The 57,671-nt window shown below is 68.1% G+C and carries 50 protein-coding genes and 1 tRNA gene (2 of these 51 only partly in view); 40 read left to right on the plus strand and 11 right to left on the minus strand.

Annotation, left to right across the window (positions count from 1 at the left end; all coding sequences use genetic code 11):
• Positions 1-508, minus strand: partial view of a 1-hydroxycarotenoid 3,4-desaturase CrtD gene (gene crtD, locus MKK50_RS11950; protein WP_499022484.1) — the 5' end (the start) only. The gene continues 992 nt to the left of window position 1, outside the view; only the first 508 of its 1,500 coding nucleotides appear in the window; it begins with the start codon at positions 506-508; the stop codon falls past the left edge of the window.
• A gap of 105 nt (positions 509-613) precedes the next feature.
• Between crtD and MKK50_RS11955 the strand changes: the two genes are divergently transcribed.
• From MKK50_RS11955 to MKK50_RS12035, 17 genes are all read left to right on the plus strand, one after another.
• Entirely contained in the window at positions 614-1,480 is an 867-nt protein-coding gene (locus MKK50_RS11955; protein ID WP_499022485.1) for a polyprenyl synthetase family protein, read from the plus strand.
• 21 nt (positions 1,481-1,501) lie between these two features.
• Positions 1,502-2,647 (plus strand): methyltransferase, encoded by a 1,146-nt coding sequence (locus tag MKK50_RS11960; RefSeq protein ID WP_499022732.1) that lies wholly within the window; start codon positions 1,502-1,504, stop codon positions 2,645-2,647.
• Positions 2,648-2,748: 101 nt separating this feature from the next.
• Entirely contained in the window at positions 2,749-3,687 is a 939-nt protein-coding gene (gene bchC, locus MKK50_RS11965; protein WP_253371849.1) for a chlorophyll synthesis pathway protein BchC, read from the plus strand.
• Positions 3,684-4,688, plus strand: a complete 1,005-nt coding sequence (locus MKK50_RS11970) for a chlorophyllide a reductase iron protein subunit X (RefSeq protein ID WP_253371847.1) — start codon at positions 3,684-3,686, stop codon at positions 4,686-4,688. The genes bchC and MKK50_RS11970 overlap by 4 nt, the downstream gene beginning before the upstream one ends.
• A 3-nt stretch (positions 4,689-4,691) precedes the next feature.
• Positions 4,692-6,218, plus strand: a complete 1,527-nt coding sequence (bchY, locus tag MKK50_RS11975) for a chlorophyllide a reductase subunit Y (protein WP_499022488.1) — start codon at positions 4,692-4,694, stop codon at positions 6,216-6,218.
• Positions 6,218-7,684 (plus strand): chlorophyllide a reductase subunit Z, encoded by a 1,467-nt coding sequence (gene bchZ / locus MKK50_RS11980; RefSeq protein ID WP_499022489.1) that lies wholly within the window; start codon positions 6,218-6,220, stop codon positions 7,682-7,684. Before bchY ends, bchZ begins: the two co-directional genes overlap by 1 nt.
• A gap of 71 nt (positions 7,685-7,755) precedes the next feature.
• Complete coding sequence (locus tag MKK50_RS11985; protein WP_253371842.1) at positions 7,756-7,989, plus strand: hypothetical protein; 234 nt, start codon at positions 7,756-7,758, stop codon at positions 7,987-7,989.
• A 171-nt stretch (positions 7,990-8,160) separates the two neighbouring features.
• The gene (gene pufB, locus MKK50_RS11990; RefSeq protein WP_499022492.1) at positions 8,161-8,391 is read left to right on the plus strand and encodes a light-harvesting antenna LH1, beta subunit; all 231 of its coding nucleotides are present in this window, start codon (positions 8,161-8,163) and stop codon (positions 8,389-8,391) included.
• 11 nt (positions 8,392-8,402) lie between these two features.
• Complete coding sequence (gene pufA / locus MKK50_RS11995; protein ID WP_056193358.1) at positions 8,403-8,591, plus strand: light-harvesting antenna LH1, alpha subunit; 189 nt, start codon at positions 8,403-8,405, stop codon at positions 8,589-8,591.
• 84 nt (positions 8,592-8,675) lie between these two features.
• Positions 8,676-9,500 (plus strand): photosynthetic reaction center subunit L, encoded by an 825-nt coding sequence (gene pufL / locus MKK50_RS12000; RefSeq protein ID WP_253371839.1) that lies wholly within the window; start codon positions 8,676-8,678, stop codon positions 9,498-9,500.
• Between the two features lie 122 nt (positions 9,501-9,622).
• Positions 9,623-10,600, plus strand: a complete 978-nt coding sequence (gene pufM / locus MKK50_RS12005; protein WP_253374053.1) for a photosynthetic reaction center subunit M — start codon at positions 9,623-9,625, stop codon at positions 10,598-10,600.
• Positions 10,597-11,706, plus strand: a complete 1,110-nt coding sequence (pufC, locus tag MKK50_RS12010; protein WP_253371837.1) for a photosynthetic reaction center cytochrome PufC — start codon at positions 10,597-10,599, stop codon at positions 11,704-11,706. The genes pufM and pufC overlap by 4 nt, the downstream gene beginning before the upstream one ends.
• A 401-nt stretch (positions 11,707-12,107) precedes the next feature.
• A complete protein-coding gene (locus MKK50_RS12015; RefSeq protein ID WP_499022495.1) occupies positions 12,108-13,865 on the plus strand; it encodes a type I secretion system permease/ATPase in 1,758 nt (585 codons plus the stop codon).
• The gene (locus tag MKK50_RS12020) at positions 13,865-15,211 is read left to right on the plus strand and encodes an HlyD family type I secretion periplasmic adaptor subunit (RefSeq protein ID WP_253371833.1); all 1,347 of its coding nucleotides are present in this window, start codon (positions 13,865-13,867) and stop codon (positions 15,209-15,211) included. The genes MKK50_RS12015 and MKK50_RS12020 overlap by 1 nt, the downstream gene beginning before the upstream one ends.
• Positions 15,212-15,503: 292 nt before the next feature.
• Positions 15,504-15,629 (plus strand): type B 50S ribosomal protein L36, encoded by a 126-nt coding sequence (gene ykgO / locus MKK50_RS12025; RefSeq protein ID WP_003601867.1) that lies wholly within the window; start codon positions 15,504-15,506, stop codon positions 15,627-15,629.
• Between the two features lie 77 nt (positions 15,630-15,706).
• Positions 15,707-16,315, plus strand: a complete 609-nt coding sequence (locus MKK50_RS12030) for a tetratricopeptide repeat protein (protein WP_499022498.1) — start codon at positions 15,707-15,709, stop codon at positions 16,313-16,315.
• A 10-nt stretch (positions 16,316-16,325) separates the two neighbouring features.
• Positions 16,326-17,321 (plus strand): alpha/beta fold hydrolase, encoded by a 996-nt coding sequence (locus MKK50_RS12035; protein WP_499022500.1) that lies wholly within the window; start codon positions 16,326-16,328, stop codon positions 17,319-17,321.
• 51 nt (positions 17,322-17,372) lie between these two features.
• On the opposite strand, the gene pyk is transcribed toward MKK50_RS12035, so the two are convergent.
• Positions 17,373-18,809, minus strand: coding sequence for a pyruvate kinase (gene pyk, locus MKK50_RS12040; RefSeq protein WP_253371828.1), 1,437 nt, complete (start codon positions 18,807-18,809; stop codon positions 17,373-17,375).
• A 367-nt stretch (positions 18,810-19,176) separates the two neighbouring features.
• On the opposite strand from pyk, the gene MKK50_RS12045 reads away from it, so the two are divergent.
• On the plus strand, positions 19,177-20,034 hold the full coding sequence (locus MKK50_RS12045; RefSeq protein WP_499022504.1) for an outer membrane protein: 858 nt from the start codon (positions 19,177-19,179) through the stop codon (positions 20,032-20,034).
• A 316-nt stretch (positions 20,035-20,350) separates the two neighbouring features.
• Here MKK50_RS12045 and MKK50_RS12050 read toward each other — a convergent pair whose 3' ends face one another.
• Together MKK50_RS12050 and MKK50_RS12055 are read right to left on the minus strand one after the other, a co-directional pair.
• Positions 20,351-20,806 carry a DUF1036 domain-containing protein gene (locus tag MKK50_RS12050; RefSeq protein WP_499022506.1) on the minus strand — a complete coding sequence of 152 codons (456 nt, stop codon included), beginning with the start codon at positions 20,804-20,806 and terminating at the stop codon, positions 20,351-20,353.
• A gap of 52 nt (positions 20,807-20,858) precedes the next feature.
• A complete protein-coding gene (locus MKK50_RS12055) occupies positions 20,859-22,172 on the minus strand; it encodes a glycerate kinase type-2 family protein (protein ID WP_499022509.1) in 1,314 nt (437 codons plus the stop codon).
• A 227-nt stretch (positions 22,173-22,399) separates the two neighbouring features.
• On the opposite strand from MKK50_RS12055, the gene MKK50_RS12060 reads away from it, so the two are divergent.
• The 3 genes from MKK50_RS12060 to MKK50_RS12070 all read left to right on the plus strand — a co-directional run bounded on the left by MKK50_RS12060 (position 22,400) and on the right by MKK50_RS12070 (position 23,923).
• Positions 22,400-23,173 carry an N-formylglutamate amidohydrolase gene (locus MKK50_RS12060; RefSeq protein WP_499022513.1) on the plus strand — a complete coding sequence of 258 codons (774 nt, stop codon included), beginning with the start codon at positions 22,400-22,402 and terminating at the stop codon, positions 23,171-23,173.
• 58 nt (positions 23,174-23,231) lie between these two features.
• On the plus strand, positions 23,232-23,552 hold the full coding sequence (locus MKK50_RS12065) for a DUF1244 domain-containing protein (RefSeq protein ID WP_499022516.1): 321 nt from the start codon (positions 23,232-23,234) through the stop codon (positions 23,550-23,552).
• A gap of 104 nt (positions 23,553-23,656) precedes the next feature.
• The gene (locus MKK50_RS12070; RefSeq protein ID WP_003601858.1) at positions 23,657-23,923 is read left to right on the plus strand and encodes a DUF2312 domain-containing protein; all 267 of its coding nucleotides are present in this window, start codon (positions 23,657-23,659) and stop codon (positions 23,921-23,923) included.
• 160 nt (positions 23,924-24,083) lie between these two features.
• Here the strand turns inward: MKK50_RS12070 and MKK50_RS12075 are convergent, their stop codons facing one another.
• The 4 genes from MKK50_RS12075 to MKK50_RS12090 form a co-directional block, all read right to left on the minus strand.
• Positions 24,084-24,866 (minus strand): glutathione S-transferase family protein, encoded by a 783-nt coding sequence (locus tag MKK50_RS12075; RefSeq protein ID WP_499022519.1) that lies wholly within the window; start codon positions 24,864-24,866, stop codon positions 24,084-24,086.
• 156 nt (positions 24,867-25,022) lie between these two features.
• Positions 25,023-26,513 (minus strand): peptidoglycan L,D-endopeptidase MepK, encoded by a 1,491-nt coding sequence (gene mepK / locus MKK50_RS12080; protein ID WP_499022734.1) that lies wholly within the window; start codon positions 26,511-26,513, stop codon positions 25,023-25,025.
• A 237-nt stretch (positions 26,514-26,750) separates the two neighbouring features.
• Positions 26,751-28,694, minus strand: a complete 1,944-nt coding sequence (locus MKK50_RS12085; protein WP_499022521.1) for a L,D-transpeptidase family protein — start codon at positions 28,692-28,694, stop codon at positions 26,751-26,753.
• 198 nt (positions 28,695-28,892) lie between these two features.
• Positions 28,893-30,383: a sigma-54-dependent transcriptional regulator gene (locus tag MKK50_RS12090; protein ID WP_253371813.1), complete on the minus strand. Its 1,491-nt coding sequence runs from the start codon at positions 30,381-30,383 to the stop codon at positions 28,893-28,895.
• A 328-nt stretch (positions 30,384-30,711) separates the two neighbouring features.
• Between MKK50_RS12090 and MKK50_RS12095 the strand changes: the two genes are divergently transcribed.
• The 16 genes from MKK50_RS12095 to MKK50_RS12170 all read left to right on the plus strand — a co-directional run bounded on the left by MKK50_RS12095 (position 30,712) and on the right by MKK50_RS12170 (position 49,993).
• Positions 30,712-32,589: a M3 family oligoendopeptidase gene (locus MKK50_RS12095; protein ID WP_499022524.1), complete on the plus strand. Its 1,878-nt coding sequence runs from the start codon at positions 30,712-30,714 to the stop codon at positions 32,587-32,589.
• Positions 32,590-32,664: 75 nt separating this feature from the next.
• The gene (locus tag MKK50_RS12100; RefSeq protein WP_238257596.1) at positions 32,665-32,889 is read left to right on the plus strand and encodes an AbrB/MazE/SpoVT family DNA-binding domain-containing protein; all 225 of its coding nucleotides are present in this window, start codon (positions 32,665-32,667) and stop codon (positions 32,887-32,889) included.
• The gene (locus MKK50_RS12105; protein ID WP_499022527.1) at positions 32,886-33,272 is read left to right on the plus strand and encodes a type II toxin-antitoxin system death-on-curing family toxin; all 387 of its coding nucleotides are present in this window, start codon (positions 32,886-32,888) and stop codon (positions 33,270-33,272) included. The genes MKK50_RS12100 and MKK50_RS12105 overlap by 4 nt, the downstream gene beginning before the upstream one ends.
• A gap of 92 nt (positions 33,273-33,364) precedes the next feature.
• Entirely contained in the window at positions 33,365-34,735 is a 1,371-nt protein-coding gene (locus MKK50_RS12110; RefSeq protein WP_499022529.1) for an ABC1 kinase family protein, read from the plus strand.
• A 112-nt stretch (positions 34,736-34,847) separates the two neighbouring features.
• Positions 34,848-35,141: an aa3-type cytochrome c oxidase subunit IV gene (locus tag MKK50_RS12115; protein WP_499022532.1), complete on the plus strand. Its 294-nt coding sequence runs from the start codon at positions 34,848-34,850 to the stop codon at positions 35,139-35,141.
• Positions 35,142-35,252: 111 nt separating this feature from the next.
• Positions 35,253-36,392 (plus strand): Re/Si-specific NAD(P)(+) transhydrogenase subunit alpha, encoded by a 1,140-nt coding sequence (locus tag MKK50_RS12120; RefSeq protein WP_253371802.1) that lies wholly within the window; start codon positions 35,253-35,255, stop codon positions 36,390-36,392.
• A gap of 21 nt (positions 36,393-36,413) precedes the next feature.
• A complete protein-coding gene (locus MKK50_RS12125; protein ID WP_004446455.1) occupies positions 36,414-36,866 on the plus strand; it encodes a proton-translocating transhydrogenase family protein in 453 nt (150 codons plus the stop codon).
• A gap of 4 nt (positions 36,867-36,870) precedes the next feature.
• Entirely contained in the window at positions 36,871-38,271 is a 1,401-nt protein-coding gene (locus MKK50_RS12130; RefSeq protein ID WP_253371801.1) for an NAD(P)(+) transhydrogenase (Re/Si-specific) subunit beta, read from the plus strand.
• A gap of 94 nt (positions 38,272-38,365) precedes the next feature.
• The gene (gene recJ, locus MKK50_RS12135) at positions 38,366-40,201 is read left to right on the plus strand and encodes a single-stranded-DNA-specific exonuclease RecJ (RefSeq protein WP_499022536.1); all 1,836 of its coding nucleotides are present in this window, start codon (positions 38,366-38,368) and stop codon (positions 40,199-40,201) included.
• 89 nt (positions 40,202-40,290) lie between these two features.
• A tRNA-Tyr gene (locus tag MKK50_RS12140) sits at positions 40,291-40,374 on the plus strand.
• A gap of 253 nt (positions 40,375-40,627) precedes the next feature.
• Positions 40,628-41,362, plus strand: a complete 735-nt coding sequence (locus MKK50_RS12145) for a Crp/Fnr family transcriptional regulator (RefSeq protein ID WP_253371797.1) — start codon at positions 40,628-40,630, stop codon at positions 41,360-41,362.
• A gap of 51 nt (positions 41,363-41,413) precedes the next feature.
• Positions 41,414-42,118 carry an HWE histidine kinase domain-containing protein gene (locus MKK50_RS12150; RefSeq protein WP_499022539.1) on the plus strand — a complete coding sequence of 235 codons (705 nt, stop codon included), beginning with the start codon at positions 41,414-41,416 and terminating at the stop codon, positions 42,116-42,118.
• 211 nt (positions 42,119-42,329) lie between these two features.
• The gene (locus MKK50_RS12155) at positions 42,330-44,315 is read left to right on the plus strand and encodes an autotransporter assembly complex protein TamA (RefSeq protein WP_499022540.1); all 1,986 of its coding nucleotides are present in this window, start codon (positions 42,330-42,332) and stop codon (positions 44,313-44,315) included.
• Positions 44,316-48,707 (plus strand): translocation/assembly module TamB domain-containing protein, encoded by a 4,392-nt coding sequence (locus MKK50_RS12160; protein WP_499022542.1) that lies wholly within the window; start codon positions 44,316-44,318, stop codon positions 48,705-48,707.
• Between the two features lie 564 nt (positions 48,708-49,271).
• On the plus strand, positions 49,272-49,532 hold the full coding sequence (locus MKK50_RS12165; RefSeq protein WP_499022544.1) for a hypothetical protein: 261 nt from the start codon (positions 49,272-49,274) through the stop codon (positions 49,530-49,532).
• A 209-nt stretch (positions 49,533-49,741) separates the two neighbouring features.
• Positions 49,742-49,993 carry a hypothetical protein gene (locus tag MKK50_RS12170; protein ID WP_499022547.1) on the plus strand — a complete coding sequence of 84 codons (252 nt, stop codon included), beginning with the start codon at positions 49,742-49,744 and terminating at the stop codon, positions 49,991-49,993.
• 102 nt (positions 49,994-50,095) lie between these two features.
• On the opposite strand, the gene cynS is transcribed toward MKK50_RS12170, so the two are convergent.
• Positions 50,096-50,584, minus strand: coding sequence for a cyanase (gene cynS, locus MKK50_RS12175; protein ID WP_499022548.1), 489 nt, complete (start codon positions 50,582-50,584; stop codon positions 50,096-50,098).
• A gap of 258 nt (positions 50,585-50,842) precedes the next feature.
• Here cynS and MKK50_RS12180 point away from each other — a divergent pair, with 258 nt between their 5' ends.
• The gene (locus MKK50_RS12180) at positions 50,843-52,708 is read left to right on the plus strand and encodes a sigma-54 interaction domain-containing protein (protein WP_499022550.1); all 1,866 of its coding nucleotides are present in this window, start codon (positions 50,843-50,845) and stop codon (positions 52,706-52,708) included.
• A 163-nt stretch (positions 52,709-52,871) separates the two neighbouring features.
• Positions 52,872-54,392: a carbohydrate porin gene (locus tag MKK50_RS12185; RefSeq protein ID WP_499022552.1), complete on the plus strand. Its 1,521-nt coding sequence runs from the start codon at positions 52,872-52,874 to the stop codon at positions 54,390-54,392.
• A 24-nt stretch (positions 54,393-54,416) separates the two neighbouring features.
• Here the strand turns inward: MKK50_RS12185 and MKK50_RS12190 are convergent, their stop codons facing one another.
• Together MKK50_RS12190 and MKK50_RS12195 are read right to left on the minus strand one after the other, a co-directional pair.
• The gene (locus MKK50_RS12190; RefSeq protein ID WP_499022554.1) at positions 54,417-55,475 is read right to left on the minus strand and encodes a cytochrome-c peroxidase; all 1,059 of its coding nucleotides are present in this window, start codon (positions 55,473-55,475) and stop codon (positions 54,417-54,419) included.
• Between the two features lie 166 nt (positions 55,476-55,641).
• The gene (locus MKK50_RS12195; protein WP_253371779.1) at positions 55,642-56,013 is read right to left on the minus strand and encodes a cupredoxin domain-containing protein; all 372 of its coding nucleotides are present in this window, start codon (positions 56,011-56,013) and stop codon (positions 55,642-55,644) included.
• A 183-nt stretch (positions 56,014-56,196) separates the two neighbouring features.
• On the opposite strand from MKK50_RS12195, the gene MKK50_RS12200 reads away from it, so the two are divergent.
• A protein-coding gene (locus tag MKK50_RS12200) for an EAL domain-containing protein (protein ID WP_499022558.1) crosses the window boundary here: on the plus strand, positions 56,197-57,671 show its 5' portion. It continues 1,378 nt past the right edge of the window; 1,475 of the gene's 2,853 nt are visible here — the first part of the coding sequence; the start codon lies at positions 56,197-56,199; its stop codon lies off the right edge, out of view.

The raw sequence follows: 57,671 nt of genomic DNA on the forward strand, positions 1-57,671 counted from the left end.
GCTGGATACGCCAGAGGCTGCCGATGCCCGAGAGGCCGACGCGCTGGGCGAGATCGACGGGGCTCGGCCGCTCGGCGCGGATGAAGGGCCCTTCCAGTGTGCGGTAGACCTCGGCCGCACGGGCGCAGAACCGCCGATAGCCGTCCGCCTCGCGCGGGCCGGCGAAGGCGCCGATGGCCGCCGCAGAAGCCTCGATGTCGGCGAACAGGTCGAGCCGCTCGTGCGCGTTCCAGGCGTGGCGGGCGAGCAGGGTGGCTGGCCGCAGCCGCATCTCCGATTCGAGAGTGGCGCCAGCCTCGGCGAACAGCTCCTCGAACACCCAGCGCATGGTGAAGACGGTGGGGCCCGCCTCGACCGGCACCCCGTTCACGGGGAGCGACCGCATCTTGCCGCCGACGCGCGCCGCCCGTTCCAGGACGGTGACGTCATGGCCGGCCGCAGCGAGACTCAGCGCCGCCGCGAGCCCGCCGATGCCGGCACCGATCACGATGACGCTTTTTTCTGCCACCGAAAACGCACTCCGCCTCGCATCGCCGTTGATCCGAGCCTGCAACAGTGTCAAGTATTGTTGACACAAAGACAAGGCAAGGCAGCCTGACATCGGGAGGACGCTATGGACGTCGGCCGGCGGATCGAGACAGTGCTCGACATTGCGGTGTCCCATGCGGAGGCACCGGGTGCCCCTCCGCAGCTGGCGGAGGCGATCCGCTACGCGGTCTTTCCCGGCGGCCACCGCATCCGCCCGCGGCTCTGCCTTTCCGTCGCGCTCGCCTGCGGCGACGACGACCCCGCCGCCTCCGAGGCGGCCGCGGCGGCGATCGAGTTGCTGCACTGCGCCTCCCTCGTCCACGATGACCTGCCGTGCTTCGACGATGCGCCGACGCGCCGCCAGAAGCCGTCGGTCCACGCGGCTTTCGGCGTGCCGCTCGCGGTGCTCACGGGCGACGCGCTGATCGTCGCCGCCTTCGAGACGCTGGCGCGGGGTGTGACCCGCTCGCCCGCGCGCCTTGCGAGTCTCGTCGGGCTGATCGCCCGTGCCGTCGGCTCGCCCTCCGGCATCGTTGCGGGGCAGGCCTGGGAATCAGAGCCCACCGTCGATCTGGTCGAGTACCAGCAGGCCAAGACCGGCGCGCTGTTCGCAGCGGCCACGGTGGCCGGTGCCGCTGCCGCGGGAGCGCCGCCGCTTCCCTGGCGCCTGCTCGGCGAATGCCTCGGGGCGGCCTATCAGGTTGCCGACGACCTGCGCGACGTCGCCTGCCGCCAGGAGGAGATCGGCAAGCCCGCCGGTCGCGACGCCACCCTTGGGCGCCCGAACGCGGCGGCCCTGCTCGGCATGGGCGGCGCCCTGGAGCGCTTGAAACATCTCACGCAGGAAGCGATCGACGTGATTCCCCCCTGCCGCGGGCAGGACGCGATTCGCATCGAGATCGAGGCGCAGACCCGGCTGTTCGTGCCTGCCTCCCTGCGCGCGATGGCGTGAGGGCCGGCCTTGCCCGCCGCGATGACCGAGGCCGGACCCGCGCCGGAGAGGCGCGGCGGCTGGCGCCAGCGCTGGCTCGCCTTCCGCAACCGCACGGTCGCTAGCCCCAGCTTCCAGCGCTGGGCGGCGGGGTTTCCGCTCACCCGCGGGATCGCGCAGCGGAACACCCGGGCATTGTTCGACCTGTGCGCCGGCTTCGTCTACGCGCAGGTGCTGTTCGCCTGCGTCCGGCTCGACCTGTTCACGCTGCTGCGGGACGGCCCGCTCACGCCCGACGCCCTCGCCCGGCGCCTCGATCTGCCTTCCGATCGCGCGCTGACCCTGCTCAAGGCCGCGGCATCGCTCGACCTAATCACACGGTTGCCGGACGGGCGCTTCGCCCTGGCCGATCTCGGCGCGGCGCTGATCGGCAATCCCTCGGTCGCGGCGATGATCGAGCACCACGCTATGCTCTACGCCGATCTGGCCGATCCCGTCGCCCTGTTGCGGGGCGGGGCGGGGCCTACGCGGCTCGGGGGCTACTGGCCCTATGCCGAAGCCGGCGGGGACGGGCAGCTCGGCCCGGATTCGGTCGCCGCCTATAGTGGCTTGATGGCGTCCTCGCAGGCGCTGATCGCGGACGATGTGCTCGATGCCCTGCCGCTCGCCGATCGCGCATGCCTGATGGATGTCGGGGGCGGGGAGGGCGTGTTCCTCGCGCAGGCCGCCCGCCGCCATCCGCGGCTCCCCCTGCGCCTGCTCGACCTTCCGCCGGTCGCGGAACGGGCGGTTGCCCGGCTCGCCGCCGAGGGCCTCGGCGATCGCGTCACCTGTTTCGGCCGGAGCTTTCTCGGCACCTCCCTTCCGCCGGGCGCCGATGCGATCACCCTGGTGCGGGTCGTCCACGATCACGATGATGCGGTCGCCCTGGCGCTCCTGCGTGCGGCCCACGCGGCGCTGCCGCCCGGCGGCCTCCTGGCGATTGCCGAGCCGATGGCCGGCACGCCCGGCGCTAAGCCGGTGGGTGATGCGTATTTCGGCTTCTACCTCCTCGCCATGGGCAGCGGCCGGCCCCGTACGGCCGACGAATTGACGGCCATGCTGGCCCAGGCCGGCTTCGACGAAATCCGCGAGCGGGCGACCCGGCGTCCACTGCTGGCGCGATTGATCACCGCAAAGCGACGGTAGAAGTGTAAAGTTTACTTGACGCAATTCCTCGTCCATCTAGGATGACATCAAGCGGTTCGGCCCTTCGCAGAGTCGCAAACAGCAACGGGGGAGGCAGGGAGATGGAGGCATTGGCCGTCGTCCTTGAACGACCGGAGCACTTGGCACTCAACCGCCTCGCGCTGACCCCTGCCACCGAGGGCGACGCGATCGTTGCCGTCTCTTGGAGCGGCATCAGCACGGGGACCGAGCGCCTGCTCTGGTCCGGCCGGATGCCGCCCTTTCCCGGCATGGGGTATCCGCTGGTGCCCGGCTACGAGTCGGTCGGCACGGTGGTCGAGACCGGTGCCGGTAGCGGCCTGCGCATCGGGCAGACCGTATTCGTGCCCGGCGCCCGCTGCTTCGGCGAGGTCAACGGGCTGTTCGGCGGCGCGGCTTCGCACCTGATCGCTCCGGCCTCCCGCCTCGTCTCTATCGATGCCGCGCTCGGCGACCGCGCCTGCCTCATCGCCCTTGCGGCAACTGCCTATCATGCCCTGTCCGGCATCGTGCCCGGCGAGCGAAGCCTGATCGTCGGCCACGGCGTGCTCGGCCGGCTGCTCGCGCGGCTGACTTTGCTCGCGGGCGGCGAACCGGTGGTGTGGGAGCGCGAGACGCTGCGGGCGGAGGGTACGTTCGGCTACTCCGTGCTCGCGCCCGAGGACGATCCGACGCGCGACTACGCCACCATCACCGATGTCAGCGGCGATTCGAGCTTGCTCGATACGCTGATCGGCCGTCTCGCCCCCGGCGGCGAGATCGTGCTCGCCGGCTTCTACGAGGCCCCGCTGGCCTTCGCCTTCCCGCCCGCCTTCATGCGCGAGGCTCGCATTCGGGTCTCGGCGGAATGGCGGCCGGGCGACCTCGCGGTGGTCCGGGCCCTGATTGAGGCCGGAAGCCTGTCGCTCGATGGGCTCATCACCCACCGGGTGCCCGCCTGGCAAGCGGGGGAGGCCTACCGCACGGCCTTCGCCGATCCTGCCTGCCTGAAGATGATCCTCGATTGGAGGACCTGCTCATGAACCTTCAGCTCAACAAGGCGGCGTTGAACGCCGCGACGACGCTGCGGGCCGAGGCCGCCATCGAGCCCGATCCGGTCGCGACCGGCGAGGTCAAGCGCGAGACGCAGATCATCGCGATCTACGGCAAGGGCGGCATCGGCAAGTCGTTCACCCTGGCCAATCTCAGCTACATGATGGCCCAGCAGGGCAAGAAGGTGCTGCTGATCGGCTGCGACCCGAAGAGCGACACGACCTCGCTCCTGTTCGGCGGGCGCGCCTGCCCGACCATCATCGAGACCTCGACCAAGAAGAAGCTTGCGGGCGAGGCGGTCGCCATCGGCGACGTCTGTTTCAAGCGCGACGGCGTCTATGCGATGGAGCTCGGCGGTCCGGAGGTCGGCCGCGGCTGCGGCGGGCGCGGCATCATCCACGGCTTCGAGCTGCTCGAGAAACTCGGCTTCCACGAATGGGGGTTCGACTACGTACTGCTCGATTTCCTCGGCGACGTGGTCTGCGGCGGCTTCGGCCTGCCGATCGCCCGCGACATGTGCCAGAAGGTCATCGTCGTCGGCTCCAACGACCTGCAATCGCTCTACGTCGCCAACAACGTCTGCTCGGCGGTCGAATACTTCCGCAAGATGGGCGGCAATGTCGGCGTCGGCGGCCTCGTCATCAACAAGGACGACGGCACGGGTGAGGCGCAGGCTTTCGCCGATGCGGCGGGCATTCCGGTGCTGGCCTCGATCCCGGCCGATGACGACATCCGCCGCAAGAGCGCGAATTACGAGATCATCGGCAAGCCCGACGGGCGCTGGGGCTCGCTCTTCGCCGACCTCTCGCAGAACGTGGCGGAGGCCGCGCCGCACCAGCCGACGCCGCTGAGCCAGGACGCGCTGCTCGGCCTGTTCTCCAGCGAAGCCACCGGGCGCGACGTGGTGCTGGAGCCCGCCACCATCGAGGACATGTGCGGGCGCACCAGCCTGACCAAGCCGTCCCTCGAAGTCGTCTACGACGAGGTCTGAGCCATGGCGGTCAGCCTCGACATCGGCGCGCTTCGCGCCCGCCGCCCAGAGGGCATCGATCTCGCCGCGACGCAGGGCGACGGGCTCGGCTGCCACGCCGGCAAGGACACGATGCGCGCGGCTGCCGAGGCCGCCGGCCTGTCCGGAACGCTGGAGCAGTACCGGAAGGACTATCCGGCCGGGCCGCACGACCAGCCGCAGAGCATGTGCCCGGCCTTCGGCTCCCTGCGCGTCGGCCTGCGCATGCGGCGCACGATGACGATCCTCTCGGGAAGCGCCTGCTGCGTCTACGGTCTGACCTTCACCTCGCATTTCTACGGCGCGCGCCGGAGCGTCGGCTACGTGCCGTTCAACTCCGAGACGCTGGTCACCGGCAAGCTGTTCGAGGACATCCGCGAGGCGGTCCACGCCTCGGCCAACCCGCAAGACTACGACGCGATCGTCGTCATCAACCTCTGCGTTCCGACCGCCTCGGGCGTTCCGCTAAGGCTGCTGCCGAAGCAGATCGACGGCGTGCGCGTCATCGGTATCGACGTGCCGGGCTTCGGCGTGCCGACCCATGCCGAGGCCAAGGACGTCTTGGCCGGCGCGATGCTCAAGTTCGCCCGCACGGAAGCCGAGAGCGGCCCGGTCCAGGCGCCGCGCGGGGGCCGCTCGGAGCGTCCGTCCGTGGCGCTTCTGGGCGAGATGTTCCCGGCCGATCCGGTGGTGATCGGTGCGCTTCTCGAACCGCTCGGCCTCAGCGCCGGCCCCGTCGTGCCGACGCGGGAATGGCGCGAACTCTACGGCGCCCTCGACGCGGCAGCGGTGGCGGCGATCCACCCGTTCTACACCGCGAGCATTCGTGAGTTCGAGGCCGCCGGTCGGCCGGTGGTCGGCTCGGCCCCCGTCGGCCATGACGGCACCGCCGACTGGCTCGCCGCCATCGGCAATGCCTGCGACGTGCCGCACGAGAAAATCGCGGCGGCGCAGAACCGGCTTCTGCCGGCGATCCGGGGAGCGCTGGGTGCAGCGCCGATCCGCGGGCGCATCACGCTCTCCGGCTACGAGGGCTCGGAACTCTTGGTCGCGCGCCTCCTCGTCGAGAGCGGCGCCGAGGTGCCTTATGTCGGCACAGCCTGCCCGCGCACGCCCTGGTCCGAGCCGGACCGGGCGTGGCTGGAGGAACGCGGCGTCACCATCCGCTACCGCGCCTCGCTGGAGGATGACCTCGCCGCGCTCAATGAATTCCGGCCGGATCTAGCCATCGGCACCACCCCGGTGGTGCAGAAGGCGAAGGAGGCCGGCACGCCGGCGCTCTACTTTACCAACCTGATCTCGGCGCGGCCACTGATGGGCGCGGCCGGCGCCGGCTCGCTGGCGAAGGTCGTCAACGCTGCGCTCGCCAACCGGCCCCGCTTCGACGCCATGCGCGCCTTCTTCGAGGGCGTCGGCACCGGCCACGCCGCAGGCATCTGGCAGGAGGTGCCGACCCTCAAGACGGCGCCGAAGGCCGCGGCTCCCCTGAAGCCGATCGGGGAGATGGTCTGATGCTGGTCATCGATCACGACCGGGCCGGCGGCTACTGGGGGGCGGTCTACGTCTTCACCGCGATCAAGGGCCTGCAGGTGGTCATCGACGGCCCGGTGGGCTGCGAGAACCTGCCGGTCACCTCGGTGCTGCACTACACCGACGCGCTGCCGCCGCACGAACTGCCCATCGTCGTCACCGGGCTGGCGGAGGAGGAACTCGGCCGACACGGCACCGAAGGCGCGATGAAGCGGGCGCATGCCACGCTCGATCCCGGCCAGCCCAGCGTCGTAGTGACGGGCTCGATTGCCGAGATGATCGGCGGCGGCGTCACCCCTGAGGGGACCGGGCTTCAGCGCTTCCTGCCGCGCACCATCGACGAGGACCAGTGGCAATCCGCCGACCGGGCGATGAGCTGGCTCTGGCAGGAATACGGCGCGAAGCGCTTCGCCAAGAAGGGGATTCCGGCTCGGCCCGAGCGCAAGGCCGGGGAGAAGCCGCGGGTCAACATCATCGGCCCGGCCTACGGCACCTTCAACATGGCCTCGGACCTCGCCGAGATCCGCCGCCTCGTCGAGGGCATCGGCGCCGAGGTGAACCTCACCTTCCCGCTCGGCTCGCATCTCGCCGACGTGCCCAAGCTCGTCAACGCGGATGCCAACATCTGCCTCTACCGCGAGTTCGGCCGCCTGCTCTGCGAGAGCCTGGAGCGGCCCTATCTCCAGGCGCCGATCGGGGTGCTCTCGACCACCAAGTTCCTGCGCACCCTCGGCGAGATCCTCGGGCTCGACCCCGAGCCCTTCATCGAGCGCGAGCGCCACACCACGATCAAACCGGTATGGGACCTTTGGCGCTCGGTGACGCAGGATTTCTTCAGCACCGCGAGCTTCGGCATCGTCGCGACCGAGACCTATGCCCGCGGCGTGCGCCATTTCCTCGAAGAGGAGATGGGCCTGCCCTGCCACTTCGCCTTTGCGCGCAGCGCTGGCACGAAGCCCGACAACGCGGCGGTGCGTGAGGCGATCAAGACAAACCCGCCGCTCGTCCTGTTCGGCTCGTTCAACGAGCGCATGTACCTCGCCGAGGCGGGTGGGCGGGCAATCTATGTCCCGGCCTCGTTCCCCGGCGCCATCATCCGGCGGCACACCGGCACGCCGTTCATGGGCTATGCCGGCGCGACCTACCTCGTGCAGGAAGTCTGCAACGCTCTGTTCGACATGCTCTTCCACATCCTGCCGCTCGCGCGCGACATGGATGCGGTGGAGGCGACGCCCGCCCGGACGCACCGCGAACTGCCCTGGGACGAAGCGGCCCGCGCGCGGCTCGACGCGCTGGTCGAGGCCCATCCCGTTCTCACGCGGATTTCCGCCGCCAAACGCCTGCGCGACGCCGCCGAGCGGGCCGCGCGCCGGGTCGCCGCCGAGCGCGTCGCCGCCGCCCATGTCGAGCGGGCGCAGAGCGACCTCGTCTTGGGGAGCGCTGCATGAGCGCGGGTCTCCTCCATCCTCTTCACCCTCCGGCCCTTCGCGGAGCCGGAAAACCTGCGGAGCACTGAGTCATGGGAGTGGTCATGCAACGATCGATGCCCGCGTCGTCGCGACAGCACAGTGAGGCGGTCCAGTTCCGGATCATCCTTGCCGCGACCTACCCGTTCTTTCTCGCCGCCGCCCTGGTGCAGCGTTTTCGGCCGAACACGGCCCCGCGGCGCGGCCTGCCGACCCTGCGCCGCTCCGTCTTCGGCGAAGCCAAGGTCATGGCCGTTTCGGCGATCCCGTTCGCCTTCATGGGCTAGGGATTCGGCGCACCGCACTCCGGCAGGCGGCCCCCGCCTTTCGCGACGATGCGCCAGCGCCTCAGAACTTCCGTGCGGTGACACGGGGGATCCTGCGCCGTGATGTCATCGGGTCACGGCGACACCCGCCACGCCTGTCAGCGCGCGGCATAACCAGCGGAGGTTCGATCGATGGCGAACGGCATCACAGAAAGACCGAGCAGCCTGTCCGGGCTGACGGAACCCGAAGCCAAGGAATTTCACGCGATCTTCCTGACGAGCTTCATCATTTTCACGGCGATCGCCGTGGTCGCCCACATTCTCGTGTGGCTGTGGCGGCCCTGGCTGCCCGGGCCGAAGGGCTACGCCCTGCTCGACGGCGTGAACAACGCCGCCCACGGCCTTGTGTCGATGATCGGCTGAGGAGACGCGCGATGCACAAGATCTGGCTTCTGTTCGATCCCCGGCGCACTCTCGTCGCGCTCTTCACCTTCCTGTTCGTCCTGGCGCTGCTGATCCACTTCATCCTGCTCAGCACCGACCGGTTCAACTGGCTGGAAGGCCCGAAGGACGCGAAGGCCGCCGCCGCCCACAGCCTCGTCCTCCCGACGATGCCGACCTGACCGGCCCCACCGCCGGTTCTGCCGCGGGCGGGCCCTGTCGCGCCTGCCCCGGCACCCTTCGTCCTCACCGCGGGGATTTCCGCCATGGCGATGCTGAGCTTCGAGCGCAAATACCGGGTCCGCGGCGGCACTTTGCTGGGCGGAGACCTGTTCGACTTCTGGGTGGGGCCGTTCTACGTCGGCTTCTTCGGCGTCACGACGATCTTCTTCTCGGTGCTTGGCACCGCACTGATCCTCTACGGCGCGGCCATCGGCCCGACCTGGAACATCTGGCAGATCAATATCGCGCCTCCCGACCTGAAATACGGGCTGGCGCTGGCACCTCTGAAGGAAGGGGGCCTGTGGCAGATCATTACCTTCTGCGCGGTCGGGTCGTTCTCGTCCTGGGCCCTGCGCGAGGTCGAGATCTGCCGCAAGCTCGGCATCGGCTACCACGTGCCGTTCGCCTTCTCGGTTGCGATCTTCGCCTACGTTTCGCTGGTGGTGATCCGCCCGTTCCTGATGGGCGCCTGGGGCTACGGCTTCCCCTACGGCATCCTCTCCCATCTCGATTGGGTGTCGAACACCGGCTACCAGTATCTGCACTTCCACTACAATCCCGCGCATATGCTCGCCGTGACGTTCTTCTTCACGACCACCTTCGCGCTGGCGCTGCACGGCTCGCTGATCCTGTCCTCGACCAATCCGGCCAAGGGCGAGACGGTGAAGACGCCCGAGCACGAGGACACCTACTTCCGCGACACGATCGGCTACTCGATCGGCACGCTGGGCATCCACCGGCTCGGCCTGTTCCTCGCGCTCTCTGCGGGATTCTGGAGCGCGGTCTGCATCGTCATCTCGGGGCCCTTCTGGACGCAAGGGTGGCCGGAATGGTGGGGCTGGTGGCTCAACCTGCCCGTGTGGCGGTGAACCGGATCGCCGCCCGGCGTCCGCGCCGGCCGGCCTGAAGCGCAGGTTCGATCTTCGGGGCTCGAGGGTCTCCGCCGACGGCGTGAGCCTCGAACGACCGCAGGTCCATGGAGGGAGACGCCGTGGCCTATTATCAGAACATCTTCACGCAGGTGCAGGTCCGCCCGATCGAGCCGGAAAACGGCATCCCGATCTCGTCCGGCGCTCGCATCGGCCGGCCGTTCAACAGCTACCTGTTCGGGTTGATCGGCAATTCCCAGGTCGGGCCGATCTACGGCGGCTACCTCGGCGCCTTGTCCTTCGCCTGCGGCCTGATCGCCTTCGAGATCATCGGCCTCAACATGTGGGCCAGCGTGAACTGGGATCCGATCCAGTTCGTCCGCCAGTTGCCCTGGCTGGCGCTCGAACCGCCGCTGCCAAAATACGGGCTCAAGGTGCTGCCCCCGCTCAACGAGGGCGGCTGGTGGCTGATCGCGGGCTTCTTCCTCACCGCCTCGATCCTGCTGTGGTGGGTGCGCATGTATCGCCGCGCCCGTGCGCTCGGGCTCGGCTCGCACACGCCCTGGGCCTTCGCCGCCGCGATCTGGCTCTACCTCGTGCTGGGCTTCATCCGCCCCATCCTGATGGGCTCGTGGAGCGAGGCGGTGCCCTTCGGCATCTTCCCGCATCTCGATTGGACCGCTGCGTTCTCGCTGCGCTACGGCAACCTGTTCTACAACCCGTTCCACATGCTCTCGATCGTCTTCCTCTATGGGTCGACGCTGCTGTTCGCGATGCATGGGGCCACGATCCTGGCCACGAGCCGCTACGGTGCCGAGCGTGAGATCGACCAGATCGTCGATCGCGGTACCGCCACCGAGCGTGCCGCCCTGTTCTGGCGTTGGACCATGGGCTTCAACGCCACCATGGAATCGATCCACCGCTGGGCGTGGTGGTTCGCGGTGCTGACGACGATCACCGGCGGCATCGGCATCCTGCTCACCGGGACCGTGGTGGACAACTGGTACCTCTGGGCGGTCAAGCACGGTGTCGCGCCGGCCTATCCGCAGATCTACGGACCGATCACCGACCCGCTCGCGACGCCAGGGGGGGCGCCATGAAGACTCTGCTCGTCGTCGCGGGCGCGGTCGTCGCCCTGTTCCTCACCATCGCCCAGTTCGGTACGGCGGGCTGGACGAAGCCGCCGATCCTCGCCCAGCAGCACGGCTTCCGCGGGACGGGCATGGATCAGATCCAGACCAAATCCGGCGCGGCGGCCCTGAAGGCGGCCAACATCGCGCCGGCCCCGGCCGAGCCGGTCGAGGCCGGCACCGAGAAGGCCGGCGCGGTCTACGAGAACGTGAAGGTTCTCAAAGATCTCAGTGTCGAGGAATTCAACCGCCTGATGGTCTCGATGACGGAATGGGTCAGCCCGGAACAGGGCTGCACCTACTGCCACAACACCGAGAACATGGCCGACGACAGCCTCTATCAGAAGCAGGTCGCCCGGCGGATGATCCAGATGGTGCAGCACATCAACACCACTTGGAAGGAGAAGCATGTCGGCGAGGCGGGGGTGAACTGTTACACCTGCCACCGCGGCAAGCCGGTGCCGGCGCAGATCTGGTTCCAGAATCCGGGGCCGAACTACAAGACCGGCTTCATCGCCCGGAACAACGGGCAGAACATGGCCTCGCCCTCCGTCGGCCTCGCCTCGCTGCCCTACGACACGCTGAGCGAATTCTTCGGCAAGAAGGACGCGGACGAGAACCTCATCCGCGTCAACGCGACGACGGCATTGCCGGAGAGCAAGGGCAAACCGATCCAGGCCGCCGAACGGACCTACGGACTGATGATGCACATGTCGTCGTCGCTCGGCGTGAACTGCACCTACTGCCACAACACAAGGGCGGTTTCGAACTGGTCGCAAAGCACGCCGCAGCGCACGCTGGCTTGGCACGCGATCCGGATGGTGCGCGATCTCAACGGCGATTACATCGAGCCGCTGACGACGACCTTCCCGGCCAACCGCCTCGGTCCGACCGGTGACGCGCCCAAGCTGAACTGCGCCACCTGTCACAATGGTCAGAGCAAGCCGTTGGCGGGCGCGCACGTCATCGAGACCTACCCGGAACTGGCACGGACGACCGCTGAGATGGCGGCGGTTCCACCGGCTCCGGCAACGCCCGAGCCGGCGCCGGAGACACCCGCCACACCGCCGCAATAGCCGGTGGCCCCTCCGTCCAGGGGTCAGCGTATCGAGAAGCAAAAAGCCGTCGGTCCATCGGGCCGGCGGCTTTTTCGTTCCGGGGCTCTGTGCCGGATATCCGGTGCGGTTCGGGCTACGCTTCTCGATTTCGCTTTCGGGCCCGCAAATATTAGAACGAGCCCTGTCGTGAGGTCACTTAATATTCGCACCAAATCGCATTCGACCAATGCTTTGGTGAAGATGGTGAGACTTAAGAATATACCCAATATATCAATAGATCGAAAGGCGTAATCCGTTCTGATTACGGTCCTTATGCTGAAATTTGGTCGCATTTCTAAGTATCAAGACGCTCACTTGGCGAGGGTCGCGTGGCGGTCGGAACGGCGGCGAATCCGGACCGCGGGCAATCGAGGGTGACGATGGCGAACGATAGGCGCGACACGAACGAGATCGCCGCCGCCTTGGCGCGGTGCAAGACGGCCTTCATCGGCGTGGCCGTGATGAGCGGGCTGGTGAACATCCTCTATCTCACCGGCTCGTTCTTCATGCTCGAAGTCTATGACCGGGTGATCCCGAGCCGCTCCGTGCCGACCCTGATCGGGCTGGCTGCCCTCGCGCTCGTGCTCTACGCCTTCCAGGGCGTGCTTGAGGCCCTCCGCGGCCGCATCCTCGCCCGCGTCGGTGCGGCGCTGGACGAGGCGCTGAGCGGGCGGGTGTTCGACCTCGTGGTGCGCGCCCCGCTGAAGGGCGCAAATCAGGGCGACGGCCTTCTGCCCTTGCGCGACCTCGATCAGATCCGCGCGTTCCTGTCCGGCTCCGGTCCCTCCGCCTTCTTCGACCTGCCCTGGATGCCGGTCTACCTGCTGATCTGCTTCCTGTTTCATCCGCTGATCGGCGTCGCTGCCCTCGTCGGCATGGGTATCCTCGCCGCACTCACCTTCCTCACCGACCGCGCCAGCAAGGGGCCGACGCGGGCCGCGACCGGCCACGGCATGCGCCGCAACAGTCTGGCCGAATCCGGCCGCCGCAATGCAGAGGTGCTGGCCGCGATGGGCATGCAGGAGCGGCTCGCCGCCCGCTGGGCGGGGGCCAACCGCGAATACATGGAGGCGCATCAGGCCGTGGCGGATGCCGGCAGCGGCTTCGGTGCCGGCTCCAAGGTGTTCCGCATGGCCCTGCAATCGGGCGTGCTCGCGCTCGGCGCCTGGCTCGTCATCCACAACGAGGCCAGCGCCGGCATCATCATCGCGAGCTCGATCCTCGTCTCCCGCGCCCTGGCGCCCGCGGAACTCACCATCGCCAACTGGAAGGGCTTTGTCGCCGCGCGCCAGAGCTGGCATCGGCTTTCCGAGTTGCTGGCCCGGCTGCCGCAGGGCGAGCAGCCGCACGCCCTGCCGCCGCCCGCTGAAACCATCACCGTCGAGGCCGCCAGCATCGCCCCACCCGGCACGCCGCGCCTCGTGGTGCAGGATGTCAGCTTCGGCCTCCGGGCGGGGCAGGGGCTCGGCATCATCGGCCCCTCGGCCTCGGGCAAGTCCTCGCTGGTGCGGGCGCTGGTCGGCGTCTGGCCGCCGATCCGCGGAAAGATCCGCTTCGACGGCGCGGCGCTCGATCAATGGACGAGCGGCGACCTCGGGCCCCATATCGGTTTCCTGCCGCAGGAGGTCGAACTCTTCGCCGGCAGCGTCGCCGAAAACATCGCCCGCTTCGAGCCGGGCGCGCCGGCCGAGGCGGTCATCGCGGCGGCCAAGGCGGCCGGCGTCCACGAGCTGATCCTGCGCCTGTCGGAAGGCTATGACACCCGCATCGGCGAGGGCGGCACGGGCCTCTCCGCCGGGCAGCGCCAGCGCGTCGGGCTCGCCCGCGCGCTCTACCGCGAGCCCTTCCTCGTGGTGCTCGACGAGCCCAACGCCAACCTCGACAGCGAGGGCGAGAACGCCCTGACGCAGGCAATCCTCGGCGTGCGGCGGCGCGGCGGCATCTGCGTCGTCGTCGCTCACCGTCCGAGCGCGCTCGCCGCCCTCGACCTCATCCTGATGATGGCCGACGGCCGCGCCCAGGCCTTCGGGCCCAAGGATGAAATCCTCAAGCGCGTGCTGCGCCCGGCGCCGGCTCCCGTTCCGGTCGCCGCTGACGCTCCACAAGTCGCCGCGCCTTCGATCCGGGAGAGTGCCTGATGTCCGCGACCCTCGCCCCCCTCAGCGGTCTTCCCCCGGCCCTGCCGCGCCCCGTTGCCCACGGCTCGATCCGAAGCCACCTCACCGTCGCGCTCGGCCTCTCCGTCGCCCTCGTCCTCGGTGTCGGCGGCTGGGCCACCTTCACCGAGATCTCGGCCGCGGTGATCGCGCCGGGCCAGCTCGTGGTCGAGACCGATGTGAAGAAGGTGCAGCATCCCACCGGCGGGGTCGTTGGCCAGCTCCTCGCCCGTGAGGGCCAACGGGTCGCGGCCGGCGACGTGCTGATCCGCCTCGACGAAACCCAGACTCGGGCGAACCTCGACATCGTGCTCAAGGCCATGGACGAGTTGGCGGCCCGCCGCGCCAGGGACGAGGCCGAGCGCGATGGGCTGAAAGTCGTCACATTCCCGCCCGACCTCGTCGCGCGCATCGACGACGACCCGAGCGTCGCCCGGCTGCTCGACGGCGAGTCGCGCCTGTTCGCCTCCCGTGTCGCCGGGCGCGAGGGGCAGAAGGCGCAGTTGCGCGAGCGCATCGCCCAGCTCGGCCAGGAGATCGATGGGCTCACCAAGCAGGCCGCGGCCAAGGACCGGGAGATCGGCCTCATCGGCCACGAACTGACCGGCGTTCGCGACCTCTACGCCAAGAACCTCGTGCCGCTCTCGCGCGTCACCGCCCTGGAGCGCGACGCCGCCCGGCTCGAAGGCGAGCGCGGCCAGCTCGTCGCCTCGACGGCCTCGGCGCGCGGCAAGATCGCCGAGACCGAGCTGCAGGTCATTCAGATCGACGGCGAGATGCGCACCGAGACCGGCAAGGATCTGGCCGAGATCCGCGGCAAGTGGTCGGAGCTGCGCGAGAAGCGCGTGGCGGCAGAAGACCAGCTCAAGCGGGTCGAGCTGCGCGCGCCGCAGGACGGCTTCGTCCACCAGATGAGCGTGCATACGGTCGGCGGGCTCGTGGTCCCGAGCGAGCCGGCGATGCTGATCGTTCCGGCCTCCGACCAGCTCCTGGTCGAGGTACGGGTCCAGCCGCAGGACATCGACAATGTGCGGGTCGGACAGAAGGCGGTGCTGCGCTTCCCGGCCTTCAACACGCGCACGACGCCGGAGATCGACGGCGAGGTGACCCGGGTCTCGGCGGACGTGACCCAGGATCCCAAGACTGGGCAGAGCTACTACACGGCGCGCATCCGCATCCGAGAGGATCAGAAGGAGCGCCTGAAGGGCCTGCGCCTCGTGCCGGGCATGCCGGCGGAGTCCTTCACCCAGATCGGCGAGCGCTCCGTTCTCTCCTATCTCACGCGCCCTCTGACCGATCAGATCGCGAAAGCGTGGCGGGAGCGCTGACAATCTTCGGCGATCGCCTTGTGCGATCACCGTGGTCCCTCGCCGACCTCACACGCCGGCGCCCGTTTCCGCCGGCTTGGCTTCAGCTCCGCGCGGCGCTCTTTGCGCCGGCAAGCCGCACGCGGCTTAGAGCGATTGCCTGACCTTGCCTGACGGGCGGGTTGTCTGATAAGGCGACCGCCTCCCCGCGATGTCGCTGATGTCATCGCCGGAGCGTCCCCGCGGCGCTCCGTTCCTTCGAGACACATGAACAACAGGCGGCCGGTCTCGAATCCGTGCCGATGTGAGACCGATGAAGATTCGCAACTCGCTCAAGTCGCTGCGCGGCCGTCACCGCGATAACCAGCTCGTGCGCCGCAAGGGCCGCGTCTACGTCATCAACAAGACCCAGAAGCGCTTCAAGGCCCGCCAGGGCTGATCCCTCGGTGCTGCGACTCGGACGCGGCACCGAAGCGCGTTGACGGGAGCCGGGTTCGGGGTGGAAGCTCCGGACCTATGGACGCTCGCCGCACCCCTCTCCTGATCGCCCTTTGCCTTGGCCTCGCGCTCGCAGGTCCCACGGCCACCGCCAGCCTTGCGGCAGCCGACAAGGCGCGACCGGAGAAGGAGCGCAAGGCGCATCCGCCGGTCAGTCTCGAAGATCTCTACACCCGCCTGAAGCAGGCCGAGGACGAGACCGAGGCCAAGGCCGTCGCCACCTTGATCGAGCGTCGTCTCGGCCGCTCCGGCAGTGCCACGGCCGACCTGCTCTCCGATCGTGCCCGGCAGGCGATGAGCGGCAACGACCTGCCGCTGGCCGTCGAATTGATGGACCGCTCCGTCGCCCTCGAGCCGAACTGGTCCGAAGGCTGGAGCCGGCGCGCCACCCTGTTCTGGCGTCTGTCCGACACCGCGACCGCCATCTCCGACCTTCAGCGCGCGCTCGTGCTGGAGCCGCGCCATTTCGAGGCCTGGGCCGCGCTCGGCAAGCTCTACCTCGCCCAGGACGACAAGGGCCGGGCCCTCGATGCCTTCCGCCGGGCGGAAGCGCTCTATCCGCAATGGGACGTGCTCAAGAAGGCGATCGAGCGGCTGACACCCGACGTGCAGGGACGCGATCTTTGATTCGCGCCCCGTGAGCCTCGCTGAGCCCCTCCGACTCGTTGCCGTCCTCTTGGCAGCGCTCATCGCTCTCGTCGCGCTGCTGCTCCTCTGCGCGGCCGTGGCGACGCGGCTGATCGCATGGCGCACCGAGGCACGCTATCCGGCCGCTGACCGAAGCATCGATGTCGAGGGCGGCCGGATCGCCTATCTCGCGGACGGGCCCGAGACGGGCGCGCGGGGCACGGTCGTCCTGCTCCACGGCGCTTCGGCGAACGCCTACGATCCGATGGAGGGCGTTGGCCGGCACCTTGCCCGATCCGGCTTTCGCGTCATCGCCTTCGATCGGCCGGGTTACGGCAACAGCGACCGAATCGGCGGCGCGGACGCCGCTTCACCAGCCTTCCAGGGAAGGATGTTGGGACAGGCTCTCGATCGGCTCGGCACCGGGCCGGCGATCCTGCTCGGCCATTCCTGGTCCGGCGCGCTCGCCCTGCGGATGGCCCTCGACCGGCCGGAGCAGCTGGCAGGCCTCGTTCTCGTGGCGCCCGTGGCGATGCCGTTTCCATCGCGCCCGCTGCCCTGGTGGGCGCGGATCGCCCTGATGCCGCCGGTGACGTGGCTGCTCACCCAGACCGTCGCCGTGCCGATCGGCCTCTCCTATCTGCCCTCGGTGGCGAGAAGCGTGTTCAAACCGGAAGCTCCGGTGGAAAACTACATCGAGGCGAGCCGGGCGCCGCTGATTCTGCGACCGGGTCCGGCGCTCGCCAACATCCAGGATCTCGCCGGACTTCCCGCCGTGCTCGCCGAACAGGCGCCGCGCTACCAAACCATCGCCGTGCCCACCGTGATCGTGGCGGGCGAGGCCGATCCGGTCGTTCAAACCCGCTTGCAGACCGATCCGCTGAGCCGGGCGATACCGCACTCCCGGCGGGTCGTGGTGCCGGGCGCCGGACATATGCTGACCTACACTGCCCCCGACACCCTCGTGCGCGAGGTTGAATCGTTGACGGAGGCGATCGCGCGGTAGAGCCTCCGCGCGATCGAGCGTCCATCCGGATCCGATATCCAGGCCGATGCCTCAGGCCCGCTCGGCGTGCTCGCGGGTGACGAATGCGATGCGCACCATGTTGGTCGCTCCCGGAATGCCGAACGGCACGCCGGCCACGATGATCACCCGGTCGCCGATTTCAGCAAAGCGCTCGCGCACCGCGAACTTCGCCGCGCGAAAGGCCATGTCGTCCACGTCGCTGGCATCCTTGGTGACGATCGGGTGCACGCCCCAGGCCATGGTAAGGCGCCGCGCCGTCTCGCGTTTCGGCGTCAGCGCGATGACGCTGGCATTGGGCCGGGCGCGCGCAAGCCGCAGGACCGTCGAACCCGAATGGGTCCAGGCCATAATCGCGCGCAGGCTCAGCGCCTCGACGATCTGGTGGGCCGCGGCCGCGATGGCGTCGGAAGCCGTCGGCTCCGGCTCGGAACGCTGCGCCATGAGGATCGACCAGTAGAGCGCGTCACGCTCCACCTGTTCGGCGATGCGGTTCATGGTGCCGATCGCCTCGACCGGAAACTCGCCGGCGGCGCTCTCGGCCGAGAGCATCACCGCATCCGCGCCCTCGTAGACGGCGGTGGCCACGTCCGACACCTCGGCGCGGGTCGGCACCGGCGAGGTAATCATCGATTCGAGCATCTGCGTCGCGACGACGACCGGCTTGCCGAGCCGGCGCGCGCCGCGGGTAATGCGCTTCTGCACGCCCGGCACCTGTTCGAGCGGCATCTCGACGCCGAGATCGCCGCGGGCGACCATGATGCCGTCGGAGATCTCGATGATCTCGTCGAGTCGGGTGAGCGCCTGAGGCTTCTCGATCTTGGCCATCACCAGGGCACGCCCGGCGGCCACCTTCTTCACCTCCGCCACGTCTTCCGGGCGCTGCACGAAGGAAACGGCGATCCAGTCGGCGCCGGCCGCGAGGCCCGCTTCCAGATCACCGCGATCCTTCTCGGTCATCGCCGGCACCGGCAGTACGGTGTGAGGCAGCGACACGCCCTTGCGATTCGAGATGCGGCCGCCGACCTCGACGCGGGTGACCGCACGCCCCTCGCTCACTTCGGTGACGACGAGGCGAAGCTTGCCGTCGTCGATCAGGATGCCGTGACTGGGCTCCAGCGCCGACAGGATTTCGGGATGGGGAAGGAAGACGCGGTCGGCATCGCCCGGCGTCGGATCCGAATCGAGCACGAAGGTCTGGCCGTTCTCGAGCACCGCCGCGTCACCCACGAAGGTGCCGAGCCGCAGCTTCGGGCCCTGAAGGTCCACGAGGATGCCGATGGGGCGCTTGGCCTCGCGCTCGATGGTGCGGATCACCTCGATGCGCTCGGGCAGCTTCTCGCGGGCGAGATGGCTCATGTTGATGCGGAAGACGTCCGCACCGGCATGAAACAGCTTCTCGATCATCTCCGGCGTGTCGGATGCCGGGCCGAGGGTGGCGACGATTTTGGTGCGGCGCGAGCGCTTCAATGGGGCCTCCATCATACCCGCTGGACCCACGGAGCGCGGCGAACGCGTGCGGGAACGGCCCGGCGGATGGGCGGCGCGCGGGCAGGCGCCGATGGCCGGACGGGGGCTTGGCGGCCACAAGCATTTCCCGGCCCGCGAGGTCAAGGCCGGAGCATCGACGCATTTCAACGCCAAGACCGGTGCGGGAACCTTTTCTATGGCTCGTCGTTCAGTGCTGTTCAACTTTCCGAGATCTAAGCGTTTACGCGCCGCACAACGCAACTCTGGCGTTATCGACGCTGCGTGTTGCTGGAAAGTCATAGGCAGCTTGGCCGTCCCGCTGGTAGCTTAGCCCTCGAAATCAGCATTCTTCGAAGGCGACCCCATCGTGATCAGAGCTCTCCTCCTGGGCGGCACCGCGGCACTCGTGAGCACCGCCGCGCTCGCCGCCGATCTGCCGCGCCGCGAGGCTCCGCCGATCGCTTTCGCGCCCGTCCCGGTCTTCACCTGGACCGGCTTCTACGCCGGCCTGCACACGGGTTACGCGTTCACCGACAACCCGAACATCCAGACCCGCGGCAACGATCCCTTCACCGCCAGCAACGTGACGCTCGCCCGTCGCCCCGCCTCCCTCAAGAGCGAGGTCGATGGCTTCTCCCGCATCGGCGGCGGCTTCGGCTACAACCATCAGTTCACGCCGGGCGGCGGCTTCGTGGCCGGTCTGGCCTTCGACGCCACCTGGCTCGACCTCGACAAGCGCACGGGCTTCTACGGCGCGCCGAACCCGACCGTCGGCAACGCCAGCGTCTACACGCAGAACCTCGACTTCCTCGGCACCGTCAACGGCAAGCTCGGCTACGCCTTCGACCGGTTCTTCGTCTACGGCACCGGCGGTCTCGCCTTCGGCCACGTCAGCTACGGCGCGGACTTCTTCAACCCGGGCGCCACCGTCCTCCAGTACACCGGCGGCGGTCGCAAGATCTTCGAGACCGGCTACAACTACGGCGGCGGCATCGAGTACGCGATCCCGGTCGACAGCTTCCTGAACTACTTCTCGGTCGGCCGCTGGCTCGGCATCAAGTCCGACGTGACGATCAAGGCGGAGTACATCCGCTACGATCTCGGCAGCCGCAACGTGCTGATCAACCAGACCGCCCCGACCCCGCCCGGCTCCTACACCTCGCGTTTCGCCACCGAGGGCAGCCTGATCCGCGCCGGCTTCAACTATAAGTTCAGCGGCCTCTAAGCCTCGAACTTCACAGACCGACGATGTTCAGCGGGCGCCTCCATGAGGCGCCCGTTTTCGTTTGGACTGGTCTGCTCGGATGTGGCCACGGACGACGGCTCACTTCATCCGTCCGGCCATCGCGGTGGCTCGGTTGGCTCACCAATGTTGGCGATGGCTGTGCGGCGTGTGGCGTTCAGCGCTGCCATGGCTGCCGCTGTCGGCGCGGGATATCGCCCCCGCACGGCGCGACGCCGCGATGGTCACGTTCTGCCTCAAAGATCAGGATCGGCGTGGCCCTGGCCCGTCGCACCACGAAGCGCAGCGAGCGGGGTTCTTACGGACCGCCGGCCAGAGGTTGGCCCGGATCGGAGAGCTGGATCGTCCAGTTCCGCTGCTGGCCGGTATCGACCTCGATGAAGCCGTTGCGGTCGAAGCCGCGAGCGAGACAGTCCTCGACACCGCGAATGGTGAAGGCAGTGTCACGGGTGCACATCATGGCGCGTCCGCTCCACTCGCCGCCGCGGCTGTAATCGACAGCGTAGAGATAGTAGAACTGCGCCGCGAGCGAGCCCTTGAGCAGGGTCTCGCAGTTGCGTGGCTTGAGATCCCACCAGCCTTCGGTCACCCAACCCTGCGCGTCCCGGTAGCCCAGGGTCACGCCGACCTTGCTGGCGGTCTGGTTGCACAGGCGCAGATCGGCCGAAGCGGGGAGGGGGAGGAGCGCGGAGGCGGCGGCGCAGAGCCCGAGGACGGCCCTGCGCAGCGAGCGCGCGCTCGCTTGTTTCTGCATCGTCTTCTTCCAAAAGCCGGTGGCTGCCTTTTGGGACGATGCTCTCGAGAACTCAATCGACGAGGATGACGCGACAATCGTTGACATTGGTCCGAGTGGGGCCCGGCTGAACGAGATCGCGGATTGTCGCGAAGAATCGCGTCGAATCGTTGTCGAGCAGCATCGCTTTCGGATCGAGCCCTGCGGCCTGGGCGCGGCTCAGCGTCGTGGCGTCGACCAAGCCGCCTGCCGGGTCCGTCGCCGCGCCGCGGCCGCCATCGGTGCCGTCGGTGTCGGCGGCGATGCCGGCAATGCCCTCGGCCCCGTCGAGGGCGATGGCGAGCGCCAGCGCATATTCCTGATTGGGGCCGCCATCACCCTCGCCGCGAATGGTGACGGTGAGTTCGCCACCGGAGATCAGGGCGACGCGCCGCCCCGCCAGCCGCGCCTCAAGCGCCAGCCGGGCATGCTCGGCCGCGACCTCGCGGGCCTCGCCCTCGAGGTCGGCGCCCAGCATCACCGGCTCGTAGCCGGCCCGCCGGGCGGCCTCGGCCGCCGCTTCGAGGGCGTCGATCGGCCGGGCGATGATGCGGTACTCGGCTCGGGCGAAAGCCGGATCGCCCGCCTTCGGCGTCTCGTTGGCCGGATCGTTCAGCAGGGCGAGGGCGGATTCGGGCAGGCTGATGCCGCGGCGCTCGCAGATCGCGCGGGCATCGGCCAGGGTGGAGGGATCGGGCACGGTCGGGCCGGAGGCGATCACCGAAGGGTCGTCATGCGGCACGTCGGAAATGGCGAGCGTCAGGATCGACTTCGCGTTGCGTGCCGCCACCGCGAGCCGCCCGCCCTTGATGCGCGAGAGGTGCTTGCGCACGGCGTTGATCTCGTTGATCGGCGCACCGGAGCGCAGCAGCGCCTTGGTGATCGCCTGCTTCTCGCTGAGCGTCAGGTTGCCGGCGGGCGCGATCCAGTTCGCCGAGCCGCCGCCGGAGAGCAGCACCAGAACCTCGTCCTCCGGGCCGGCGCTCGCGGCGATGGCGAGCGCTTCCTTGGTCGCCTCGATCCCGGCCGCATCGGGAACCGGATGGCCCGCCTCGACCATACGTATGCCGGGAGCCTCCTCGCCGTAACCGTGCCGGGCCACCGCGAGACCGACGATCCGGTCCTCCGGCACCCCGTGCTCCTGGCGGTAGAACCGGCTCGCCACCGCGGCCATGCTGCCGCCGGCCTTGCCCGCTCCGAGAATGATGAGCCGCCCCGGCGTCGGCGCCGGCAGGTGCCCGACGAGGCACTTGCGCGGATGGGCGGCGGCGATCGCCTCGTCGAGGATCGACGAGAGGAGGGCGCGACGCTCCGCGTGGGCCGGATCGGTCGGGGCAGGGGCGGTCATGGGCGTCCTCGCGCGGTTCTTGACGGTTCTTGTTTGTGCGTTTGCTTGCCCGAGCGCCGCCTTATCGGCAAGCCTCCCCGGTTTCACAAAACTTTCGGGCGCCGGAGCATTCTTTTTGACCCCAGCACCATCCTTGCTGGTCGACTTACGGAGCGCCCTGCGCATAGCGGGTCGGCGGTGAAAGCCGCGCCCCTTTCGATCTCGCAGCAGTGGCCCAGATAAGCGCCATGCTGTCCCTTGAACCCGAGACCGAAACCCGCCCCGAACACCCCATCGAGCGCATCGATGGCGATGCGTCCCTGGGTCTCCTGCTCGTCTGCGAACACGCTTCGAACGCGGTGCCGGACGATCTCGGCCGGCTCGGCGTGCCGGAAGCCGAATTCTCCCGCCACATCGCCTACGATATCGGCGCCGCCGAGGTGACGCGCCGGCTCGCCGCCCGGCTCGGGGTGCCGGCGGTGCTGACGCAGTTCTCACGGCTCATCATCGATCCGAACCGGGGCCGGCGCGATCCGACCCTGGTGATGCGGCTCTCAGACGGCGCGATCGTGCCCGGCAACGCCCGGATCGACGCGGCCGGCATCGCCGAGCGGATCCGGCGCTTCTACATGCCGTTCGACCGCGCCGTGGACGAGGCGGTCAGCCGGTCGGAGGCGGCAGGCGTACGTCCGATGCTGATGACGATCCACAGCTTCACGCCGTTCTGGCGCACCATCGCCCGGCCCTGGCAGGTCGGCGTCCTATACGATCAGGATGCGGGGCTGAGCCGCCTGCTGATCGAGGCGCTCAAGGCCGATCCGGCCGGCCTCTGCGTCGGCGACAACCAGCCCTACGGCGGCGGCTTGCCTGGCGACACGATCGACCGGCACGCCACCGTCCGCGGCCTGCCCAACGCCTTGATCGAGATCCGCCAGGATCTGATCGGCGGGCCCGAGGGCCAGGAGGAGTGGGCGCAGCGCTTTGCCCGCATCCTGAGGCCGATGCTGCGTCCGCCCGCTTGACGGGAGGGGATCGCGGGACGACCACTGCGCGATCCCCTCGACAGCGAGAGCCGCCGCCATGACCGAACCCGCACCCGGCATCGATCCCGCGACGCAGACCGAGCTGGAGGCGGCCGTGTTCCGCCGCCTCGTCTCGCATCTGCGCAACCGCACCGATGTGCAGAATATCGACCTGATGAATCTCGCCGGCTTCTGCCGCAACTGCCTGTCGAACTGGCTGAAGGACGCGGCCGACGAGCGCGGCCTCGCACTCTCGAAGGATCAGAGCCGCGAGCACGTCTACGGCATGCCCTACGAAGAATGGAAGCAGAAGCACCAGACCGAGGCGGCCCCCGAGCAGCAGGCACGCTTCTCCGCCGCCCAGACCGGCGGACACTGAGGGAGCATCGGCATCAACGAGCAGGTAAGGTTGATGCCGTAATCCCCAGGCATCCGGCGTGGGTCTTCGGGCACACGCCATCCCTCGCGTGAAGGAGCGCTGCCATGGCCGCCTCGCCTGCCCCCGCCGTCGACCCGTCCTCGGTCGCCGCCGACCAGCTCAAGAGCATCATCGAGCGCATCGAGCGTCTCGAAGAGGAGAAGGCCGGCATCGCGGGCGACATCAAGGATGTCTACGCCGAAGCCAAGGCCAACGGCTTCGATGTGAAGGTGCTGCGCAAGATCATCTCCCTGCGCAAGCGCGACCACGACGAGCGCCAGGAAGAGGAGGCGATCCTCGAACTCTACCTCCAGGCCCTCGGCATGGCGTAGCGCCACCCAAGCACCGTCAGCCCCACCGAGACCCCATCCTGAGGTGTCGCGCAGCGGCCTCGAAGGACCCTCCAGCTTTCGCGCGATCCCTGGAAGATCCTTCGGGGCCCGCCGACGCGGGCACCTCAGGATGAGGGATGTGGATGGGAATGCAGGCGACTCAACCCTCCGGCCACGGAAAGCGGATGTTGCCGTCGCGCAGGCCGGCCAGCACCACCTCGATCCCGCCGGTTTTCACCATCCATTCGAGCCGGTGGTCGCGATATTCCCGGCGGCGCCCGCCCGTCGTGTAATGGTTCGAGGCGGCGGCCATTGTCTCCGCAGCGGCGTCGAACTCCGCGAAGGTCGCGGCGACGGAGGGCCGTTCCCGCAGCCGCGCGTGCCAGCGGGCGAGCGGCGTGCCGGGCTCCGGCCCCAGTCCGTAATGCACCGAACGATTGACCATCGGCGCCGCCGCCGCGTCGGCCCAGCCGAACGTGTCGCCGCCGAACCAGTCGGTCTCGCCGAGGCGCGACGTCAGCCACGCCTGGAGCGTGCGGGTCTGCGCCGCGGCCCGCTCCCGAAGGTGGTCGGCCAGGGCGCCGGTGGCGCGGGCAAACCACAGCACTTCGCCAAATCCCCAGTTCACCGCCTCGTACTGCGTATCGCAGACCTCCTCGGTGAGCCGTGCAAAAGCGCGGGCGGCGGGGTCGCGGGGCAGAAGCGGCGGATCGGGCCAACGCTCCTCGATGTATTCGAGGATCACGGTCGATTCGAAGATCGAGACGTCGCCATCGACCAGCACCGGCACCTCGGTACGCGGATTGGCGGCGGCGAAGGGGCCGTCGCTTCGGCCGCTGCCGAAGCTCTCGGGGATCTCGCCCGTGAACGGTACACCCTTCTCGCGTAGCGCGATCTTGATTTTCTGGGCGTAGGACGAAAGCGGGTGCTCGTAGAGCAGCATGGGAGGGCCTCGGCCGATACGGTTTCCGCTTGCTTCAAGCGGAAACCGTATCGGCAAGCCCGCGCGGCGCTTGAGCGAGACCCAAATCCGCCATCCCGAGGGGGTCAACCGGATTTGGTATGAGTTCCCCCGAATGGAGCGCGGGCGCCCCCGGCGTCAACGGGCAGCAGCCGGCCCCTGCGTGGCGGAGCCGGAGAAGCGGGCGGCGGACAAAGTCGCCGGTTCGGCCGAGAACCGTCCGCTAAGCGCCTCGACCGAGGGGATGTGAAGCGCCTCCGCGGGCAGCGCCTCGTCGGGGCGCGAGCGCGCCAGCGCCACGCGGACGAAGGCGGTCGGTGCGGCCGGCTCCGAGATGCCCTGAACCGCGGCGAAGAACAGGCTGCGGACCTGCTCGCGCGGGTCGGCATCCGCCGGCACCAGACGCGCCTCGATAGCCCCCGGCTCTGGCGCCTCGTCGCTCGTCTCGCTTCCGGCCTGCGCGACGTGAACCATGCCGCCTAAGCCCTCGCCGTTGAGAGAGGCGAGCTGCACCGGGCGCTGCGGCGGCAGAGGAATAGTGAGGGCGGTGGCGACGACGGCGAATTCCGAGGGACGCCGCGGCGGCAGCGGCGCGACCACCGCCTGATCCGCCTCGCCAGTCAGCAATTCCTTGGCCGAGGCGCCGTCCCGGCGCAGGCTCGTCGCGCGTAGAGCCTCGGAGGCGGCCGGTGCGGCATAGGCCATCGCGGCAGTCGCATCGGCGGGATCGGCGCTCGCGACCGCGATGCTCGGCTTGGCCCGGGCTTTCGACGGCACGGCGGCGCTGGCGAGCGCGGCCGACGGCGCATCCGTCCCGCCGCTTCCGCCGAAGAGCGAGGCGAAGAAGCCCTTGAGCCCCGGCCCTTCGCCGACCTCGTCGGCGCTGGCCAGCGCCGTGTAGCCCAGCACGGTGCCGCCGCGGGAGAGGATCTCGGCCCGGGCCTCCTCGTAGCGGGCGAGCGGCTTGCCGTCGGCGGGAAGGTGGACGGTCTTACCGTCCGGGAACAGGCGGGCGAGCTGGTCGTGGCTCATGCGCGGCCAGGAGCGCACCGAGCCGACATCGAGATGCACGAAGGGCGAGCCTGAGCGGGGATACCAGCCGACGCCGCCGCGCTGCATCCGCATGCCGACGGCGCGGATCTGGTCGATCGAGGCATCGGTCATGAAGAAGTCCATGGCCTTGCCGAGCATGTGCTGGCTGGTCTCGGCAACGCCCGATGAGCGGCGGCGCAGCATGCCGTTGGTCTTCGGGCTGCGGTAGCCGCAGACGATGCGCAGCGGCGCGGTCGAGCCGACGGAGCGCTGCGCCTCCCACACCACGTCGAACAGGCGCGGGTCCATCTTGACCGATTCGTTCTCGCGCCAGTCGCGCATGAGCCAGTTGATCTGATCGAGGGCGGCGCGGTCGTAGCGCCCGTCGCGCTTGAAGGTGACGTTCAGCGTCTCGCCGGTGTGCTCATGCACCATGGAGAGGCTGCGGGTGTCGCCGTTGGCGACTGCGTTCTGGGTCTCGACCGTGCCGGCGACGAGCAGGGCGGCCATCGCGCCGGTGGCGGAGGCGAGGCGCTTCAGGCGCGGGGAGGGCGAAGTGCGTTTCGAGGACAGGCGGTCCCGGATCGTGCGCAGCATGGTCCTCACCTCGCGAAACGGCGCGGCATCGGCGATGCCGCGGGGCGCAAGGATGGCCGAGGACCGGAAAGGCGGGTCGTCGGGGCCCGTGCTGCTCACCGTCTTTCGAAGACGGCTACGGGCCAACCGTGGCAAAAAAGAGCCTCACAAGATGCAGGATGGCACGCGGACCGACGCTGTCCCGCGCGGAATGACGGCGCCGATGATCTATGTTGGCAAAGGCGCGCGATCGCCGCTCTACCAGTAGCTGCGCGGCGGATACGCGTAGGTCGGGGCGCTTTCGGGTTCGCCGAACATGTCCGATGAGCGGCGGGGGGCAGCGCGGCGCTCGCTGCGTACTGCCTCACGCGCGATCGCCTGGCGCGGAGCCGCGCGGGAGGCCTCGGCACTCGGGCGCTTCTCCTTCGCGGGCCCCTTCGCCACGGCGTCCGAGCGGGGGCTCAGCCCCAGCGCGACCTTCATCGGGCCATCGTAGCCGTAGAGGTCCGTCAGGGTGCGGTAGGTCCCGAGATCGTCCACTTCCGCCGTGAAGTAGGCGAGGTGCACCGGCAGCTTCTCGGGCAGGCGCAGCGTCCGCTCGCCCTTGCCGATCAGCTTCTTGAGGCGTTCCTGCGTCCAGTTCGGCAGCACCGCGTCGGCGAAGCGGAACGGGTCGTCCACGCGCACGCAGCCATGGCTGAAGGCGCGGGTCGAGGCGGAGAACAGCGAGCGGTTCGGCGTGTCGTGCAGGTAGACCGCGTGCTGGTTGGGGAACATGAACTTGATGAAGCCGAGCGCGTTCCGCTCTCCCGGCGGCTGGCGCAGCGAGATGTTGCCGCCTCGGCGAACCACCTCGAACCCGGCGGTGCGGCCCGAAGCCAGCATCTGCTTCAGGATCGAGGGCGGCACGTACCAGGACGGGTTGACGACGGCGTACTCCATCATCCCCGAGAAGGTCGGCGTCGGGCTCGTCGGCTTGCCGACGATCACCCGCGTCTCGTCACGCACCTGCCCGTCGCGAAAGACCTTCAGCTTGAATTCGGGCACGTTGACGAAAACGTAGTTCGGCCCGAGCTCGGGCGGCAGCCAGCGCCAGCGCTCCATGTTGACGAGGAGGTCGGCCTCGCTCGCGCTCGTCTTCGGCACGCTCGGGCTGGCAAGCGCGGCGACAGTGGCGCGGGTGAGCGTCCCGCTCGCCGGAAGGCCGCGGCTGCGCTGGAAGCTCTTGACGGCATCGGCGACGGAGCGGTCGTAGGCATCCGCCTCGCCGGGTGCCGTATCGAGGGTACCCACGGGGCGCGCGTCCAGGCCGAAGCGGCTGCGCAGCAGCGGTACGCGTGGATCGCTCATCCCGAGCTTGAGATCCGGCCCGTCGGGCAACCTGACGCTCGGCACGCCCTGCGTCCGGCCGGCACGCAGTCCGGCGAGGCGCTTCTTCAGGGCGAGGTATCCGGGCTGGCGCGGATTGTAGCTTTGCAGCACCTCTCCGGCCCCCGCCCCCGCCGCGGCAAGGCGGGTCAGCACCGTGTCAGCCGGCGGCAGGTCGAGGGTGGGCGTGATGAGCTTTGAGATCGTGGCCGGGTTCACCCGTCCGCCGCGGGCGTCGCGGGCGTAGAGGGCGAGCGCGGCCGAGAGCTTGAGGTCGGCCTCGGCGATCTCGGCCTCCGTGTCCGGGCGGCTGAGCTTGCCCACGACTGGAACGGGATAGGCGTTCGGATCGAGCCCGTCCTCGCCCGCTTCCCGCAGGCGGGCAATGGCCGCGTTGGCGGCGGCGGTAAAGGTCCGGTTCTCGATCCAGACCGGCTTGAAGTTGCCGAGCGCGTAGAAGGCCTGAATCGCCTCGCGATCCTTGCCGGTCAGTCGCTGGAGCAGCGGCGCGGAATCGTTGAGACGTGCATAGACGGCCGCCGGAAGCGGCTCGCTCGGCGCGACGGGCGCCGGCGGCCCCTCGGCAGCGGGCGCGGGGGCCGGCTCGCCGGAGGGCGGCGCATCGACAGTCGCTGCCGCGCCGTCGGTGGCGTCGGTCGTAACCGCCGGTTCGTTGGCGAGATCGACGGCGGCCTTACGGATGACGACGCCCGACTCCGTCGCGGCCGGCGCTTCCTCGGCACGAGCCGGGGCTTGGCTGAAAGCGAGGAGGGCCGCCAGCGCGACGGACAAGGTCCGCACGATGCCCGTTCCGGCTTCCGATGCAGCGCGCATGTCGGCAACTCCCTGGATACGGCCGAGACTGCCGCAGCTCTGCTTAAAGATCATCGACCGAAGCACGGCCGTGCGCAACCACACGACCACATGCCATGGCCGAGCCGGAACCTGAAGGCGAAGGGCGAAAGGCCAATGCGTCGTGCCGAGAGGTGTGACCCCCTTTCGGGACGATCGCTCCGAACGACTGTTCCGGCCTCAGGCGGCGTCCTCGGAGCGCTCCTCTTCGTCGAGGCCGAGCTCCTTGAGTTTGCGGTAGAGGGTCGATCGGCCGATTCCGAGGCGGCGGGAGACTTCGGACATTCGGCCGCGGTAGAACTGCAGGGCGAAGCGGATCACCTCTGCCTCGACCGCCTCCATCGTCTTCATGTCGCCGGTGTCCTCGACGACGAGCGACATGGCGTGCGGATCGCGCACCTCGACACGGACGATCTCCCGCACCGGTTCGAGCCCGCCCGCGGGCAGGGCGGCCTGCGCCGGCAGCGGCGGGATGCGGACATCGAACCCCTCGACCTGCGCCGCAATCTGCGGAAATTCCGCCACCGTCAGTTCGTCGCCGTCGGCGAGCACGACCGCTCGGAACAGCGCGTTCTCCAGCTGGCGCACGTTGCCGGGCCAGGGATAGCGCGAGAGCAGCGCCATCGCCTCGGCTGTGATGCCGCGCAGGCGTTTGCCCTCTTCTGCCGCGAACCGCGCGCAGAACGAGCGCACGAGATCCGGGATGTCCTCGCGTCGCGCCCGCAGCGGCGGCAGCGTCATGGGGAAGACGTTGAGGCGGTAATAGAGATCCTCGCGGAACTTGCCCTGCTTCACGAGGTCGAGCAGCGAGCGGTTGGTCGCCGAGATCAGACGGATATCGACGCGCACGGCGCGCTTGCCGCCCACGGGATCGACCTCGCCCTCCTGCAGCGCCCGCAGGAGCTTTACCTGAGCATCAAGGGGAAGCTCACCGATCTCGTCGAGGAACAGCGTGCCCCCCGACGCTTCCACGAACTTGCCGACATGCTTCTCGGTGGCGCCGGTGAAGGCACCCTTCTCGTGACCGAACAGGGTCGATTCGACGAGGTTCTCGGGGATCGCCCCGCAGTTCACGGTGACGAACGGCTTGCCGCGCCGGTCGCCCGAGCCCTGGATCGCGCGGGCCAGAACCTCCTTGCCGACACCCGATTCGCCCTCGATCAGGACGGGGATGTTCGATTTGGCCGACCGTTCGGCCAGCCGGATCACCCGCTCCATGTCCGGGCTCTTCGAGGCGAGATCCTTGAAGCCCAGCGCGCCCGAGGCGCGGCGGCGCATCCGGCGCACCTCCTCCTCAAGCTGATCGACCCGCAGGGCGTTCTTGATCGAGACCTGAAGACGCTCGGCGCCGGCCGGCTTGACCACGAAATCGACGGCGCCCGCCCGCATGGCGTTGACCACCGCGTCGATGGAGCCGTTCGAGGTTTGCACGATGACGGGGGTATCAATGCCGCTCTTGCGCATCTCGGCCAGGACGCTCAGTCCGTCCATGCCGCCGGGCATGACGAGATCGAGCAGCACGACATCGACGCTTTCGCCGCCGCGCAGCAGATTGAGCCCGTCATGGCCGTTCTCCGCGATCTGTGCCTGGAAACCGAGGCGACGCACCATCGCCTCGGCGAGGCGACGCTGCACGGGATCGTCGTCGATGATGAGAACGGTGGTCGACATGCGGGGCGCCTCGCTTTCCGCTCAAGCCGGCCGCGGGCCGACCCGGCCTCCCAAGGGGAACCGGCGGCGCATGGCGGCGGCTGTTTCGTTTCGAGGCACAGGGTCGCCCAAGAGCGTAAAGCGCCGCTTAACGACGCTCGAATTTAGCCCGCACGGCCCTCCAAACGGCGTGATGGCCCGTCCGGCGGAACCTTCCGTCGGCCCTGACGCGCCTGGGATTGCGGAGCGCAGTTGATCGTGACGGCCCTGCGCTCGATATCTGACTCTGGCTGCGCGGGCGCGCCCGATGCCGAACCCGCGATCCACTACGTCGAGGAAACAGCACATCATGTCGAGCCGAGCCGTTTTCGCCGCCCTGTCGCCAGACTTGCCGAGAGGGGCTGAGGAACTCGCGGCGGTGCGCGGCGCGCTGCAGGCGGCCGATCTCGGCGTGCTGCCGGAATGGGACCTTACCGACCTCTATCCGAGCATGGACGCCCCGGCCTTCCGCGACGATCTCGACCGGGCCGAGGCGGAGAGCCGGGTTTTCGCCGAACGCTATGCGGGCCGGATTGCCGAGATCGCGGCCGGGCCGGATGCCTCTTCCGTGCTCGGCGAGGCGGTGCAGACCTTCGAGCGGATCGAGGATCTGATGGGGCGGCTGATGTCCTATGCCGGCCTCGTCTATTCCGGCGACACGACGGACGAGACCCGCGCCAAGTTCTATGGCGACACCCGCGAGCGGCTGACCACAGCCTCGGGCGACCTGCTGTTCTTCGGTCTGGAGTTGAACCGCGTCGAGGATGCCGTGCTCGATGCTGCGATGGCGGACGGGCCGCTGGCCCACTACCGGCCCTGGATCGAGGATCTGCGGCGCGAGAAGCCGCACCAGCTCGACGACCGCACGGAAAAGCTGTTCCTGGACAAGTCTGTGACGTCGAACGCCGCCTGGGACCGGCTGTTCAATGAGACGATCGCCTCTCTCCGCTTCTCGGTTCAGGGCGAGCGCCTGACGCTGGAGCCGACGCTCAACAAGCTTCAGGACGCGGACGGTGCGGTGCGCCAGGAGGCGGCGCAGGCGCTCGGTGAGACCCTGCGGGCAAATCTGCGTATCTTCACGCTGATCACCAACACGCTGGCCAAGGACAAGGAGATCTCCGACCGCTGGCGCGGCTTCAAGGACGTAGCCGATGCCCGCCACCTCTCGAACCGCGTCGAGCCGGAGGTCGTCGCCGCCATGGTCGAGGCCGTGCGCGCGGCCTATCCGCGGCTGTCGCACCGCTATTACCGGCTCAAGGCCAAGTGGTTCGGCGTCGAGGCGCTGCCCTACTGGGACCGCAACGCGCCGCTGCCGAAGGTCGAGCAGCGCACGATTCCCTGGGCTCAGGCCCGCGACACGGTGCTGGAGGCCTACGACGCCTTCTCGCCGGACATGGCCGGCATCGCCAAGAAATTCTTCGACGGCGGCTGGATCGATGCGCCGACCCGGCCCGGCAAGGCGCCCGGCGCCTTCGCGCACCCGACCGTTCCCTCGGCCCATCCCTATGTTCTGGTGAATTACCAGGGCAAGCCGCGCGACGTGATGACCCTCGCGCACGAACTCGGCCACGGCGTTCATCAGGTGCTCGCCGCCGCCAACGGCGCGCTGATGGCGCCAACCCCTCTGACGCTGGCCGAAACGGCGAGTGTGTTCGGCGAGATGCTGACCTTCCAGCGCCTCTTGGGCCAGACCACGGACCCGACCCAGCGCCGGGCGATGCTGGCGGCCAAGGTCGAGGACATGATCAACACGGTGGTGCGCCAGATCGCGTTCTACTCGTTCGAGCGGAAGGTCCACCTCGCCCGCGCCAAGGGCGAGCTGACGGCCGAGCAGATCAACGAACTCTGGATGTCGGTGCAGTCCGAGAGCCTCGGTCCGGCAATCACCCTCGACAAGGGCTACGAGCCGTTCTGGGCCTACATCCCGCACTTCATCCACTCGCCGTTCTACGTCTACGCCTACGCGTTTGGCGATTGCCTCGTGAACTCGCTCTACGGCGTCTACGCCCGCGCCGAGCCCGGCTTCGTCGAGCGCTACTTCGCCCTGCTGTCGGCCGGCGGTTCGAAGCCGTACGGCGAGTTGCTGGAGCCGTTCGGGCTCGACGCCAGCGACCCGGGCTTCTGGCAGATTGGTCTCGGGATGATCGAGGGGATGATCGCGGAGCTGGAGGCGATGGAGGGAGCGTAGCCCACATTTTGTGGGCTATAGCCCAGACGTGTTATACGCGCGTTGAACGCGGATAAGACGTGTAGGGCCAACTCCATGAAACTTGAAATCAAGCGCATCGGAAATTCGACCGGGCTGATCCTGCCGAAGGAGCTCGTCGGCAGGCTCAAGCTGGATCAGGGTGACTGGCTGCACGTCACCGAGAACGCCGACGGCACGCTGCATCTCTCGCCCTACGACCCGACCTTCGAGAAGGGCATGAAGATCGCCGAGAAGGCGATGAAGACCTATCGGAACGCGCTCGCCGAGCTTGCGAAGTGAGCGAAATCGTCTGGCTCACGAGCGATCTCGTCCAGGCCATCCACGCACAGCAGCTCAAGCTCTTCGGCGGGCCTCTGGGCCTGCGCGACGAGGGGGGGCTCGAATCGGCGCTCGGTCGGCCCATCAATCGCGCAGGCTACGGCGAGCCGGATCTAGCCGAACTCGCCGCGGCCTACGCCTTCGGCATCGCCAAGAACCATCCGTTCATCGATGGCAACAAGCGCGCGGCACTGCTGGCATTCGTGACCTTCCTCGGTCTGAACGACATCGACTTCTTGGTTGCCGAGGCGGAGGCGGTGCTGATGATCCGTGGCCTCGCCGCGGGCGAGATCGATGAATTCGGCCTGACCCGCTGGATCCGAGACAACTGGCCAAAAGCGTAGCGCCACCCGCGGCGCGCCGCCCCAGCGCCCTGGGCGCGAGGCCCGGCGGTGCCTATCTCCGGTCGAGTCCCGATAGGAATCGATCCGAATCCATGGCCGAGACCGACCGCGAAGCCAACCGCTTCACCGCCCGCGCGAGCCGCTATGCCAGCGTCGGCGCCAATGTCGGAGGGGTGGCCGCGCGGATGGCGGCGGCGCGCCTGTTCGGCGGCAAGGACGGTGCGAGCCTGAACAACGCGGCGGCTTTGGCCCAGGCGCTCGGCGGCCTCAAAGGGCCGATCATGAAGGTGGCGCAGCTGCTCGCCACCGTGCCGGACCTGCTGCCGCCGGAATACGCGGCCGAATTGCAGAAACTTCAGGCCGATGCGCCGCCGATGGGCGCGGCCTTCGTCAAGCGCCGGATGATGGCCGAACTCGGGGCCGACTGGCAAAGCCGCTTCGGCAGCTTCGATCTCAAGCCGGCCGCCGCCGCCTCGCTGGGGCAGGTCCATCGCGCCGAATCGCTCGACGGGGCAGCTCTCGCCTGCAAGCTCCAATATCCCGACATGCAGTCGGCCGTCGAAGCCGACTTGAAGCAGCTTCAGGTCGCCTTTGCGCTGCATCGCCGGATGAACTCCTGGCTCGATACCTCCGAGATTGCCAAGGAGATCGGTGCCCGGGTACGGGAAGAACTCGATTACGGCCGCGAGGCCAAGCATGCCGAGCTCTACGGCAGCGTGCTCAGGGACGTTGATTCGGTGCGGGTGCCGGCGGTCAATCCCACCCTGTCGACGAAGCGCCTTCTTACCCTCGGCTGGCTCGACGGCGAAAGGATCCTGAATTACGCCGACGCCCCGATCGAGATCCGCAACCGCATCGCCCAAGCCATGTTCAGGGCGTGGTGGCATCCGTTCAGCCGCGCCGCGGTCATCCACGGCGATCCGCATCTGGGCAACTACACCGTCTTTTCAGAGGGCGGCGAGGCGCAGGGCATCAACCTGCTCGATTACGGATGCGTACGCATCTTCCACCCGCGATTCGTCGGCGGCGTCGTCGATCTCTACCGCGGTCTGCTGGAAAACGACCGGGATCGCGTGGTCCACGCCTACGAAGTCTGGGGATTCAAGCAGCTCGACAAGGAGACCGTCGACATCCTCAATATCTGGGCCCGCTTCATCTACGGGCCGCTGCTGGAAGACCGCACTCGCACGGTCGCGGATGGGATCGAGCCCGGAGCCTACGGCAGGCGGGAGGCCTTCTCTGTACATCAAGCCCTGAAGGAGCGCGGGCCGGTCACGATTCCACAAGAATTCGTGTTCATGGACCGTGCGGCGGTCGGGCTCGGTGCTGTCTTCCTGCACCTGCGGTCCGAGCTGAACTATCACCGCTTGTTCGAGGCCGAGATCGAGCGTTTCTCCCTGGAAATGCTCTCGGAGCGTCAGGAAACGGCGCTCGCGGAGGCCGGTCTGCCCGCTCCGGTCTGACAAAAGCCGGCTCACGACTCCCTAGCGCGACCGTCAAGCTGATTGCGAGCGGAGTTGCCTTGCGCTAAATCCGCGCGTGACAAGCAAAACGATACCAGGGAACGGGCGCGCAATGGCGGACACGAAGACCCTCACCGGCATGCACTACAGCCCGGCGATGGACGAGAAGACCCACGAGCAGACCTATCGGGGCTTCGTCCGCTTCGTCGAGATCGGTACCGTCACGGTGTTGTGCTGGGTGACCGCTCTCGCCATCGGCGGCGTGCACGAAGCGTGGCTCACCGCGATCATCGGCGTGCTGGTCTCCTGGGTGGGCGCAGCCATCGGCGCCTTCGTCCCCGCCATCGGCTGGAAGGCCCAGGCCTTCGTCTTCGCCGCACTCCTCGCGATCCTTTTCCTGAGCTGAGGATCGAGACTTCCAGGCCGACTTCTTGCGTCGGCCTTTTCCAAATCTGAACTTCCCAGCAAGCTCGGATACCGGCACGCCGAAAGGCGGCTGTAAGAACGGGAGCAACTGATGCGTATTGCCGTCTTGACGGAGACGGACCCGACAGAACCACGGGTCGCGGCCGTCCCAGAAACGGTCAAGAAGTTCATAGGTCTGGGGTCCGATGTCGTCGTGCAATCGGGAGCCGGCGCCAAGGCCGGCGTGCCCGATGGCGAGTACGAGGCCGCCGGCGCCAAGATCGCCGGGAGCGCCGAGGAGGCTCTCTCCGGCGCCGACCTCGTCCTGAAGGTCCGCCGTCTCAATGCCGAGGAACTGGGCAAGACCCAGAAGGGCGCCACGGTCGTCGCGATCATGGACCCCTACGGGCACGAGGACGCGCTGAAAGCCGCCGCCGAGGCCGGTGTCAACACCTTCGCCATGGAGCTGATGCCCCGCATCACCCGCGCGCAGGTGATGGACGTCCTCTCCTCCCAGGCGAACCTCGCTGGCTACCGCGCGGTGGTCGATGGCGCCGCCGAGTACGGCCGCTCCCTGCCGATGATGATGACCGCCGCCGGCACCGTTCCGGCCGCGCGCATCTTCATCATGGGCGTCGGCGTCGCCGGCTTGCAGGCCATTGCCACCGCCCGCCGCATGGGTGCCGTGGTGACCGCCACCGACGTGCGGCCCGCCACCAAGGAACAGGTCGAATCGCTCGGCGCGAAGTTCGTTGCCGTCGAGGACGACGAGTTCAAGCAAGCCGAGACCTCCGGTGGCTACGCCAAGGAGATGTCGGCCGAGTACCAGAAGAAGCAGGCGGAGCTGGTCAAGGGCCACATCGCCAAGCAGGACATCGTCATCACCACGGCGCTGATCCCCGGCCGGCCGGCGCCGAAGCTCGTCTCCGAGGAGATGGTCGCTTCGATGAAGCCGGGCTCGGTGCTCGTCGACCTCGCGGTCGAGCGCGGCGGCAACGTCGCGGGCGCAAAGCCCGGTGAGATCGTCACCGTCGGCAACGGCGTGAAGATCGTCGGCCACGTCAACGTGCCGGGCCGCCTCGCGGCTACCGCGTCGAGCCTCTACGCCCGCAACCTCTACGCTTTCGTCGAGACCCTGATCGACAAGGAGTCGAAGGCGCTGGCGGTGCAGTGGGACGACGAACTCGTCAAGGCCACCAATCTGACCCGCGACGGTCAGGTGGTCCACCCCAACTTTCAGCCCAAAGCCTGATCGGTCGCGGAGGATCTCACCATGGCAACCCCCCTTCCGCCCGTCTCACCTGCAGAGCAGGCCCAGGCTGCTGCCTCGGCCGCGCGCGCCGCGGCTGACATCGCCCATCAGAACGCCGCCCAGGCGCAGTCGATCGCCGACTCGCTCGGGCACGGCATCGCCGCCGCCACCCACGGCGCCGTCGATCCCACGGTGTTCCAGCTCGCGATCTTCGTGCTCGCGATCTTCGTCGGCTACTACGTCGTCTGGTCGGTGACCCCGGCCCTGCACACGCCGCTGATGTCGGTGACCAACGCGATCTCGTCGGTCATCATCGTCGGCGCTCTCCTGGCGGCCGGCGTGCCGCTCATTGAGAAGGGCACCGGCTGGGCCCGCTTCTTCGGCTTCATCGGCATCGTCCTCGCCTCCGTGAACATCTTCGGCGGCTTCCTCGTCACCCAGCGCATGCTCGGCATGTACAAGAAGAAGGCCTGAGGCGATGTCGGAAAACGTCTCATCCCTTCTCTACATCGTCGCCGGCGTCCTGTTCATCATGGCGCTGCGGGGGCTCTCGCACCCGACCACGTCGCGACAGGGTAACCTGTACGGCATGATCGGCATGGCGCTCGCCGTGCTCACCACCCTGGTCGGCCATCCGCCGGCCGGGTTCGGCGCTTGGATCCTGGTGCTGCTCGGCCTCGGCATTGGCGGTGGCGCCGGTGCCGTGATCGCCAAGCGGGTGCCGATGACGGCGATGCCGCAGCTCGTCGCGGCCTTCCACTCGCTCGTCGGCCTTGCCGCCGTGGCGGGTGCGGCGGCCACGCTCTACGCTCCCCAGGCGGTCGGCATCCTCGAGAACGGCCACATCCACAAGGAGTCGCTGTTCGAGATGGCGCTGGGCGCGGCGATCGGCGCGATCACCTTCACCGGGTCGGTCATCGCCTTCGCCAAGCTCGACGGGCGCATGTCCGGCAAGCCGATCATGCTGCCGCAGCGGCACGCCATCAACATCGCGCTGGGCATCGCCCTGGTGGTGCTGATCGCGGTGTTCATCGGCAACGAGAGCAAGCTCGTCTTCTGGCTGATCGTGCTCCTGTCCTTCACCCTGGGCGGTCTGCTCATCATCCCGATCGGCGGCGCGGACATGCCCGTCGTCGTCTCGATGCTGAACTCCTACTCGGGCTGGGCGGCGGCCGGCATCGGCTTCACCCTGGGCAACCTCGCACTGATCATCACGGGTTCGCTGGTCGGCTCCTCGGGCGCGATCCTGTCCTACATCATGTGCAAGGCGATGAACCGGTCGTTCATCTCGGTCATCCTCGGCGGCTTCGGCGGTGATTCCGCCGCGGCGGCCGGTGGCGGCCAGGTCGAGACGCGCCCCGTCAAGCAGGGCTCGGCCGACGACGCGGCCTACATTATGAAGAACGCCGAGCGCGTCATCATCGTGCCGGGCTACGGCATGGCGGTCGCCCAGGCTCAGCATAGCCTCCGCGAGATGGTGGACATGCTGAAGAAGGAAGGCGTCGAGGTGAAGTACGCCATCCACCCGGTGGCAGGCCGCATGCCGGGGCACATGAACGTGCTCCTGGCCGAAGCCAACGTGCCCTACGACGAGGTGTTTGAGCTGGAAGACATCAACGGTGAGTTCCCGCAGGCCGACGTGGCCTTCGTGATCGGCGCCAACGACGTCACCAACCCGGCCGCTAAGACCGACAAGGCCTCGCCGATCTACGGCATGCCGATCCTCGACGTGGAGAAGGCCAAGACCGTGCTCTTCATCAAGCGCGGCATGGGTTCCGGCTATGCCGGCGTCGAGAACGAGGTGTTCTTCCGCGACAACACGATGATGTTGTTCGGCGACGCCAAGAAGGTCGTCGACTCGATCGTCAAGAACCTCTGACCGGTCCATACGAGCGGCAGCGCGGCGGGGCGGGCGAGCAATCGCCTGCCCCGTTGTCGTTTGCGGGGCGCAGCCTCGGCGCACGAAAGCGACTATGGTCGGCCGCGTGACCGCCGCCATGCTCATCGATCCGCCCTCGGGCCTCCCGCGTCCATTCCTCGACGTCACCGCCTCGGCGCTCGGGCGGCCCTGGCGCGAGCGCTGCGGTGATCCGAGCCTTCAAGCGCTCGCCGTGATGATGACCCAGGCTTACGGCCTGCCCGATCTGCTCGCGCGCGTTCTCGTCGGGCGTGGCGTACGGCCGGCGGAGGCGGAAGCCTACCTCGCCCCACGTCTGCGCGACCTGATGCCGGACCCCTCCGTCCTCGTTGATATGGAGGCGGCGGTCGAGCGGCTCGCCCATGCCGTGCGCGCCCGCGAAGCGGTGGCGATCTTCGGCGATTACGACGTGGACGGCGCGTCGAGCGCGGCGCTGCTTGCAGACTACCTTCGGGCCCTCGGCGTGCCGGTGCGCATCCACATTCCCGACCGCATTACGGAAGGGTACGGCCCCAATGTCGGCGCCGTCACGACCCTCCGGGAGGAGGGCGCGGGCCTACTGGTCTGCGTCGATTGCGGTACCGCCGGCCACGAGCCGCTGGCCGCAGCCGCGGATCTGGGCCTCGACGTGATCGTGCTCGACCACCATGGCGCGCCGGAAGAGCTTCCTCAGACGCGCGCCCTGGTCAATCCGAACCGTCTCGACGACCTGTCCGGCCTCGGCCATCTCTGCGCGGCGGGCGTGGTCTTCATGACCCTCGTCGCACTGGCCCGTCGACTGCGTCGGGATGGCGTCTTCGCAACATCCGCCGAGCCGCGCCTCACCGACTTCCTCGACCTGGTCGCCCTCGCCACCGTCGCCGACGTGGTGCCGCTGACCGGTCTCAACCGCGCCTTCGTCGTCCAGGGGCTTGCGGTGATGCGCGGGCGCGGGCGTCCGGGACTGGCAGCACTGCTCGATGCGGCCGGACTGAGCGAGCCGCCCGAGGCGTGGCATCTCGGCTTTCTCCTTGGGCCGCGCATCAATGCCGGCGGGCGGATCGGCGATGCCGGTCTCGGCGCGCGGCTTCTCACCACCGCCGATCCGATGGAGGCCCGTCGCATCGCCGACGAACTCGATCGGCTCAACCGCGAGCGGCAGGCCATCGAGGCGCAGGCCGTCGCCGAGGCCGAGGCGGAGATGGATGCGTACCTGACCCGCGATCCCGACCGTCCGGTCCTGATCGCCGCCTCTCCGGAATGGCATCCCGGCATTGTCGGCCTCATCGCAGCCCGGCTCAAGGAACGGTTCGGCCGGCCGGCGTTCGCCTTCGCGGTGAAGCCCGACGGCAGCGCCGTCGGCTCCGGCCGTTCCGTCGTCGGGGCGGATCTCGGCGGTGCCGTGCGTGCCGCGGTCGGGGCGGGGCTTGCGGTCAAAGGCGGTGGGCACGCCATGGCCGCGGGCGTGACCCTCCCACCCGGAGGCCTCACCGCCTTCGGGGAAAGCCTCACCGGTGATCTTGTCGAGGCGGTCGGCCGGGCCCGCGCCGCCGAGGCGCTGCTGATCGACGGCACCGTGAGCGCCGGAGGGGCGACCGCCGAACTCGTCCGACTGATCCAGCGGGCCGGCCCGTTCGGGCAGGGGGCGCCCGAGCCGGTGATGGCGTTGCCCCGCCACCGCATTGTCGATGCCGGGATCGTCGGCAACGGGCATGTCCGCGCCCGCCTCGTCAGCGGGGATGGGCAGGCGGTCGGCGCAATTGCCTTCAGGGCCGCGCAAGGACCGCTGGGCGTCGCCCTGCTCGGCGGGATCGGGCGGAGCTTCCACATCGCCGGAACCCTGTCGTGCGACCGCTGGCGAGGGGCGGAGCGGGCCCAGGTCCGAATCTGCGATGTGGCGCCCTGTGGATAGAAATTGGGCCCAGCAGATCGGTTGACACCCGTTCGCGCCCTAATCATAAGGACCTCGCCCGCCGCGAAAGACACGCGGTGACCCGGTTTGGGGGAATGTCCCGAGCGGCAAAGGGGGCGGACTGTAAATCCGCTGCGTAAGCTTCGTAGGTTCGAGTCCTACTTCCCCCACCAAACTTCACGTTCAAAAATTTCGGCCGACCATTCCGCCTCTTGCAGCGTTTGTCGATCGGGTTGATTGGCGGGGCGGCAGGCGACTCGAGCCCCTCGGCGATGCAACCTGAAGCGAATGCCTGCGGCCGTACGCCCTCGGCCCGGTGGCATGATTCTGTTCACAGCTCAATGCTTTCGGATGCCAAAATAACGTACGTTAGTTCAGCTCGATTTCGAGAGCGCTAGGTTGCCTCGACTAGGCCAAGGAAACCCAGTGGCAAACCTGCTCGTCCGCAAGCTGGAAAACTTCATTCGCCTCACTTCCGAAGAGAAGCAGGCGTTGGAGAAGATCGCTCAGCCGACACGAAGGCTGGGACCGCGTGAAGACGTGGTCCGCGACGGTGACCGGCCGCGTCATGTCAACGTCGTGCTCGAAGGCTGGGCTTGCCGTTACAAGCAACTCGAGGATGGACGCCGTCAGGTTATCTCGATCTTTCTGCCCGGTGATCTGTGCGATCCGCATGTCTTCGTGCTGCGGAAGATGGACCACTCTCTCGGTACGTTGACCTCGGTGGTTCTCGCCGAGATTTCGGAAGCCGCAATACGGGAGATCTCCGTCCAATTTCCGCGTGTGGCGGAGGCGCTGTGGTGGGAAATGCTCGTGACGTCGGCGATCCAGCGCGAATGGACCGTCAGCCTCGGTCAGCGATTGGCGACCGAGCGGCTCGGGCATCTGTTCTGCGAGTTGTTCCTGCGTCTGCGCGCCGTCGGCATGACGAGCGATACCAGTTGCGAGTTCCCGATCACCCAGGCCGATCTCGGCGATGCGATGGGCCTCTCCACGGTCCACATCAATCGCACCCTGAAGGAATTGCGGGCGGAAGGTTTGATCCGGCTGCGCGGCCGACAGCTGACGATTCCGGACTTTCCGGCACTCCAGGCCGCCTCGCTCTTCGACCCGTCCTATCTCCATCATGAGCGCGATTCGTCAGTCATGGACGAGGATTGAGGATCGGCGACTGGCCGATTCATCCTACCAAAGTCAGCGAACGGCTAGGTCATGAACCAGGATCCGCGCGACGCACGCATCGAGGAGTTGGAGGCCGAGAATCGGCGCTTGCGCCGCTTCCTCGACGAGACGGGCTTACCTGCGGAACTACGTCACAAGGTGCGCAACACGCTGTCCATGCTGCGGGCGATCATCCGACGCTCCGCCGAGACGAGCGATTCCGTCGAGTCCTATGTCGCTCATCTCGACGGGCGGCTCGACGCGCTCGCCCGCGTACTCAATGCCCTGATGCGTAGCGTCCCCGAGGGGATCGGCCTGCATTCTCTCGTGGCGGATGAACTTCTTGTCCATCTCGCGCGCGAGGGGGAACAGGTGGCGATTTCCGGCCCGAGCCTCTTTCTGCGCCCCGGCGCGGCAGAGGTGCTGGCCATGGCCATCCACGAACTCGCCGTGAACGCCGTCGAGCACGGCGCCCTGACGGTGCCGCAGGGATGCATCCACGTCACCTGGACACTGTCGCAGCCGGTAGAGCCGGCTGGCTCCCGCCCGCAATTGACCTTCGTCTGGGAAGAAAGCGGTCTCGCCGACCTCAAGCCAGCGCCGTCGCACTGCGGCTTCGGCACGGAAGTGCTCAAACGCAGCCTCCGCTACGAGTTGAAGGCGGAGACGACCCTCGCCTTCGAACCGCAGGGTCTGCGCTGTACGATCAGCCTGCCGCTGCCGGCTCAGATCACGGTCATCGGAGACGAAGCGTAGGGCCGCGTCCCCGAACGCGCCGCGTGTCACGGCGGCCAGCCCCGAACTGCGGCGCATCGGGTACACCCGGCCGTTGTCCGCTCACCATTTCTCGATCGCGCACTGTGCCAAGCGGGGCCGGGGTAGCCGCGCATGGGATCGACGGGTACTTAATACCTGGATGCTTTCCTGGAGGCATCGCCCGTCACGAGCAGCGGACCCCACCCAGCGAATGCATGTCCGGATGAACTGCCTGCTGCGTTCGCCGGTCTTTGGTGGCGTTCTTCTGAGTGTCGCGGCTTTGGTCCTGCTGCCGCAGCCGGCCGCAGCCTTCGACCTGTTCGGCTTGTTCGGCTCGGACGAGGAGCCGCCGGCGCCGAGCGCGACGGCACTGCCTTACAGCCTTCGGATCACCGGCACGGACGACTCGGACATTCTCCGAGCCCTGCAAGACACCTCGACGCTCCACCGCCTGCGCCAGGAGGCACCGCCGGACGGGGAGGGGCTGGTGCGGCGCGCCGAGGCCGACCTACGCCGCCTGACCGATGTGTTGTCCGGTTACGGCTATTATCAGGGCACCGTCTCGATCCGGATCGACGGCATCCCGGTGGGCGGCGAGGCATCTTTGTCCGCCGCCGCCCGTGCCGCGGAGGCGTCCCGCGCACGGGCGCTGGTTCCGGTCAAGATCGCGGTCGATCTCGGTCCCGCCTACACCTTGCGCACCGTGCGCGCCCTCGACCCCCGCGGCCGTCCGTTCTCGGACGAGGTGCTGCCGGAGCGCTTCACCCGCACCGGCGACGATGTTCCGGCCCGCTCGGCGACCGTGCTCGCCCGCGAGGCGAAGATCGTCGATCGCTTCCGCGCCCTGGGCCACCCCTTCGCCAAGGCCGTGACGCGCGATCCCGTCGTTGACGACGCGGCCCACGTCATGGACGTGACCTTCACCATCGATCCCGGGCCGATGGCTGGGCTTGGCGAAGTGTCGGTCAAGGCGACCGACGGGATCGATCCGGCGGTGATCCGCTCGTTCATCTATTCCGAGCCCGGCGATCCCTACTCGCCGAAGGCGGTCTCCGACATCCGTCGCTCGGTCGCCCGCATCGAGGGCCTCGGCGCGGTCCGCGTACGCGAGGGCGAAAGCCTCGATGCGCAGGGCAACCTGCCGATCTTCGTCGAGGTGAGCGAGCGCGAACGCAACCTCATCGGCGTCTCGGCGCGCTACTCCACGGTCGATGGGCCGGGCGTGCGCGCCTACTATGCCAACCGCAACCTCTGGGGCGGCGGCGAGACGCTGCGGCTCGACGCCGACATCTATTATCTCGGACTCGGCTTCGATCCGTTCGCAACCCAGCGCAAGCTTGCCGGCATCGACACGACCGGCCTCGGCGGGCGCCTCTCGGCCACCTTCGTGAAGCCGGCACTCGGCGGCACCCGCAACGATCTGCTGGCGAACCTCTTCGTTACCCGCGAAGTGCAGCAGAGCTACTTCGTGGACGCCGCCGGGGCGTCGGTCGCGGTCCGCCACCGTTTCTCCGACACCTTCTCGGCCCAGATCGGCCTCGACGGGCAGGTCGGCCGATCGAAGGATGCCATCGGCACCGTCGATTACCGGCTGATCGGCGTGCCCCTCTCAGTCACCTACGACTCGACCGACAGTCTGCTCGACCCGACCGAGGGTTTCCGGGTGATCGCGTCGGCAGCGCCCTATCCCGGCTTCCTCGGCTCGGATCCGGGCATCTTCGTCGCGAAGGCGCAGGGCTCGACCTACTACGCGCTCGACGACGAGCGGAAATATGTGCTCGCCGGCCGCGTCGGCTTCGGCTCGGTCTCGGGCGCCCGGCTCGATGAGATCCCCGACAATTTCCGCTTCTTCGCAGGCGGCGGCGGCTCGGTGCGTGGCTTCGCCTTCCGCACGCTGGGGCCCCGCGGCCCGTTCAACCTGCCGATCGGCGGGCGCAGCCTGCTGGAGGCCTCGATCGAGGCCCGGATCAAGGTCACCGACACGATCGGCGTCGTGCCGTTCTTCGATGCGGGCACCGCCTTCGCCTCGACACTGCCGGATTTCGATGAGCGTATCCGCAAGGCGGCGGGCATCGGTGTCCGCTACTACACCGGCATCGGTCCGATCCGCGCCGACCTCGCCTTCCCACTCGACCGGATCAAGGGAAATCGCGAGCTGCCGGTAGCCCTGTACATCAGCCTCGGACAGGCGTTCTGAATGGCGTTTTCTGCTCGCGGACGACACCGTCGCAGCCCGGCCGCCACGGCGGGCGAGGGGAGGGGCCGAGCCCGCAGCAGAGCTTTGTTCGCGGCCGCGTTCCTGTCGATCGCCCTGCTCTTTGCCGCCTTCATCACCACCGACGACACCCGCGCCGCCGATGGCGAGAAAACAGTGCTCGGCGGCCTCCTGTCGAAGGCACTCTCGACGCCCTCGTCGCAGGTCACGATTGGCGCCGTCGATGGCGCCCTGTCCTCGGACGCGACGATCCGCGACGTGGTCATCAGCGATTCCGACGGTCCGTGGCTGAAGCTCGACCGCGCTCGCTTGGTCTGGCGGCGCCTTGCCCTGCTGTCCGGACGGCTCGAAGTCGACACTCTGGAGATTGGCCGCCTCGAAGTCCTGCGCAAGCCGGTACCCGGCCCGACGCCGGTCGAGGCCGAGCCCGATGGCAGCCTGCTGCCGGACCTGCCGGTGAAAGTCGAGATCAAGAGCTTCGCGCTGGCCGAACTGGTGCTGGGCGAGAGCGTCGCGGGCCAGCCGGCGCGGCTCGCGGGGGATGGCAAGGCCAAGCTCGGAAACCCCTCCGAGGGGCTCGATGTCAGCGCCGATTTCCGCCGCCTCGACGCGGCCGGTCGCTTCATCGCACGGCTCCTGTTCGTGCCCAAGGGCGAGCGCCTGGAACTGAAGGCGAGCCTCGTCGAGCCACAGGGCGGGCTCCTCTCAAAGGCCGCGAACCTCCCCGGCACGCCGCCGATCAACTTCGACCTCGACGGTCGCGGCACCCTCGATTCCTTCAATGCGAAGCTCGATTTCGACGCCGGCCCGGACATCGGTGCCAAAGGCGGCGCGCGCCTCTCACGCATCGGCACGGACCGTCGCCTGAGCCTCGACCTGACCTCGCGCATCGAGGGCCTTGTGCCGGGCCCGGCCGCGGCGATCTTCTCCGGTGAGACCAAGCTCGACGGCGGCATGGCCTTCTCCGATACGGGGTCGTTCCGCATCGACCGGCTCGACCTCGCCTCGCGCACCGCGCGGCTCGCGGTCGGCGGAACCCTCAGCGTTGACCGGATCGCGGATTTCACGATCTCGGCGCGGGCGGTCCCGACCGAGGGCGGCGTCACCAAGGCGGCGGATGCCGAGTTGGACACCCTCGTCTTCGACGGCAGCCTGAAGGGGCCGCTCTCGGCGCCGCGGGTGAAGGGTAACCTCAAGGCCGCCGGTCTGCGCACCAGCGAATCGAGCCTGGAGCGCATCGATGCCGTCCTGAACGTCGAGCCGACGGGCACCGAAAAGGCGCAACGATTCGCCATCACCGCCGATGCGGCGATGGACGGCCTGCGTCTCGCCGATCCCGCGCTGCGCCGTGCCGTCGGCAGCCGCGCCAAGCTCACCTTACGCGCCGCCGCCGGCTCGGACGGCGTATTGGATGTCACCACCCTGACCGCCGAGTCGGAGACGGCCCGCGCCGCCTATGCCGGACGGATCGGGCAGAACACGCTGGCCGGCACGCTCGATGCGGCGTTGTCCGATGTCGGCGCTTTCTCGGGCATCGCGGGGCGGACCCTCGCCGGCCGCCTCGATGCCAAGGCGGTCTTGAGCGGTGATCCCGCCCGCAAGGCTCTTTCCGCCGACCTCGACCTGCGGGGCGGCGGTCTCGTGCTGGGCGAGGCGATCGCCGACCGGCTCGTCGGCCGCACTCCGGCACTGACGGGACGCGTCTCGCAGACCTATGACGGCTACGGTTTCGAGCGCCTGCGCTTCGAGGGCGCGGGGCTCGTCGCCACCCTCCAGGGGCAGGCGAACGCCAAGACCGCCGATGTCGCCGCCCGCGTCGATCTCAAGAACCTCTCCACCTTCGACGAGCGCCTGTCCGGGCCGGCGAGCGCCGATGCACGGCTGACGGGCTCCCTGCTCAAGCCGGCCGTCACCGCCGCGCTCCGCGCACCGGAAGTGAGCGCCAACGGGCGGCCGATTCGGGATCTGCGCCTCGACGCGGCGCTGAACGACCTGCGGGATGCCCTGGACGGCACTCTTCGCATGACCGGCGATATCGCCGGCAAGCCGTTGCGGGCCGAGGCCCATATCGCCCGGCCGAGCCGGAGCGACTACGCCCTCGACCGGCTCGCCTTCGCTCTCGGCTCCGTCGCCGCGGACGGACAAGCGGTCCTCAATGCCGACAGCCTCCTCGCCGAAGGCGCTCTGACGGTCCGTGCCGGGGATCTCGCCGACCTGTCACCGCTCGCGCTTGCACCCATGGGCGGCAGCCTCGATGCGGCGGTGACCCTCTCCCGCGCGGGTGGGCGCCAGGACGCGACCATCCGCGCCACAGGTTCCAGCCTGCGCTACGACACGTTCGGCCTCGCCAAGCTCGATGCGGATCTCACCGGCCGCGATCTTCGAGCGCATCCGGTCATCGACGGCCATGCTGATATCGGGCGGCTCGTGGCGGCGGGCCAAAGCATCGATACGGTGCGGCTCACCGCCAACGGCACGGCGGCGGCGAGCGACATCACCCTCACCGCCCAGGCCCGCGGCTTTGCCCTCGACGGCGCCGCGCGGCTGATCCCGGCCGAGCGCACGCGGATCGAGATTGCCCGGTTCTCGGCACAGCGCGGTGGCGATCGTCTGGCGCTAGCTGGCCCCGCCGCGATCACGCTGGACGGTGGCTCCGCGCTGATCGAGAATCTGGTGGTGGCCGCCGGGTCCGGCCGGATCAGCGTTCAGGGGCGGGCGGGGTCCGATCTCGACCTCAAGCTCGGCATCCGTGCCCTGCCGCTATCGCTCGCGCGGATTGCGAGCCCGAGCCTCGCGCTCTCCGGCACGCTGGAGGGCGAGGCGGACTTGCGCGGGACCGCCGCGCGGCCGGAAGGGCGCTATGCCCTCACCGTCGCCGGCCTTGTGACGCCCGAAACCCGCAAGGCCGGCCTGCCGCCGATCACCGCGCGGGCGAACGGTCGGCTCAGTGACGGCGAGGCCAGCATCGACGGGCGGGTCTCGGCCGGGCGCGGCGCCGACGTGACCGTGACGGGCACAATACCGGTCGAAGCCGGCGGCGGGCTGAATTTACGCGCCCGCGGCAACCTCGACGTTGCGCTCGCCAACTCGATGCTGAGCGGGAGTGGGCAGCGGGTCGCCGGCCGTATCGTGCTCGATGCGGGCGTGACCGGCACGGTCGCGGCGCCGAAGGTGGAAGGTTCGGCGACGCTTTCGGGGGGCAGCCTCACCGATCCGATCAACGGCATCCGCATCACCGACATCCAGGGCCGGGTGACGGGCCGGGGCGACACGATCGTCATCGAGCGGCTGACCGCGGCGACCCGCAATGGCGGACGCCTCTCCGTGGATGGGCGCGTCGCCGTCGAACCGGCCTCCGGCTTTCCCGGCACGCTTCGCATCACCGCCGACCGGGCCGAACTGGTATCGAGCCCGCTGATGACGGCCGTCTCAAGCCTCAACCTCGCCCTCTCAGGCCCGCTCGCCCGCAAGCCGGTCATCAAGGGCCGGGTCGATGTCGTGTCCATCGATGTCTCGGTGCCCGACCGCCTGCCCGCCACGGTGCAGCCGCTTCCGGGCATCCGACGGGTGAACGTGACGCCGGAGGTGCGCGAGCGCCTCGCCAAGCGGGCCGAGCGCAAGGCGCAGATCGAGGCGGCCGGCCGCCGGAAGAAGGCGACCCCGCCCTTCGATGCCGGTCTGGACGTGATCGTGAGTGCGCCGAGCCGCATCTTCGTGCGCGGACGCGGCATCGACGCGGAGCTCGGCGGCGAACTGCACGTCACCGGCTCCTCGCGCGACCCGCAGGCCAACGGCGACTTCTCGCTGCGCCGCGGCGTGTTCAGCCTCGGCGGACAGCGCCTCGATTTCACCCGGGGCCGGGTGTTCTTTGCCGGCGACATCGCCCAGCCCGACCTCGACTTCGCTGCCGAGACCAAGGCCGCCGACGTCACCGCCCGCGTCGCGGTCACCGGCCCCGCCGCGCAGCCCGTCTTCGCGCTTTCCTCAGATCCGAGCCTGCCACAGGACGAGATCCTCTCGCGCATCCTCTTCAAGAAGGCGGCGGCCGGGCTCTCGGCGTTCCAGGCGCTGCAATTGGCTCAAGCTGTGGCGCAGCTTTCCGGCGGGGCAGGGGGCCCCGACGTGTTCGAGGCGGCCCGCAAGGGGCTCGGCCTCGACAGCCTCGATGTCTCGACGGGCGCGAGCGGCGGCCCGGCGGTCGGCGCCTCGCGCTACATCAACGATCGCATCAGCGTCGGCGTGAAGGCCGGCGCCAAGCCCGCCGACACCGCCGCGACGATCAACTACGACGTGACGCGGCGGATCAAGCTGAACGGCGAGGCCGGCAGTGATGGCCGCACCTCGGTCGGCGTCGGCGCGGAGTGGGAGTGGTGACGCGCTAGAGCATCGTCCTAGATATCGGATCCAGGACGATGCTCTAGCCTTTTGTTTTTGCATCATCTTTTCCGAAAGCCGGAAGCCACCTTTCGGGACGATGCTCTAACAATCACCGAGCCCGTCGCCGCCCTCGCGCCCGGCGCGGTCATAGTGCAGCAGGATGACCTGTCCGAAGAAGACGGCCGCTGGCCTTGCCATCCGTTTCGCCAGGCGATGACCCGCTTGGATCGACGCAGGATCCGCTCGACCCCGTGAGCAGCGGTGCACAGCCGTTCGCGGCCGAACGTAAATCGCCGGAGGTGATCCGAAGCGTTTTCTCGGAGCGGGTCAGAGACCAAGCCATATCGGGATGCTTGCGAGCGTATTGCCCCGTAAATTTCGGGCTGCTACTAGCCCGACACGTTTAAACAATGGATTTATTCCTGATTATAATTTCGACTTTGTGCAAAATTGTTGCAGTATCTCGGATGTGTTCTTACGCACTTGGCTTCCATTATGAGATTTATATTTAATCAATGTGCCTCTTGTTTGGGCCGCGCTCTGCAAGATCGGAGAAATTTGTTGTCTCGTGGATTAAGCCGCGCACTGGTTCTGCTTGCTGCCGTCGCGCCTATCCTGCTGCCGACGTTGGCGCTGGCTCGGCGCACGATGGACCTTCAAGGCCCCGGCGATCCCAATCGGATGTACTGCGACATCGTCGTGAAACGTCCCGGCGGAAACCCGACGCAGGACATGACCGGCTCGATCGGTCACGCAAAGAGCTATCAAAGCGGCGGCCGTCGAGCGAACCCGCTGATCTGTCATCTCCCCGGAACACGCTGAACGCATCGCGATGCGCCGTGGAGGGAGGGATCGCGACAGTTCGCTGAGAATAGACCCGATCGTGACGGATCGATTACAGTCAAAGACCGGTCAGATTCGGCGTAAGGCGGCGTACATTCGTAATAGACGTCCCTATATGAGAAGGATCCACAAGGTACGAGAAGGATCCGCAATCGAACAGGAGACGAAACGTGAATGGAACGACATCTTTGAGCATCGCGGTCGTCGGCGTGATCTGCCTGCTCGCGCCCACGGTCGCAAACGCGATGAATCATCCGGCGCAGACCGGTACGGGCGGTGGCCCGGAGACGACGATCACGGCCCCGCATGTCGCGCCGACAGGAAGAGTCATCCCTCGCCCGCAGGTCTTGGGCGCGCCGACAAGCGGCGAGGCCGCGCAGAAGCCTGAACCTCAGTTCAAGGACAGTTTCCTCATGAAGGACATCTGTGTCGGTTGCTGAACCGGATCAGGCGAGGCCGGTATCGATCCGGACGAAAACCCTTTGACACGAAGAGAAGCCCGGCGCCGTCATGGCACCGGGCTTCTCTCAACCGGCGGGCTCCTACGGCTCCTTGAAGCCGTATTCCGGCACGCCTTCGTCGTTGCCGTAGTATTTGTAGGGCAGGAACTTGCCGGAAAGATTCATCTTCACCCGGTCGCCCTTGTTGTTGGGCTCGCGCTCCATCGTCATGTTGAAGTCGATCGCCGACATGATGCCGTCGCCGAACTCCTCCTGGATCAGTTCCTTCCAGGTCGTGCCATAGACCATCACCAACTCGTAGAAGCGGTAGACCAGCGGGTCGGTCGGCGGCATCTGCGGGATTGAGCCGCGATAGGGGGCCTCGTTCAGCATCCGCTCCTCGGCCTGGCTCAGCCCAAACAGCTCGGCGGCCTTGGCGGCCTGCGCCTTGGGCAGCTTCATCTGACCCATGCAGGCGGCGGTGATGAGGATCGGTGAGATGCCGCCGATCTCCTCCTGAATGTACTTCCAGGTCCAGCCCTTCTCGCGCTTGATGTCGAGAAGCTTCTCGGTGAGGTCTTCGCGCTTCATGCTTGTCTCCCTGCGGGCGGACCGTTCCGGCCTGTCCCGAGGTGCCGGAACGAGGCTCGGACGACGCACCGACGTGTTCGCTGCGTCTTCACCCAATCGTTTGGCAAGCGACGTGCCATATCGGCAACGCGGCGCAACTCTTGTATCTACAGAGACTTAGCACCTCGTGTCTCGGCTACGACATTTCGCATATGGCGAAATCCCGTAGTGATGATGCGAGATTTCGCAGTGATGACAGCGACGTCGAGGCAGGCAGCCATGTCGGATTACGGCCGCGCCTTCGATGAGAATGGCGAAGCGATGATGGTCTTTGAACCGCTGGCCGACCGCATCGCCGACGCGAATCCGGCCGCGATCCGCCTCCTCGGCCATTCGCGTGCAGCGCTGCGCGCCATGCCGGTGAGCGTCCTCCACCCCGATCAACGGTCCGCGCTCGTGGTATTCACCCAAGCTGTCCTCGCAGAGGGGCGATGGTGCACGCACACCCTCACGCCGCGCCACGGCGGCGGAAAGCCGTTGCAGCTCGAATATGCCGGCTGCGTCCTCTCGGGCGAGCCGACACGGCTGCTCGTCACCCTCTTTGATCTCGATGAGCGCGAGCGCCGCCGCATCGACCGGGAGGCCGAGGCGCATATGCGTGCCGGCCTGCCGGAATGGCAGCGCATGGAGCGCATCTTTCGCGACATCGAGCGCGGCAACCGGCTGATCCTGGGCGCGGCGGGGGAGGGGATCTACGGCGTCAACGCGGAGGGGATCACCACCTTCGTCAACCCGGCCGCGGAGCGGATGCTGGGATGGGCCTCGGCCGACCTCGTCGGCAAGGACATGCACGCCAGCGTCCACCACACCCATCCGGGCGGCGCGCATTACCCGCATCGCGACTGCCCGATCTACGCGGCCTTCCGCGATGGGGCGGTGCATCAGGTCGATGGCGAGGTGTTCTGGCGCAAGGACGGCACCTGTTTTCCCGTCGAGTACACCTCGACGCCGATCCGCGAGAGCGGGCAATTGCTCGGCGCGGTAATCGTGTTTCGCGACGTCAGCCAGCGCCGGGAGGACGAGGACCGGCTGCGCGCGGCGCTCGCCGAGGTCGATTCCCTGCGCGAGCGCCTGGAGCAGGAGAACGCCTACCTGAAGGAGGAGATTCGCGCCGAGAGCCACCATCAGGGTATCATCGGGCGTAGCCCGGTCATGGAGGCGTTGCTGCGGCAGATCGACGTGGTCGCAGGCACCGATGCCACCGTCCTCGTCACCGGCGAATCCGGGACCGGGAAGGAACTGATCGCCCGGGCGATCCACGAGGCGAGCCGCCGCCGCGAGCGGCCGCTGATCCGCGTGAACTGCGCAGCGATCCCGCGCGACCTGTTCGAGAGCGAGTTCTTCGGCCACGCCAAGGGCGCCTTCACCGGAGCCCTGCGCGACCGGATCGGGCGGTTCGAACTCGCCGACGGTGGTACGCTGTTCCTCGACGAGGTCGGGGAAATCCCGCTCGATCTCCAGGGCAAGCTCCTGCGCGTCCTGCAAGAGCGCCAGTTCGAGCGGGTCGGCGAGGAACGCACCCGCGCGGTCGATATCCGGCTGATCGCCGCAACCAACCGCGACCTCAAGGAGGAGGTGCGCCGCGGTCGATTCCGCGAGGATCTCTACTTCCGCCTCAACGTCTTCCCCCTAACCTCCGCGCCCTTGCGGGAGCGCCGCGAGGACGTGCCGCTCATCGCGCAGCATGTCCTGAAGGCAGCCGCGCGGCGCCTCAACCGGACGGATCTGCGCCTGACCGAGGCCGACGCGCGGCGCCTGTCCCGTTACGACTGGCCGGGCAACGTGCGGGAATTGGAGAATGTGATCGAGCGCGCCGCGATTCTTGCCGAGCACGGGCGGCTGCGCTTCGATCTGCCGGAAGCCCGCAGCACCGGTCCCGTCCAACCCGCGCCGAAGCGCCCGGCGGATCTTGGCCGGCCGCTGTCCGAAGAGGAGCGCCGTGCCCGCGCGCGCAGCGAAATCGAGGCGGCGCTTCACCTCAGCGGCGGAAAGGTCTTCGGTGCAGGCGGCGCGGCCGAACTCCTTGGCCTCAAGCCGACGACGTTGCGCTCAAGGATGAAAGTGCTCGGGATCGAACCGCTTTGACGGGCGGTGATCCCCATCCAGAACCGTGCCCAGGGCCGGCGTTTCGCAGGGCTGTCATTTGCGCCTGCTTGGATATCATCCGATATGTCCCGGCCGGACCGCTCCCCTCGACGGAGGGGCGCCGACCGCGCAGACACCCCTGTGTGCCGAGCCGAGCGATGCCTTGAGAGCGGAAACGACACGCGGTCGCGCGGCCCGGACGCGCCGTCTCCTCGAGGGCGGCGCGTCGGTCCTCGCCCTGTCCGGTCTGCTCTGCGCCGCCTCCGTCCCGGCATGTGCCCAATCGCTGCCATCCCTGGCCCTACCGCTGGCCCTTCCGCTGACGGGTGCGGGCGGCGACCCGCAGACCGCGATCGCGCAATCGCGGACGTCGGATCAGGTGTCGGTGACGAACGAAGGCTCGATCCAGGATGCGCTCGGCCCCTACGGCGATCCGTTCGGCTTGCGCGCGGCGCTGGCCGAACGGGGCGTCACCTACGTCCTCACCTATATCGGCGAGGGGTTTTCCAGTGCCTCCGGCGGGCTACGGCGCGGGACGACCTTCGGCGGTCGCCTCGACACCTCGCTCGACATCGATCTCGACCGGCTCGCCGGCTGGAGCGGCGCCCGGTTTCATACCGATTTCTTCCAGATCCACGGGCACGGCCTGTCGCGGCGCTTCGTCAACAACCTGACGACGGTCAGCGGCATCGAGGCTTTGCCCTCGACCCGGCTGTTCGAGCTGTGGATCGAGCAGCGCTTCTTCGACGACCGGCTCTCGGTGAAGATCGGGCAGGTTTCGGCCGACACGGAGTTCGCCATCGCGCAGTCGGGGGTGGTGTTCATCAATGCCGGATTCGGCTGGCCGAATGTCGGCGCGGTCGTGATGCCGAGCGGCGGGCCGATCTATCCGCTGGCCACGCCGGCCATCCGCCTGAAATACGAGCCGACCGCCGAACTCTCGCTGCAGGGCGGCCTGTTCAACGGCGACCCGGCGGGCAGTCCGGCCGGCGAGGAGACCGATCCGGAGCGGCGCAACCGCACCGGCACGAGTTTCCGCGTCAACGACCCGGCACTGCTGATCGGCGAGGTGGCCTATGCCTATACCAGCCTGCCCGGTGCCGAGCGGCTGCCCGGCACCGCGACCCTGGGCGGCTGGTACCATTTCGGCCGATTCGACAGCCCCCGCCTCGACGAAGTCCGGGGGCGGCTTCTGGCCGATCCCGAGGCGAGCGGAATCGCTCGGCGCTTTCGCGGCAATGCGGGCCTCTACGCGATGCTCGATCAGACGATCTATCGCGAGCCCGGCACGGTGAACGAGGGTGCCTCGGCCTTCCTGCGGGTCTCCGCCGTGCCGGCTGACCGCAACCTGATCGATCTCTACGTCGATGCCGGTGTGGCCTATCGCGGCCTGTTCGAGGGCCGCCCCAACGATACGCTGGGCTTCGGGGTGATCCATTCCCGCATCAGCCCGGCTGCCCGCGCCTTCGACCGGGACGTCCGCGTCTTCGGGGCCGGATCGGGACCGCTGCGCAGCAGCGAGACCGTGTTCGAGGCGACCTATCAGGCGGAAATGGTGCCCGGCCTCACCCTTCAGCCGGATCTCCAATACGTCATGCGACCCGGCGGCGGTCTGGCCAATGAGCGCGGACGCCGACTGCGCAACGCCACGGTTCTGGGTCTGCGCGCGACGGTCAACTACTGACAAATGCGCCGGACTCGATGTCGATCACGGGCGCGGTGGCTCGGCTCCGATCGGCTGGTAGGCGGGCCCGTCGCTGCCGTCGTCGTTCAGGGATTCCATAAAGGCGATGAGGTCGGCCTTCTCCTGCGCCGTCAGATGGAGCGGACGGATGTCGCGGGACCGGCTCGGCCGGTCGATGCCGCCGCGGTCGTAGAGGTCGATCACCTGCGGCAACGTCGTCAGTGAGCCATCATGCATGTAGGGCGGGCGCCGGGCGACGTTGCGCAGGGTCGGCGTCTTGAAGGCGTGGCGCAGGGCCGTCGAGGTCGGGAAGAACCGCCCCCGGCCGATCGCACCGTCGGTGGTGACGCCGATGTCGTGGAACGAGCCGTCAGTGAAGTTCCAGCCCGAATGGCAGGCGGCGCAATTGGCCTTTTCGTTGAACAGATCGAAGCCGCGCTTGGCGGCTGGTTTCATTGCGCGCGCATCGCCCTCGACCCAGCGGTCGAAGGGTGCGCGGCCGGAGACGATCAGGCGCTGGAAGGTGGCGAGTGCCTGTTCGATCCGCTCCTGTGTGACCGGTCCGCCCTCCGGAACGGGTCCAGGGAAAGCCTTTGCGAAAGCCGTGACATATTTCGGATCGGCCGAGAGGCGCCGGACCATCTCTTCGGGCGGCATGTTCATGTTGCCGGGCGCAGTCAGCGGCGTGCGGGCCACCGTCTCGAGGCCGCGGAACTTGCCGTCCCAGCCATAGATCGTGTCGGTCCAGGCGACGTTGAGCAGCGTCGGCGTGCGGAAATCCATGAAGCCGCCGTCGCTGCGCGGAGCGCGCGGATTCGAGTCGGTCCAGTCCTGCCCCGGTATGTGACAGGTGGCGCAGGTGCGATCGCCGTCACGCGAGAGGACGGGCTCGAAGAACAGCGCGCGGCCGAGTTCGGCCTTGGCCGCCCCATAGGGGTTGTCGTCGGGGAAGGGGATGGTGGCCGGGCGGCGGTATTCGGCGAACATGGCCGAGCGGTCGGGCTCGCCGTTCGTCGCGATCGCCAAACCTCCCAATAAAATCGTCAGGAGGGCCGCCACACCCCCCACGAATTTCCAAGCCATTCGAACCTCGATCGATTCGATCTTTGAGGCTCTAGCTTTAATTTCGGTTAAGCCTCGCATGACGTCGGCGTGAAACGCGCGCGCAGGCCTGGTTTCCGAGATGCCGACGGACCGATAGCCCCAGAAGCATCTCGAAATTTTCTAACAAAAAATATCGCACGCTTCATCACTTCACTGAGACGGCGAGCTTCATTTTCGGATGAATGCCGCACAGGATCGTGAACTGCCCTGGCTTCGGGAAAAAGACGACCGTTTTACTGCCCGGACTCTGCTCACCGGTGTCGAAGCTGAAGTCCGGATTTTCCAGATAGGCGTGATGGACGAGTTCTCCGTCGTCGTTGACGATGGCGATGGCTTCGCCGGCCCGCAGGGAGATTGCGCCCGGCGCGAAGGATCGACCCTTCTGCGTGACGCGGTGGGACGCCGTATCACCCGCCAGCGCAAGCGCCGTTCCGGATGCGATGAGGGATGTGAGCAACAGGACTGAACCCGTGCGCCGCGGTGCGGGCGCAATCCTCATCCGGCATGCATCCGTCATGCCCGTCTCCTCTATTTCGAGGACGCCCCCGCGCACTCGTTCGTCTCAGATGAACATCCATGAAGTTGCGTTCGCCTTAACGTCATCGCCGAATCGGAGGGATACGCTACCGACATCGCTGACGCCGTAGATTACCTTAACGATTATCGGACATGCTTGCCGCCAGAAGCGAGCGTTTGCCCGATGAGTCTTACACGCCAACCAATTGGCTTTTCGCGGGGGCGCACGGCCGTCGAGGCCGTGCTGCGCGGTGGTCGCACGATTCGCGGCCGCATCTTCCTCGCCTTCCTGATGCTGAGCGCGATCACGGCATCGCTCGGCGGTTACGCCGCCTTCGGCATCATGACCACCGGTGCGCTGGTCGACAAAACCTACGACCGCTCTCTGATGGCGATCAATTACGCCCGGGCTGCCGCGACCGACCTCGCGATGCTCCAGGCTGCGGTGGCCCGAGCCCGCCTCGCGGGCGATAGCTCCGAGCGGCGCACGCTGGAGGCGCGGATCGAGGCGCTGACGCAATCGTTCGAGGAAGACCTGGAGATCGCGGCGGACCGAGCCCAATCAGAGCGCGCGACGCGGGAAGCCGCCGCCGCCAAGGATGCCGTAACGCATTGGCTCGCCGCCCGAAGGGAGTTCGGCCCCGATCAACAGACGGTGGATGTGTGGCAGGCGCTCGACGCCCACGCGGCGGTGGCCGAGCAGCATATCGACCTCCTGATCAATTTCACCGCCGGCGATGGCTTCTCCTATCGGCAGACGGCCCGCGCGGACGTGGCCCGCGACGTGGGGTTCAGCATCTTCGCGACCTCTCTGGCAATCGTTCTCTCGGGCATCGTCGCCTTGCTCCTGCTACGGCAGATCGTACGGCCGGTGGCCGACGCCTCGACGGTCGCGAGCCGCATCGCGGCCGGCGAGTTGACCGTGCGCGTGCCCGAGGGCGGCGACGACGAGTTCGGCGCCTTGCTGCGCGCCATGGCGGTCATGCGCGACAACATCGCGGCGATGATGCAGGAGGAGGTCGCTCAGCGCCACTCCGCCCAAAGCCTGCTGGCCGACGCGGTGCAGGGTTCGATCGAAGGCATCGTCGTCGTCGATGCCGGGGGCCGCATCGTGCTCGCGAACGCGCGGGCGGCAGCTTTGCTCGGGATCGATCAGGCCGAGCCCGGACATCGCCCTCTCTCGGAGGCCAGGGGTTCGGCCGTCGCCGATGCCCTGCTCGCCATGCCCGGCAATGCCACCCTGACCGCAGAGACGCATGCCGCCGACGGGCGCTGGCTGCGCATCAGCCGCAGTCCGACACGAGAGGGCGGCTTCGTCGCCGTCTGCAGCGACGTGTCCCTGCTGAAAGAACAGGAAGACCAACTCAAGCGCAGCAACGCGCAGCTCGACGCGGCTCTCAGCAACATGCTCCAAGGGCTCTGCCTCTACGACTCGGAGGGTGGCCTGCTCGTCTACAATCGCCGCTTCTGCGACATGTTCGGCGTCGATGCCGGCGCGCTGCGGCCGGGCATGACCATCCGAGACGTAGCCCGTCTCGTCGAAGCGTCGTCCGATAACAGCCGCGCGATCGATCTCCTCATCGAGCAGGAGGCCCTGCTCCAACGCGGGTCGAGCGCGTCACTCTGTTGCCCGATCCGGACGGATTGCATCGTCGCGCT

Origin of the sequence: Methylobacterium sp. J-043 (assembly GCF_022829505.1) — a bacterium.
Taxonomy (GTDB): domain Bacteria; phylum Pseudomonadota; class Alphaproteobacteria; order Rhizobiales; family Beijerinckiaceae; genus Methylobacterium; species Methylobacterium extorquens_A.

Bases quoted from the DNA above. Each gene is read 5' to 3' on its own strand.
- MKK50_RS11955 (WP_499022485.1), top strand. From the start codon at position 614: ATGGACGTCGGCCGGCGGATCGAGACAGTGCTCGACATTGCGGTGTCC.
- MKK50_RS11960 (WP_499022732.1), top strand. From the start codon at position 1,502: ATGACCGAGGCCGGACCCGCGCCGGAGAGGCGCGGCGGCTGGCGCCAG.
- bchC (WP_253371849.1), top strand. From the start codon at position 2,749: ATGGAGGCATTGGCCGTCGTCCTTGAACGACCGGAGCACTTGGCACTC.
- MKK50_RS11970 (WP_253371847.1), top strand. From the start codon at position 3,684: ATGAACCTTCAGCTCAACAAGGCGGCGTTGAACGCCGCGACGACGCTG.
- bchY (WP_499022488.1), top strand. From the start codon at position 4,692: ATGGCGGTCAGCCTCGACATCGGCGCGCTTCGCGCCCGCCGCCCAGAG.
- bchZ (WP_499022489.1), top strand. From the start codon at position 6,218: ATGCTGGTCATCGATCACGACCGGGCCGGCGGCTACTGGGGGGCGGTC.
- MKK50_RS11985 (WP_253371842.1), top strand. From the start codon at position 7,756: ATGGGAGTGGTCATGCAACGATCGATGCCCGCGTCGTCGCGACAGCAC.
- pufB (WP_499022492.1), top strand. From the start codon at position 8,161: ATGGCGAACGGCATCACAGAAAGACCGAGCAGCCTGTCCGGGCTGACG.
- pufA (WP_056193358.1), top strand. From the start codon at position 8,403: ATGCACAAGATCTGGCTTCTGTTCGATCCCCGGCGCACTCTCGTCGCG.
- pufL (WP_253371839.1), top strand. From the start codon at position 8,676: ATGGCGATGCTGAGCTTCGAGCGCAAATACCGGGTCCGCGGCGGCACT.
- pufC (WP_253371837.1), top strand. From the start codon at position 10,597: ATGAAGACTCTGCTCGTCGTCGCGGGCGCGGTCGTCGCCCTGTTCCTC.
- MKK50_RS12015 (WP_499022495.1), top strand. From the start codon at position 12,108: ATGGCGAACGATAGGCGCGACACGAACGAGATCGCCGCCGCCTTGGCG.
- MKK50_RS12020 (WP_253371833.1), top strand. From the start codon at position 13,865: ATGTCCGCGACCCTCGCCCCCCTCAGCGGTCTTCCCCCGGCCCTGCCG.
- ykgO (WP_003601867.1), top strand. From the start codon at position 15,504: ATGAAGATTCGCAACTCGCTCAAGTCGCTGCGCGGCCGTCACCGCGAT.
- MKK50_RS12030 (WP_499022498.1), top strand. From the start codon at position 15,707: ATGGACGCTCGCCGCACCCCTCTCCTGATCGCCCTTTGCCTTGGCCTC.
- MKK50_RS12050 (WP_499022506.1), bottom strand. From the start codon at position 20,806: ATGCAGAAACAAGCGAGCGCGCGCTCGCTGCGCAGGGCCGTCCTCGGG.
- MKK50_RS12055 (WP_499022509.1), bottom strand. From the start codon at position 22,172: ATGACCGCCCCTGCCCCGACCGATCCGGCCCACGCGGAGCGTCGCGCC.
- MKK50_RS12060 (WP_499022513.1), top strand. From the start codon at position 22,400: ATGCTGTCCCTTGAACCCGAGACCGAAACCCGCCCCGAACACCCCATC.
- MKK50_RS12065 (WP_499022516.1), top strand. From the start codon at position 23,232: ATGACCGAACCCGCACCCGGCATCGATCCCGCGACGCAGACCGAGCTG.
- MKK50_RS12070 (WP_003601858.1), top strand. From the start codon at position 23,657: ATGGCCGCCTCGCCTGCCCCCGCCGTCGACCCGTCCTCGGTCGCCGCC.
- MKK50_RS12075 (WP_499022519.1), bottom strand. From the start codon at position 24,866: ATGCTGCTCTACGAGCACCCGCTTTCGTCCTACGCCCAGAAAATCAAG.
- mepK (WP_499022734.1), bottom strand. From the start codon at position 26,513: ATGCTGCGCACGATCCGGGACCGCCTGTCCTCGAAACGCACTTCGCCC.
- MKK50_RS12085 (WP_499022521.1), bottom strand. From the start codon at position 28,694: ATGCGCGCTGCATCGGAAGCCGGAACGGGCATCGTGCGGACCTTGTCC.
- MKK50_RS12090 (WP_253371813.1), bottom strand. From the start codon at position 30,383: ATGTCGACCACCGTTCTCATCATCGACGACGATCCCGTGCAGCGTCGC.
- MKK50_RS12095 (WP_499022524.1), top strand. From the start codon at position 30,712: ATGTCGAGCCGAGCCGTTTTCGCCGCCCTGTCGCCAGACTTGCCGAGA.
- MKK50_RS12100 (WP_238257596.1), top strand. From the start codon at position 32,665: ATGAAACTTGAAATCAAGCGCATCGGAAATTCGACCGGGCTGATCCTG.
- MKK50_RS12110 (WP_499022529.1), top strand. From the start codon at position 33,365: ATGGCCGAGACCGACCGCGAAGCCAACCGCTTCACCGCCCGCGCGAGC.
- MKK50_RS12115 (WP_499022532.1), top strand. From the start codon at position 34,848: ATGGCGGACACGAAGACCCTCACCGGCATGCACTACAGCCCGGCGATG.
- MKK50_RS12120 (WP_253371802.1), top strand. From the start codon at position 35,253: ATGCGTATTGCCGTCTTGACGGAGACGGACCCGACAGAACCACGGGTC.
- MKK50_RS12125 (WP_004446455.1), top strand. From the start codon at position 36,414: ATGGCAACCCCCCTTCCGCCCGTCTCACCTGCAGAGCAGGCCCAGGCT.
- MKK50_RS12130 (WP_253371801.1), top strand. From the start codon at position 36,871: ATGTCGGAAAACGTCTCATCCCTTCTCTACATCGTCGCCGGCGTCCTG.
- recJ (WP_499022536.1), top strand. From the start codon at position 38,366: ATGGTCGGCCGCGTGACCGCCGCCATGCTCATCGATCCGCCCTCGGGC.
- MKK50_RS12150 (WP_499022539.1), top strand. From the start codon at position 41,414: ATGAACCAGGATCCGCGCGACGCACGCATCGAGGAGTTGGAGGCCGAG.
- MKK50_RS12155 (WP_499022540.1), top strand. From the start codon at position 42,330: ATGCATGTCCGGATGAACTGCCTGCTGCGTTCGCCGGTCTTTGGTGGC.
- MKK50_RS12160 (WP_499022542.1), top strand. From the start codon at position 44,316: ATGGCGTTTTCTGCTCGCGGACGACACCGTCGCAGCCCGGCCGCCACG.
- cynS (WP_499022548.1), bottom strand. From the start codon at position 50,584: ATGAAGCGCGAAGACCTCACCGAGAAGCTTCTCGACATCAAGCGCGAG.
- MKK50_RS12180 (WP_499022550.1), top strand. From the start codon at position 50,843: ATGTCGGATTACGGCCGCGCCTTCGATGAGAATGGCGAAGCGATGATG.
- MKK50_RS12190 (WP_499022554.1), bottom strand. From the start codon at position 55,475: ATGGCTTGGAAATTCGTGGGGGGTGTGGCGGCCCTCCTGACGATTTTA.
- MKK50_RS12195 (WP_253371779.1), bottom strand. From the start codon at position 56,013: ATGACGGATGCATGCCGGATGAGGATTGCGCCCGCACCGCGGCGCACG.